Origin of the sequence: Streptomyces azureus, assembly GCF_001270025.1 — a bacterium.
Taxonomy (GTDB): Bacteria; Actinomycetota; Actinomycetes; order Streptomycetales; family Streptomycetaceae; genus Streptomyces; species Streptomyces azureus.
Map to the genome: position 1 here is coordinate 1 of NZ_DF968228.1, position 50,572 is coordinate 50,572.

Consider the following 50,572-nt stretch of genomic DNA (forward strand, 5'->3'; position numbering starts at 1 on the left):
GAAAAAAACCCGCCACTCGAGCGACGGACGCCCCGCCCCTCCCCGTAGAGCAGATGTCAGAGCTGCTCCATGGGCCGAAGGGTGGACCGGATGGGTGTCGAGATCTGTGTGGAAGGGCTGACCAAGTCCTTCGGTCACCAGGTCATCTGGCAGGACGTCTCGCTGACGCTGCCCGCCGGGGAGGTATCGGTCATGCTCGGGCCCTCCGGCACGGGCAAGTCGGTGTTCCTCAAGACGCTCGTCGGCCTGCTCAAGCCGGAGCGCGGCTCCATCACGATCCAGGGCCGTGACATCACCAAGCTCCGCGAGCACGACCTGTACGAGGTGCGCAAGCTGTTCGGCGTGCTGTTCCAGGACGGGGCGCTGTTCGGCTCGATGAACCTGTACGACAACATCGCCTTTCCGCTGCGCGAGCACACCCGTAAGTCCGAGAGCGACATCCGGCGCATCGTGCTGGAGAAGATGGACATGGTCGGGCTGATCGGCGCGGAGGGGAAGCTGCCCGGCGAGATCTCCGGCGGGATGCGCAAGCGCGCCGGGCTGGCCCGGGCCCTCGTCCTCGACCCGGAGATCATCCTCTTCGACGAACCCGACTCGGGCCTCGACCCGGTCCGTGTCGCCTACCTCAACCAGCTCATCGTCGACCTCAACGCCCAGATCAACGCGACCTTCCTGATCGTCACGCACGACATCGCCTCGGCCCGCCAGGTGCCCGACAACATCGGGCTGCTGTTCCGCCGCGAGCTGGTGATGTTCGGGCCGCGCGAAGAGCTGCTGGCCAGCGACGAGCCCGTCGTGCGGCAGTTCCTGAACGGCCGGATGCAGGGCCCGATCGGCATGGCGGAGGAGAAGGACGCGGCGCAGGTCGAGCAGGAGCTCGCGCAGATCGACGACAGCGCGGGCGTTCAGGCGCCGGCTCCCCGCCTGCTGCCGGGGCCGGGCATCTCCCGGCCACCCCGCTGGGAGGCCATCGCCCGGCGCGAGGCGGCGCTGCACCAGAAGGAGGTGGCCGGCGCGTGAGCCTGTCACCGGTGGGAGCGCTGCGGCACTCGGGCAGCCTCTTCGCGATGGCGCTGGACGTCGTCCGGACGATTCCCCGACGGCCCTTCCAGGCGCGGGAGTTCATCCAGCAGACGTGGTTCGTCGCGAGCGTCACCATCCTGCCGACGGCCCTGGTCTCCATCCCGTTCGGGGCGGTCATCGCGCTCCAGATCGGCAGCCTCACCCGGCAGCTGGGCGCCCAGTCCTTCTCCGGGGCCGCCTCTGTGCTCGCCGTGCTGCGCGAGGCCTCGCCGATCGTCACCGCGCTGCTGATCGCGGGCGCCGGCGGCACGGCGATCTGCGCCGACCTCGGGGCGCGGAAGATCCGCGACGAGATCGACGCGATGCAGGTGCTGGGCATCGACCCCATCCACCGGCTGGTCGTCCCCCGCGTGCTGGCGTCGATGCTGGTGGCGGTGCTGCTCAACGGCCTGGTGTCGGTGGTCGGCGTGGCGGGCGGCTACTTCTTCAACGTCGTTCTCCAGAACGGCACCCCGGGCGCCTACCTGGCCTCCTTCACCACGCTCGCCCAGCTCTCCGACCTGTGGGCGGCCGAGGTCAAGGCGCTGGTGTTCGGCGCGATCGCCGGGATCGTCGCCTCCTACAAGGGGCTGACCGCGAAGGGCGGACCCAAGGGTGTGGGCGACGCGGTGAACCAGTCGGTGGTGATCACCTTCATGTTGCTGTTCGTGACCAACTTCGTGATGACCGCGGTGTACTTCCAGGTCGTCCCCCAGAGGGGTTAGCCGATGAGACTCATCGACCGCCCACTGAAGTCCCTCGAGGCGCTGGGCACCCAACTTTCCTTCTACGGCCGCTCGCTGGCGTGGACGGGGCGCACCCTGCGCCGCTACAAGAAGGAGATCCTGCGGCTGCTCGCCGAGGTGAGCTTCGGCCGGGGCGCGCTCGCCGTCGTGGGCGGCACGGTCGGCGTGATCGCCTTCCTGTCGTTCTTCACCGGCACGGAAGTGGGGCTTCAGGGGTACGCCGCGCTCAACCAGCTCGGCACCTCCAACTTCGTGGCGTTCCTCTCGGCGTACTTCAACACCCGTGAGATCGCCCCGCTGGTCGCCGGGCTCGCGCTCTCCGCGACCGTCGGCGCCGGGTTCACCGCCCAGCTCGGCGCGATGCGGATCAGCGAGGAGACCGACGCGCTGGAGGTCATGGGCGTGCCCTCGCTGCCGTTCCTCGTGACGACGCGGATGATCGCCGGGTTCGTGGCCGTCATCCCGCTGTACGTGATCGGCCTGCTGTCCTCGTACCTGGCCGCCCGCACCATCACCACCGGCTACTACGGGCAGTCCACGGGCACGTACGACCACTACTTCCAGCAGTACCTCCCCCCGGTGGACGTGCTGTGGTCCTTCGGGAAGGTGCTGGTCTTCGCCGTCCTGATCATCCTGGTGCACTGCTTCTACGGCTACTACGCGAGCGGCGGTCCGGCGGGCGTCGGCGTCGCGGTGGGCCGCGCGGTGCGGACCTCGATCGTGGCGATCAACGTCCTGGACTTCTTCCTGTCGCTGGCGATCTGGGGCGCCAGCACGACCGTACGGATCGCGGGGTGAGCCGCCGTATGAGGGTGCTGAGACTGCGGTTGTACGGCGTCGTCTTCATCGCCGTGCTCGCGTTGCTGCTGTCCTTGTCCGTCGCCGTCTACCAGCAGGTGTTCACGCCGGTCGTGCGGATCACGCTGGAGGCCGACAGCCTCGGCAACCAGCTCGATCCACGGGCCGACGTCAAGCTGCGCGGGCTGCTGGTCGGCGAGGTGCGCGAAGTGCGGGCCGACGGGACGAAGGCGACGCTCGACATCGCGCTCAAGCCGGAGCACGTCGCCCACATCCCGTCCGACGTGCACGCGCGCCTGCTGCCCAAGACGCTGTTCGGCGAGAAGTACGTCGACCTGGTCGCACCGCGCGGCTCATCGGGCCGGCCCATTCGCGCCGGTGACGTCATCACCCAGGACCGCACCCGCGTCGGCATCGAGGTCCAGCAGCTGATGAACGACCTGCTGCCCCTGCTGCGGACGGTCCAGCCCGGCAAGCTCAACGCCACGCTCTCCGCGTTCGCCACCGCCCTGGAGGGACGCGGCGACCGGATCGGCGACAACCTCACGCGAGTGGAGGCCTACCTGCGCCGCCTCAATCCGCACCTGCCGTCCCTGAAAGAGGACATCGCACGCTTCGCCGACGTCGCCGAGGTCTACGGCGACGCGGCGCCCGACCTGATGGAGATCCTGCGCAACACCGTCACCACCAGCCGCACGATCGTCGAACAGAAGGACCGGCTGGCGGCGGCGCTGACGTCCACGGCGACCGTCGCGGGCACCGCGGAGGACTTCCTCGACGCCAATGGCGACCGGCTGATCACCCTCGGCCGGGTCTCCCGCCCCACGCTGGAGCTGTTCGCCCGCTACTCCCCCCAGTACCCCTGTCTGCTGGCCGGCCTGGTCCGGCAGGAGAAGGTGTCCGAGGAGGCGTTCCGGGGCGGCAAGATGCACATCACGCTGGAGGTCGTACGGCCGCAGGGAGCGTACGAACCGGGTGAGGAACCGCGCTACGGCGAGCGGTCCGGCCCCAACTGCCGCGATCTGCCGCATCCTCCGGTGCCGGCGCCCGGCACCCACCTCGACGACGGTTCCAAAAAGCCGGGTTCGACCTCGGGCGGTTCGCTCGGCGTCTCCGCCACCCGGGCCGAGCAGCGGGCCGTCGGCTCGCTGGTGGCGCCGGTGCTGGGGGTGCCCGCGGACGAGGTGCCGCCGGTCGCGACGCTGCTGTTCGGGCCGATGGCGCGCGGGACGGCGGTGAGTGTCGCATGAGCACCACAGGTGCCCGGCAGACAGCCGCTCCGCTGATCAAGTTCAGTCTCTTCGCGCTGGTGACGATGGTGGCGACGGCCCTGCTCGCCGCCACCATCGTGAACATCTCCTTCACCCCCGAGCACGAGTACCGCGCGGTCTTCAGTGATGTCACCGGCCTGGAGGAGGGCGACGACATCCGGGTGGCCGGAGTGCGGGTCGGCGAGGTCGAGGGCATCCGGATCAAGGACCGGACGCTGGCCGAGGTCACCTTCACGGTCAGCCGGGACCGGCCGCTGCTCACCAGCACGGGCGCCGTCATCCGCTACCGCAACCTGGTCGGGCAGCGGTACGTCGCGCTGACCGAGGGCGCCGGCGACGGCACCCGGCTGCGCCCCGGCGGCACGATCCCGCTCGCGCGCACCCAGCCCGCCCTCGACCTGAACGCGCTGCTGAACGGCTTCAAGCCGCTGTTCGCCGCGCTCAGCCCGAACGACGTCAACCAGCTCGCCACCGAGATCATCAAGACCCTCCAGGGCGAGGGCGGCACCGTCAACAGCCTGCTGACGCACACGGCGTCGCTCACCACGACGCTGGCCGGCCGCGACAAGCTGATCGGCTCGGTGATCGACAACCTCAACACCGTGCTGGAGACGCTCGACAAGCGCGGCGCCCGCTTCTCCGGACTGCTGAAGCAACTGCGCCGGGTCATCTCGGGCCTGTCCGCCGACCGCAAGCCCATCGGGGAGTCGCTGGTGAGCATCGGCGATCTGACGGAGGCCACCTCGGGCCTGCTGAAGGACGCGCGTCCGCCGCTGAAGGACGACATCGCGGAACTGACCGACCTCACCGGGACGCTGAACGACAACGAGAAGACCGTGGAGGGCGTGCTGAAGAGGCTGCCGAACAAGCTCAACGAGCTCACGGGGACGGCGTCCTACGGCTCGTGGTTCAACTTCTACCTGTGCGACTTCGACGGCCGGATCGTGCTGCCGAAGACGAAGCAGGTGCTCACGCCCGAGATGCACGTGGCGAGGGCGAGGTGCGGGGCATGAGCCGCAAGCACCGCCCGGAGCCGCTGGTCAAGGTGCGGGTGGAACCGCCGAAGCTGCCGAGAGTACGGCTGCCGAAGATAAGGCTCGTGCCGCGCCGCAAGCCGCGTCCGCAGCCGCTGATCAAGGTCCGTGTCGACCCGCCGAAGCTGCCGAGGATACGGCTCCGCCGTCCGCGTCTCGGTCCCTTCCGCGAGCGCAACCCCATCGTCATCGGCGCGATCGGACTCACCGTCCTCGCGCTGCTGACCGTGGCCGCGTTCAACGCCGACCGCCTGCCGGTGATCGGCGACGGCGAGACGTACAGCGCCGCCTTCGCCGAGGCGGGCGGTCTCAAGCCGGGCGACGAGGTGCGGATCGCCGGGGTCAAGGTCGGCAAGGTCGAGGAGGTCGACCTGGACGGCGACCACGTCAAGGTCACCTTCAAGATCAAGGACGAGCCGGCGTTCGGCACCGAGACCGGCGCGTCGATCCGGGTCAAGACGATCCTCGGCGCGAAGTACCTCGCCCTGCACCCCAAGGGGCGGGGCCGGTTGGAACCCGGCAGCGAGATCCCGCTGAAGCGGACCGTCCCCGCGTACGACGTCGTGCAGGCCTTCAGCGATCTCACCACCACGACGGAGAAGGTCGACACCGACCAGCTGGCCAAGGCCCTGGACACCATCTCCACCACCTTCGAGGACTCACCGGAAGAGGTACGGGCGTCCATCAAGGGCCTGTCGAAGATCTCCCGGACGGTGGCCTCGCGCGACAAGGCCCTCGGGGAGCTCCTCGACCATGCGAACGGCGTCACGGGCGTACTCGCCGACCGGTCGGGAGACTTCACCGCCCTGGTCAAGGACGGCGACAAGCTGTTCAAGGAGATCAGCAAGCGGCGTGCGGCGATCCACAAGCTGCTGAAGACCTCCGCCGCGCTCGGCATCCAGCTCTCCGGCCTGGTCCAGGACAACGACAAGGAGATCGGGCCCGCGCTCAAGGGCCTCAACACCGTGGTGAAGATGCTCGAACGGAACCAGTCCAGCCTGGACCGGAGCATCAAGCTCCTGGCCCCCTACGTGCGGGTCTTCACCAACACCCTCGGCAACGGCCGCTGGTTCGACTCCTACGTCCAGAACCTGGTCGCCGCCCCGGTGGTACCGCGAACGGGAGGCACGCAGTGAGCAATCGCTGGAAGAAGCGCGCGGCCCTGCTGACCGCCCTGGCCCTGGTAGCCGCGCTCACCTATGTCCTGTGGCCGCGGACCGAGCCGGCCCGCGTCACGGCGTACTTCCCGCGCACCGTCGGCATCTACCCGGGCTCGGACGTCCGGGTGCTGGGCGTGCGGATCGGCGAGGTCAGGAAGATCACGCCGGAGGGCGGCCGGGTGCGGGTGGAGCTGGAGTACGACGCGGACCGCAAGGTCCCGGCGGACGCGCAGGCCGCGATCATCAACTCCTCGGTGGTCAGCGACCGTTACGTGCAGCTGCTGCCGGTGTACCGGAGCGGTCCGGTGCTGCGGGACGGTGACGAGATCCCCGAGTCCCGTACGGCCGTGCCGGTCGAACTGGACCGCGTCTTCGACAGCCTGCACACCACGGCCGAGGCGCTCGGCCCCGAGGGGGCCAACAAGGACGGCGCCCTGTCACGGCTGCTCGGCGTCAGCGCCGACAACCTCGACGGCCAGGGGAAGAACCTCCACCGGATGGTCGGGGACCTCTCGGAGGCGGTCACGACTCTCTCCGACGGCCGCACGGACCTGTTCGGCACGGTCCGCAACCTCCAGGTGTTCACGGCGGCGCTGGCGGCCGACGACAAGAGCGTGCGGTCGTTCAACAGCAGCCTCGCCAAGGTCGCCGAGCAACTCGCGGGCGAGCGAGAAGAGCTGGCGGCGGCACTGAAGAACCTCGGCACGGCGCTCGGTGACGTGTCCGCCTTCGTGAAGAAGAACAAGAAGTCCCTGACCTCGAACGTGGAAGGCCTGAGCAAGGTGACCAAGGTGCTCGTCACCCAACGGGCGGCACTGGAGGAGTTGCTGGAGGTCGCGCCGACGGGCATGTCGAACCTGAACAACGCCTACAACCCCTCCGCCGGCACCCTCGACACCCGCAACAACCCCGACCATCCGCAGGATCCGGCCTCTCTGCTGTGCTCGATCCTGAAGACGACCGGGGAGAAGACCGACTGCGGCGACCTGAGGGACCTCTTCGACTCCCTGCCGAAGGTGCCACAGGGCCCGGCGGTCACCGGCACGGTCGACCGCACCCTCGGCGGAATCCTGGGGGCGCGCGCATGAGGCCACTGCGCAAGGGCGGGGCCGTCGCGTGGGCGGCCGTCGGGACGCTGCTCCTGTCCGGCTGCGAGTTCAACGGCTGGTACGACGTCCCGCTCCCCGGCGGAGCCGCAGCCGACGGCCACGCCTACCACGTCACCGTGGAGTTCCGCGACGTCCTCGACCTGGTCCCGCAGTCGGCGGTCAAGGTCAACAACGTCACGGTGGGCGCGGTGGAGAAGGTGGAGCTGGAGGGCTGGCACGCGAGGGTCCGCCTCCGGGTCGCCGACTCGGTGAAACTGCCCGCCAACGCCATCGCCGAGCTGCGGCAGACCAGCATGCTCGGCGAGAAGTACGTGGCGCTGTCCAGGCCGCTGGAAAACACGCCGGTCGGCCGGCTCAGCGACGGTGATGTGATCCCGCTGTCCCGCAGCGGCCGCAACCCGGAGGTCGAGGAGGTGCTGTCCGCGCTGTCCGCCCTCCTCAACGGCGGCGGCGTGGCCCAGCTCAAGACGATCACCACGGAGCTGAACAAGGCCCTGGAGGGCCGGGAGAACCGGGTCAAGTCCCTGCTCAAGGAGCTCGACACCTTCATCGGCGGCCTGGACGACCAGCGCCGGGACATCGTCCGCGCGCTGAAGGCCGTGGACCGGCTGGCCAAACGGCTGGGCAAGGAGAAGACGACGATCGCCGACGCCGTCGACGCGATGCCGCCCGCCCTGAAGGTCCTGGCCGACCAGCGCCGCGACCTGACGAGGATGCTCACCGCCCTGTCCAAGCTGGGCAGGACCGGCACCAAGGTGGTCAACGCCTCGCACGACGACACGGTCGCCAACCTCAAGCGGCTGCGGCCGATCCTGCAACAGCTCAACAAGGCGGGCAGCGACCTGCCCAACTCCCTGGAGCTGCTGACGACGTACCCGTTCCCGCGCAACGTGGTGGACGCCATCAAGGGTGACTACGTCAACCTGCACATAACGGCGGACCTCGATCTGGCCGGCATCTACGGCAACCTGACGGACGAACCGGGCGGCGGGAACGGCGGGGACACCCAGGTACCGGAGCTACCCGAGCCCCCGGACCTGCCGGACGTACCGGATCTCCCGGACGCACCGGATCTGCCGGACGTGCCGAAGCCCACCGCGCTGCCGAGCGGTCCGAGCGTGCCGTCGCCCCCGCCGGCCCCCTCGGGCGGTGGCGGCCCGCTGTGCCCGCCGGTGTGCACCGCCGGGTACGGCTCCAGCGGCCACCGCACCGGGGGCGACTGGCCCGCGGGGATCAACCTCGAACTCGCCGAGCTGATGCTGAAGGGGGTCCAGCCGTGATCACCCGTACGGTCAAGGCGCAACTGATCGCCTTCGCCGCCCTCACCGCCGTGGGGGTGTCGTACGTCGGCGCCGAGTACACGGGCCTGGTGGACGAGGTCCTGGACCGCGGCTACACCGTGCGGGCCGACTTCGCCGACTCCGGGGGTGTCTTCCCCGGCGCCGAGGTCACGTATCGCGGGGTGCCCGTGGGCAAGGTCGGCGCACTGCGCCTGACCGGCCCGGACGGGGTCTCGGTCGCGCTCGACATCGAGGACGGCGCGCCGCGCATCCCGGCGGACACGCTGGCAGTGGTGGCGAACCGTTCGGCGGTGGGAGAGCAGTACGTCGACCTTCAGCCCCGCAGCTCCCGCGGCCCGTACCTGCTGAACGGCAGCACGATCCCGCGCGAGAGCACGCGGGTGCCCCTGTCGACGACGGACATGGTCCTCAGCCTGGACCGCCTGGTGAACTCGGTCGGCAAGGACGACCTGCGGGTCACGGTCGACGAGTTGGGCAAGGCTTTCGCCGGCACCGGCCCGAACCTGAGCCGCCTGGTGGACTCGGGCAACACCCTGGTCGAGTCGGCGTCCGAGGCGCTGCCGGAGACGATCGCCCTGATCGAGGACTCACGGAAGGTCCTGAAGACGCAGGCCGACCAGGGCTCGTCGATCAAGTCGTTCGCGCGCGACCTGGCGGCGCTCTCGGCCCAGTTGAAGGCCAGCGACGGGGACCTGCGCAAGCTGATCGGCAACGCGCGGCCGGCGGCGCAGGAGCTGAACTCGCTGCTGAAGTCGACCGGGCCGCAGCTGTCGGTCCTGCTGGCCAACCTGATCAGCGGCGGCCAGGTCACACTGGCCCGCCTCCCCGGCGTGGAGCAGGCCCTGGTCACCTTCCCGCTGATGGTCGCGGGCAGCTACACGGTCGTCCCGGGCGACGGCACCACCCACTTCGGCCTGGTGCTGAACGCCGACGACCCGCCGGCCTGCACCCAGGGGTACGGCACGGCACGCCGCGACCCCGCGGACACCAGCACACGCGAGGCGAACACCCACGCCCGCTGCACGCTCCCGCGCGGCAGCGAGTCGTCGGTACGGGGCGCGCAGAACGCCCCGGGCGCGTCGACCGCCGGCGGCGGCGCGAACCAGGCGACGTACGTCACCCCGTACGACCCGGAGACCGGCACCACCACCGGCCCGGACGGAAGGAACGTCGAGATCGGCTCGACGGGCGGCCAGCAGGCCGTGTTCGGAAAGGAGTCGTGGCAATGGCTGCTCGTTGGCCCCGTGGCATGAGGCCGGTGCGACCCAGAGTGATGACAGCGGGACTCGTCGCGGCGACCGTCATCACCACAGCACTGACACTCTGGCTGACCTTCGGCCTCTACGAACAGCGCGAGGCGGACCAGCGACGCCAGGGCATCCTGGCCGCGGCCCGCCAGTCGGCGCTGAACTTCACCTCCCTCGACTACCGGCACTACGACCGCGACAGCGCGAACGTACTGGCGGGCGCGACCGGCGAGTTCAAGAAGCAGTTCACCGCGCAGACGGACCAGTTGACGAAGCTGGTGGCCCAGAACAAGTCCGTGTCGGAGGGCCAGGTCCTGGAGGCGGGCATCGTCCGCTCCGACGAGGACTCGGCCCGCGTACTGGTGGTCGCCGACAGCAAGGTGACCAACACCGCCGTGCCCGAGGGGGAAGCGCGCACGTACCGGCTCCAGCTCGACCTCGTACACAAGGACGGCCACTGGCTGACGTCCGACGTCGAGTTCGTCGGCTGACCCACGGGCCGATTCGCCGACCGACAAGCACCGACGAGGAGTACCACCATGCCGAAGACGACCACCGGCCGCGCCCCCGGTCCCGGCACCCGCCGCACCATGACGGCGGCCGCCCGCGCGGCGGCGAAGCGCGCGGAGCGCGGCCATCGCGAAGAGGGCGCGGCGACGGCCGGCGACGAGGAGTCCCCGCGCCGGGCCGAGCGGCCGCGCGCCGGACGCACGGTCCTCGTCGAGGCCCCGAAGGACGGCTGGGACGACCCGCCGGAGCCGTCGCCGGAGTCGTTCGAGGAGGACGGGCCCCAGGAGCGGAGCGAGCCCGGCCGCGGCGGCCGTCGGAGGCCGCTCACCTTGGTCCTGGCCGTCCTGCTCGTCGTCGGCCTGGTCGCGCTCGCCGCCCTGGGATGGCAGTACCGCGACGGCCGCCTGACGGAGACCGCCCGGACCGAGGCGCTCGCGGCCGCGAGAAAAGCGGCGCCGATCGTCCTGTCGTACGACTACCGCCGCCTGGACAAGGACTTCTCGACGGCCCGCGCCCACCTGACCGGCGACTTCCGCGACGAGTACGGCAAGACCACGAAGACCGTGGTCGCCCCGACGGCCAGGAAGTACCACGGCGTGGTGAAGGCAACGGTCGCCGCCCCCGGTTCCGGCGACGCCCCGGCCGCCTCCGTCGTCTCGGCCTCCCCCGACAAGGTCGTGGTCCTGCTCTTCGTCAACCAGGTCACCGAGAGCACCCAGGTCTCGGGGTCCCGCGTGGACCAGAACCGGGTGCGGATGACGATGGACCGCACGGGCGACGGGTGGAAGGTGAGCGCGGTGGACGCGCTGTGACGAGCGGTTTCCTTCAGCCGCCCGAGTCCACCGCGGACCTCGGCGCCTCGGTGAACGACCCGGCCCACGCCTCGACCGTCTCGTGGGTGAACAGGTCCGTCGAGTACTCGAACGTGACCGTGATCGAGTCGGCCTCGGGTGCGATCACGACGTAGAGCTCGTTGCGGGCCACGCCCTGGGCGGGAAGGGGGAGCGGCCGCGTTGGACGCGGTTGGCGCTGGAGGCCGCCAGGACGATGTCGTTCTCCTCGCCGCAGAGATCGCCCAGCCACGTGGCGAACGCGGCCGCGAGGACGGTGTAGGCCGTGACGCCCAGGCGGGTCGCCGTGCTGGTCAGGCGGGCGGGTGTGTCGTCGGCGATGGTCCAGGTGTGCAGGGCGCCCCGGCCGGAGAGCTTGCCCGGGTGCGGGTGGTCGTAGGGGAGGGGCGGGCGTAGCGGGATGGTGTCGAGTTCCGTGCGCCAGAAGCGTTCCAGGACTGTCCTGCGCTCGTCCGGCAGTGCGTGTTCCGATCGGGCGAAGTCCGTGAACTGGGCGACGGTGACCGGTAGTTGGGGGTCTGTTCCGGATCGTCGCGCGTTGTACAGCTCCCCTAGGTCGCGCCTGATGAGGCTCAGGGACCAGCCGTCACACACCGCGTGGTGGAAGACCGTCACCATGACCCAGTGGTCCTCGGCGAGACGGGCCAGGCGGAAGCGGAAGAGAGGGGCCTGGTCCAGCGTGAACGGGGTGGAGGCCTGCTCGCGGCACCAGTGGTCCACGCGTTCCGCCTCCCCGGCGTGGGCACGCAGGTCGGCGATCGGCAGCGTCACAGGGACTTCCGCCAGGATTTCGACCTCGTACCGTCCGTCCCCTCGGCGGACCGGCCTGCCGCGCAGCGCGTGGTGGCGTGCCACCAAGTCGATGAGTGCCTGGTGCAGGACCTCGGGGTCCAAGTCGCCTCGATGATCAGAGCGACGGACGCGGGACGTCCGCTGGTGCCGACCGTGCCGTGGACCGGCGTGTCACCCGCTCCAGATGCCGGGCGAAGACCTCCCGCGCCTCCGGCGTCAGGGTCCGCAGCGCCACCAGTGCCGTGATGACGACATCGCACAGTTCCGACTGCACGTCGTCCCAGGTGTGCGTCACGCCCTTGCGCGGGTTCTGGCCGGTCGCGCCGATCACCGCCTGGGCGACCTCCCCGACCTCCTCGGACAGCTTCAGGATGCGCAGCAGCGCGTCCTCGCGGCCCTCGACCGGGCGGTGGGAGTCGAGCCACTCCCACAGGGTGTCGATGGTGGCCCACAGGTCGGGCGAGGGCGGGGCCTGAGGTGTGTGATCGTTCATGGGGCGGCAGCCTGCCACGAGGGTCTGACAGCGAGGCGCCCCCGACGGCTACTCCATGAACTCCTCTTCGAACAGCGGGTCCTGCTCGCCCTCCTTCGCCTTCCGCAGCCGCCGGGCGCGCGCCCCCACGACCAGCGCCGTCCCCGCCGCCGTCGCCGCGAACGCCGCCGGAATCATCCAGCCCCGGTTCACCGCGTGCCCGAGCGCGTGGTCCAGGGAGAGCCTTCCCGGGCCGGTGACGGCCAGGCCGGCGGCCGTGAGACCCAGCGTCGCCGCGTACTCGTAGCCGCCGCCCTGGTTGAAGAAGCCGTTCGGCGTGTGCACCGCGGCCGCACCGGCCATCGCACCGGCCGCCGCGGCTCCGGCCGCCGGTGTGGCGAGGCCCAGGGCCAGCAGCGCGCCGCCGCCGGTCTCGGCGAGGCCCGCCGCAGTCGCGCTCGTCTTGCCGGGGACGTAGCCGACGGACTCCATGAACTGGCCGGTCCCCTCGATGCCGTGCCCGCCGAACCAGCCGAACAGCTTCTGCGTGCCGTGCGCGGCCAGCACACCGCCCGTCCCCAGCCGAAGCAGCAGCAGGCCCAGATCACCCCGGTCGTAACGCCTCACGTCGTCTCCTGGAGCAGACAGCAGGAACAGAACACTCCCCGTCGCCTTCCCACCGTCGCACCCCCGACGCCCTCCGGACCCGCCCGGGACGCCGTTCGGGTGGCACGGGTGGCGTGGCGGGGCGGCCGGTACGAGGCTGACTGGCATGACGATTCAGACCACGCGCCTCAGCGATCCGGCCGTCCGCGCCTTCGTGGCAGCCGTGAACAACCACGACCGTGAGGCCTTCATGGCGCTCCTCGCGCCGGGCGCGACCATGGCGGACGACGGCTCCGACCGCGACCTCGCCGACTGGGTCGACCGGGAGATCTTCTCCTCCCACGGCCACCTGGAGGTCGACAACGAGTCCAACGGCGGCCGCGCCCTCATCGCCCGCTACAGCAACGACACCTGGGGCGAGATGCGCACCCGGTGGAGCTTCACCGTGGACGACGACGGCCGGATCTCCCGCTTCGAGACCGGTCAGGCCTGACACCCAGCCCCCACCGGGCCTTGCCTTCGCGTGCGCTCCAACTCCTAGCATCCCCGGGTATGGAAACCACACGGACGCTGGGACGCAGCGGCATCGAGGTGAGCGCCCTCGGCTTCGGCTGCTGGGCCATCGGCGGCGAATGGCAGGGGGCCGACGGGCAGCCGCTCGGCTGGGGCAGAGTCGACGACGAGGAGTCGGTCCGGGCGGTGCGGCGCGCCCTCGACCTGGGCGTCACCTTCTTCGACACCGCCGACACCTACGGCGCCGGACACAGCGAACGCGTGCTGGGCCGGGCCCTCGGCAAGCGCAGGGCCGACGCCGTCGTCGCCACCAAGTGGGGCAACGTGTTCGACGAGGCCACCCGGACCCTCACCGGCAGCGACGCCTCGCCGGCCCACCTGCGCCGCGCCCTGACCGCGTCCCTGCGCCGCCTCGGCACCGACTACGTCGACCTCTACCAGTTCCATCTGTCCGACGCGGACACCGAGCAGGCCGCCCTGCTCCGGGACGCGTGCGAGGAACTGGTCCGCGAGGGCCTGATACGGGCCTACGCGTGGAGCACCGACGACCCGGCCCGAGCCGCCGTGTTCGCCGAGGGGCCGCACTGCGCCGCCGTCCAGCACGCCCTCAACGTTCTCCAGGACGCGCCCGCGATGATCCGGCTGTGTGAGGAGGCCGGACTCGCGAGCGTCAACCGCAGTCCGCTCGCGATGGGGCTGCTCACCGGGAAACGCCGGCACGGGCAGCCGTTGGAGGCCGGTGACATCCGCAGCAGGCCCCCGGCCTGGCTCCAGGGTTTCGGTGACGGATCCGGCGCCGACCCGGAGTGGCTCGCCCGCGTCGACGCCGTCAGGGACGTCCTCACCAGCGAGGGCCGCACGCTGGGCCAGGGCGCCCTGGCCTGGTTGTGGGCGCGCAGCCCGCGCACGATTCCCATCCCCGGCTTCCGATCGGTCGCCCAGGCGGAGGAGAACGCGGCGGCGCTGGAGAAGGGGGCACTGACCGGCGCGCAGCTGACCGAGGTCGACCGGCTGCTCGGGCGCTGATCCTTGCGGGACCTTGGGCCGGTCTTTGAACGTTCCGTGCACGCCGGCGCGGTTCCGCTTCGTCACGTCGCGGGATTACTTCCCGGCCGGGGGCGGGGAGGCGTTCCAGATCCAGAACACCGACCGGCTGCTGGGCGGGGCGTGGGGCCTGCGGGCGTATCCGGGGCTGATCGGTGTGAAGAACGGCTACACGACCGACGCCGGCAACACCTTCACCGGCGCCGCCACGCGAGCCGGGCGCACCCTGCTCGTCACCGTCATGCACCCCGGCAACAGCGCCGACGCCGTCTACGAGGAGGCCGCCGCCCTGCTCGACTGGGGTTTCGCGCCGGGTGCGTCGGCACGGGCGGTGGGCACGCTGGTCGAGCCCGTGAGCGAGGGGCGGGGAGCGGAGCCGTCACCCGCGCGCGGGTCCGCCGCCATCGGCAGGGCCGCGCGCGGGCCCTCGGCGGGGCGGCTGGTGGAAGGCGCCGGGACCTGGTCGCGCTCCTGGCGGGCGGGGGCTGGGCGTTGTGGCGGCGCGGGGCGTCCGGGCCCGCGAAGGGACAGCACCGCGAATGACGTCCACCGGCCGTACGGCACCCGGCCTAGATGTAAGCGGCAGTCGCTCCACACGCACCGGTGCGCACCCCGCGGTCCCACGCGGGGTCCACCCCCACCCGGTGCCGTGGAACGACTGCCGCCGCCCCCCTGGACATGGCCTACCGAAGCCCTCAGACGGAGGTTCTCTGCTCCAACTGTGAAGCTTTCGTGTAGGCAAGTTGAGCATAAGCGTCCGACCGGCCGCAATGGTGCGGACTTTCGAATTCCGTTTGTGCAGGTTGACGAGTTGACGAGTTTCCGCTCCCGGGCTCAGCCGCGCCCGACGTACGGCATCGCCGTGGCCAGTACGGTCGCGAACTGCACATTCGCCTCCAGCGGCAGCTCCGCCATGTGCCGCACCGTGCGGGCCACGTCGGCGACGTCCATCACCGGTTCCGGGGCGACCTCGCCGTTCGCCTGAAGCGCTCCCGTCTGCATACGGGCCGTCATGTCGGTCGCCGCGTTGCCGATGTCGATCTGCCCGACGGCGATGCCGTACGGCCGCCCGTCCAGCGACAGTGATTTGGTCAGGCCGGTCAGCGCGTGCTTGGTCGCTGTGTAGGCCACCGAGTGCGGACGCGGCGTGTGCGCGGAGATGGAGCCGTTGTTGATGATCCGCCCGCCCTGCGGCTCCTGCTCCTTCATCTGCCGGTACGCCGCCTGCGCGCACAGGAACGCCCCGTTGAGGTTGGTGTCCACCACGTGACGCCACGCCTCGTAGGGCAGCTCCTCGACCGGCACACCGCCGGGTCCGAACGTGCCCGCGTTGTTGAACAGCAGGTCGACCCGCCCGAAGCGCTCGACGGTGGCGGCGAACAGGGCGGTCACGTCCTCGGGCCGTGAGACGTCCGTCCGTACGGCGAGAGCCGCGCCCCCCGGCACCAGGGCCGCCGTCCCCTCCAGCGCCTCGGCGCGCCGCCCCGCCAGTGCCACCGACCAACCGCCGCGGAGCAGTTCCACGGCGACCGCCCGGCCGATGCCGGAGCCCGCCCCGGTCACCACCGCGATCGCATTTTCCTTGGCATTCATGGGCCCGCAGCGTACGGGAGGACCCGCCATGCGGAACTCACCCATCCGTCACGCGAGTGCTGTGTACGTGTCGACCAGGTGTCGTCCTCGGCCACTCCAATGCCCCCTGAGCCATTCGTCAGGGGAGGACCGGATGACACCCGCAGCACACCCGTCCCAGCACGCCCCCGAACTTCGCGCGGCCGCCCGGCACATCGGCCGCCGCCGCTTTTTCACCGCCACCGGCGCCGCCGCCGCGCTGGCCTTCGCGACCAACCTGCCGTCCCCGGGAGTCGCGGCCGCCGCCGAACTCGACGCCGCGCGGATCACCGAGAACCCGTTCACGCTGGGCGTCGCCTCCGGCGACCCGCTGCCCGGCTCCGTGATCCTGTGGACCCGCCTCGCGCCCGTCCCCTTCCAGGCCGACAGCGGACTGCCCGCCGAGCGCGTCACCGTCCACTGGGAGCTGGCCCACGACGAGCGGTTCCGCCGCGTCGCCCGGCGCGGCACCGCCACCGCGCACCCCGAGTTCCACCACACCGTCCACGTCGAGGTGAGCCACCTGGACGCCGGACGCGTCTACTACTACCGCTTCCGCGTGGGCCGTTGGGTCAGCCCGACCGGCCGCACCCGCACGGCCCCGGACCCCGGCAGCCGCGTCCCGGAACTCACCCTCGCCGCCGTCTCCTGCCAGGCCTACCACGACGGCTACTACACGCCGTACGCCCATCTCGCCGCCGACGACGTCGACCTCGTCCTCCACCTCGGCGACTACCTCTACGAGTACGCCGTCAACCCGGTCGGCGGCCAGCGCAACTACACCGACCGCACGCTGCCGGACCTCTTCAACCGCGAGACCCTGACCCTGGAGGACTACCGCCTGCGGTACGCCCTCTACAAGTCCGACCCCGACCTGAGCGCCGCGCACGCCGCGCACCCCTTCGTCGTCACCTGGGACGACCACGAGACCGAGAACAACTACGCCGACGACGTCCCCGAGAACAGCGTCCCGCCGGAGGAGTTCCTGCTGCGCCGCGCCTCCGCCTACCGCGCCTACTGGGAGAACCAGCCGCTGCGCCGGCCGCAGCGCCCCGCCGGACCCGACATGCGGCTCTACCGCCGCCTGCACTGGGGCCGGCTCGCCCAGTTCGACGTCCTCGACACCCGCCAGTACCGCTCCGACCAGGCCTACGGAGACAAGGCGCACGTCCCCGGGCCCGAGTCCGACGACCCGGCGCGCACCATGACCGGGGCGACGCAGGAACGGTGGCTGCTCGACGGCTGGCGCTCCTCGCGGGCGCTGTGGAACGTCGTACCGCAGCAGGTCCTGTTCGCCCGGCGGCACATGGACGCCACCACTCCGTCGCGGGTGTCGATGGACGCCTGGGACGGCTACAGCGCCTCACGTCGGCGCGTCCTCGACGGGGCGAAGGCCGCCGGCGTCGAGAACCTGATGGTGCTCAGCGGCGACGTGCACGCGGCGTACGCCTTCGACATCAAGGACGACTTCGACGACCAGAACTCCACGACGCTCGGCACCGAGATCGTGGCGACGTCGGTCTCCAGCGGCCGGGACGGTGCCGACAAGCCCGCCACCTGGGACACCTACATGTCCGCCAACCCGCACCTGAAGTTCTTCAACGGGCGGCGCGGCTACGTCACGGTCGCCCTGGGGCAGGAGTCGGCACGGGCCGACTTCAAGACCGTGCCGTACGTGACCAGGCAGGAGGCGCCGGTCACGACGGCCGCGTCCTTCGTGACCCAGGTGGGGGAGCAGGGGCTCAAGCCGGCGTGAGCTCGGCCGCGAGGTCCTCGTCCGGGGTCTCGCCCGGGTAGCGGACGCCGACGCGGTCCCGGATCGCGTCGAGCGTCCGCATCACGGCGAGCGTGCCGTCGAGCGGGACGAGCGGGGACTCGGTCTCACCGGCGCTCAGCGCGCGCATCACCTCCGCCGCCTCGTGACGGAGGCTGTTGCGGGGCCCGTCCGCCGGGTCGGCCGTGAACTCCTCGGGGTCACGGCCGTCACGGTGCAGCACGAAGCGGTCCGGGAAGAAGAAGCCGTGCGGGATGTCGATACGGCCCTGCGAGCCGGTGACCGAGGCGGAGGTCGCCGTACCGCCGACGATGGAGCAGTGCACCGAGGCGAGAGCGCCGCTCTCCCAAGAGAGCAGTGCTCCCGTCTGGAGATCGACGCCCTCCTCGGAGAGCACCGCTCTCGCCGCGACGTCCGACGGCTCCCCGAGCAGCAGCTGCGCGAACGACACCGGATACACACCGAGATCGAGCAGCGCGCCCCCGCCCAGCTCCGGGTTCCGCAGCCGGTGGGAGGGCGGGAACGGCCCGGCCAGCCCGAAGTCGGCCTGGACCGTGCGCACTTCGCCGATCGCGCCGTCGTCGACCAGTGACTTCAGCCGCCGCACCAGCGGATTGCAGTACATCCACATCGCCTCCATCAGGAAGCGCCCGTGCTCCCGCGCCAGCGCGACGAGTTCCGCCGCCTCGCGCACGTTCAGCGTGAACGGCTTCTCGCACAGCACGTGCCGCCCGGCCGCCAGACACAGACCGGCGGCGGTCCGGTGGGCCGTGTGCGGCGTGGCGACGTAGACGACATCGATGTCCTCGTCCTGGGCGAGCGCGCTCCAGTCGCCGTAGGCCCGGGGGATCCCGAACCGCTCCGCGAACGTCTTCGCCGACGCCTCGGACCGGGACGCCACCGCCACGACCTCCGCGTCCGGCAGGTCGATCAGGTCCGCGGTGAACGCCGCCGCGATGCCTCCGGTCGCCAGGATCCCCCACCGCACCGTGTCCGCCGTCATTCCCGTCCCGCCTTCACCTCGTAACCCGAGCAGTCCGTACGAGCTGAGAGCATAGGTGGCGATCGACTCGAAAAGGGAGGGACTCATGCCCGAGGGTGGGGCGTCCATATCGAACACCGAGCAGGGGGCCGCAGCCGGGACGGAGCGGCCCAGCCTCACACCGCACCGCCGCACCGGGCTCCTGGTCACCTTCCTCCTCGGAAGCCTGACCGCCGTCCCTCCGCTCGCGATGGACATGTACCTCCCGGCCCTGCCGGAGGTCACCCGCGCCCTGCACGCCCCCGCCGCGACCGTCCAGCTCACCCTCACCACCTGCCTGGCCGGCATGGCGCTCGGCCAGCTCGTGGTCGGGCCGATGAGCGACCGGTGGGGCCGCCGCCGCCCGCTGCTCGCCGGACTCGGCGTCTTCGTCGTCGCCACCGTCCTGTGCGCGCTCGCGCCCACCGTCGAACTCCTCGTCGCCTTCCGGCTGGCCCAGGGCCTCGCGGGCGCGGCCGCGATCGTCATCGCCCGAGCCGTCGTCCGCGACCTGTACGACGGCATGGCCATGGCCCGGTTCTTCTCCACCCTCATGCTGATCTCCGGGGTCGCCCCGATCGTGGCGCCGCTCATCGGCGGGCAGGTCCTGCGCGTGACGGACTGGCGGGGCGTGTTCGTCGTCCTCACGGTCATCGGCATCCTGATCGGGGCCCTGGTCTGGACGAGGCTGCCCGAGACCCTGCCGCCCGCGCAGCGCCACAGCGGTGGCGTCGGCGAGGCCCTGCGCGCGATGCGCGGCCTGCTCGCCGACCGCTCCTTCGCCGGCTACACCCTCACCGGCGGCTTCGCCTTCGCCGCCCTGTTCGCCTACATCTCGGCGTCCCCGTTCGTCATCCAGGAGATCTACGGCGCCTCCCCGCAGACGTTCAGCCTGCTGTTCGGCGTCAACTCGGTCGGGCTGGTCGTCGTCGGCCAGATCAACGGCAAGGTCCTCGTCGGCCGGGTCAGCCTGGACCGCGTCCTCGGGATCGGCCTGTCGATCGTCATCACCGCCGCGACCGCGCTGCTGCTGATGTCCCTCGGCGTGTTCGGCGAGGTCCCTCTCGCGCCCGTCGCCGTCGCGCTGTTCGTGCTGATGTCCGCGATGGGCATCACCCTGCCCAACACCCAGGCACTCGCCCTGATGCGCACCAAGCACGCCGCCGGCTCGGCGTCCGCCCTGCTCGGCACGTCGTCGTTCCTCATCGGCGCGATCGCCTCCCCGCTGGTCGGCGTCGCCGGGGAGGACACGGCCGTCCCGATGGCCGTCGTCCAACTGGCCGCCGCCCTGGTGGCACTGGCCTGCTTCGTGGGAATGTGCCGACCCTGGAAGACGGACGGGAAGACGGACGGAAGCACGGCCGGGAAGACGGACGGAAAGACGGACAGCAGGCGCGTGAACACGGAGGGAGCAGACAGCTGAGCGCACCAAGACTGCGCGACGGCACACCGGAACGGGCCGGACTCGACCCCGGGGAACTGCGTCACCTGGTCCGGGAGGTCCACGTCCTCACAACCGGGCAGCGCCCCTGGGCGCCGGGCGCGGTCGTGGTCGTCGGACGCGGCCCGGTGATCGCGGTGGAGGAGGCGGCGGGCTGGGCCGTGCGGTACTCGGCCTACGACGAGGACACCGACGCCGGCGTTGAACTGCCCGCCGAGGACCGGGTCCCGATGACCGTCGGCACACCCTTCGATTTGGCGTCCCTGACCAAACTGTTCACAGCCGTGGCCACCGTGCAGCAGATCGAGCGCGGCACCCTGGGCATCGACGCGAAGGTGGGCGCGTACCTGCCCGACTTCACGGCGGCCGCCCGCCACGGCATCACCGTACGGCAGCTGCTCACCCACACCTCCGGGCTGCGGCCCGAACTCCCGCTGTACGACTGCGCCGACGACGCCCAGCGGCTGGCGGCGCTGCGCACGGAGGCGCCGGTCGCGGCACCGGGCACGTACCGCTACTCCGACCTGAACATGCTGCTCCTCCAGCACGTCCTGGAACGCATCACCGGCCGCGCGCTCGAGGCCCTCTTCCGCGACGGCATCACCCGGCCGCTGGGCATGACGGCCACGGAGTTCGGGCCGTGCCCCGGGGCGGCGGCGACGGAGGACCAGCGGCGGCCGTGGGCCAAGGCGGACCGGGGGATGCTGCGGGGCGAGGTGCACGACGAGAACGCCTGGGCGCTGGGCGGCGTGGCGGGCCACGCGGGCCTGTTCTCCACCGGCCGGGACCTCGCGGTGTTCTGCCGCACCCTCCTCGCCGGCGGCTCCTACGGCCCCGCCCGCATCCTCGGCCCCGACTTCGTCGACCTCCTCTTCACCCCACCCGGCCTGGGCTTCTCCCTCGACCAGCCGTGGTTCATGGGCGACCTGGCGGGGCGCGGCGCGGCGGGCCACACGGGCTTCACGGGCACGTCCCTCGTCCTCGACCCGGCGACGGACACGTTCCTGATCCTCCTCACCAACGCGGTCCACCCGCGCCGCCGCCGCCCGGACAGCGCGCCGAGGGCGGCGGCGGGGTCGCGGGTGGCGCGGGCGGTGCGGGGGATGTGAGAGGGGGAGCGATGATGTGCGGGGCGGTGATGAGGGGCCGGGCGCGAGCACCGCTCTCCTGAAGCGGGGGTCGTAGATCATGCGCGAGGCCCCTGATGAGCTCAGGTCGCTCGGCGGACAATGGCGGCATGACGTTGACGATTTGGGTCGATGACTGGCAGATCCAGTGCTGCGGACAGAGCTTCGCGCCAGGGGATGTCGTCTCCTGGACGCTGCTTGAGGTCGATCCGGAGGATTACGCCGACGTCGTTGGCAGCGAACGTGCGGATGAGATCGACTTCCGCGAGGAGCATCACGGCCAGGGGGAGGGGCACGCACCCACCTCGCTGGAGGTGGTGTCGATCGCCGAGGTGCACTGCCGTTTCGGGGTACCCCCGGGCGCTACGGACAAGGTGAACCGCCCCGTTCCGGGCACGACCGTGCTGGTTCCGGTCAAGGAGGCGGACGGGTGGGCGAAGGCCAGGCCGGACGTTAGCTTCGCGGGCTATCTGGTGACAGCCCGGCGTGCCACAGGTGGGCCGGAAGGTGCGGCTGCTCGCAGTCAATGAAGGAGTCGGCGGGACAGGCTTCCTGCCCGGTCGCTGTACAGCAGTTCCGTACCGCGACCCCAGCAACCGACCCCGTCCGGTGGCGTCCCTCCGGGGCATCGGGGCGGCCGGTATGACCGTCACTGACCGATCCGGCCATAGCTACGAATCGGGTGATGCCCACGAGAGGGGATGGTGCGCGGTCGGCTCTGGCAGGTCATCTGCTGGCCATCGACGAAGCCCGACCGTCGGTCAGGTCCCGGACGATTCTCCGGTCCGCCCCCAGGCAGGCCGGGGATGCAACCATTCCCTTCAGAGCTGGAGCCCCCGGAAGCCGACCGCACGCTTGGGGACCCTAAGACGTCGTTTCATTTGGTGAGTCGGCGGTAGCTGATGAGGGCTGCGGCTATGCCGACGAAGGCCAGGAAGTGTTCGGCCTTTCGCTCGTAACGTCGGTGCAGCCTTCGGCATCCGGCCAGCCAGGACACGGTCCTTTCGACGGCCCAGCGGTGTCGGCCGAGCCGCGTGGACGACTCGATGCCCTTGCGAGCGATGCGGTGGCGGATGCGGCGCTCGCGGAGCCATTTCCGCAGGTGGTCGTAGTCGTAACCCTTGTCGGCGTGTAGCTTGGCCGGACGCCGGCGGCGGGGTCCGCGGCGGGAGCGGATGGGCGGGATCCCACGCACGAGCGGCTTCAGGCCGAGGCTGTCGTGCGTGTTGGCGCCGGAGATGCCCAGCGACAGCGGCAGGCCGTTTCGGTCGGTGATGAGGTGGATTTTCGATCCCGGCTTGCCGCGGTCGGTCGGATTCGGTCCGGTCAGTGGCCCCCTTTTGCCGCCCGGACGCGACGGAGTCGATCGCGCACCGCGACCAGTCCAGCTCACCCCGAGCGCCGAGTTCGTCGAGGATGACGCGGTGGATCCGGGTCCAGACCCGGTCCCGGCTCCACTGGGCGAAGCGCCGGTAGACCGTGGGCCAGGCCGGCCCGAACACCGGCGGCAGCTGCCGCCAGGTGCAGCCCGAGGTGGCCACGAAGATGATTGCCGCCAGGCATTCGCGGTCCCCGGCCCGTCGGCGGCCGCCGCCTTGGGGGCGCATGCCCTCCGTCGGCGGGACCACCCGCCGGAACAGCGTCCACAACTCGTCCGGCACCAACCGCTCGACCAGATCCGTCATGCACGGCTCAACGAGCGATCACGCCATCAGGAACGGTGTCTAAAGAGGTGATTCAGCGGCGCTCGACCACGCCCGTTGGAACTCGTCGGCCGGATGGGCCACCGGCGGATCCGCTTCAGGAACGATCGCTTGGTCTGTCAGATCTGCCGTGCTCATGCTCCAAGTGCTCCCGAGCTGTACCGGTGGAGCTGGCCGGCCGAGGCCAGCTCGGCCTGCTTGTCGACGATCAACTCGCTGCCGTCGGGTATGCCTCAATGCGACCAGTTCCTGCCCGGTGCGCTAGCTCAAGCAATAGGCACCCCCTACTGGTTCGGGGGGCCTGCGGCGCTCCGTGGCCAGTACCCGCCGGTGACTGGGTGGGGTGCCGGTCGTCCTTGAAGTCGAACAGCGCGATGAGGGTGATGCCGAGCGCCATCAGGACTGCCCAAGCACTGCCGCCAGCCAGGACGCTTTGAAGCACGCCGCTACCAAGCCAACGGATCACGTGGCCGCAGACAACGGCGACAAGGTCCACGACCACAAAGAGTACGAAGACGGCGAGGGCCTTCTTCCGGTTGGGGCTCACCCCGGTAGCATGACCGTACGGCGAGTAATGGGCATCGAGACGGAGTACGGAATCTCCGTCCCCGGCCACCCCAACGCCAATCCCATGCTCACCTCGTCCCAGATCGTGAACGCCTACGCGGCGGCGATACACCGGGCCCGCAGGGACTTCGAGGAGGAGAACCCGCTGCGGGACGCCCGAGGCTTCGACATCGCCCGCGAGGCCGCCAGCCAGTTCACCGACGAGGCATGACGGAGGCCGCGGAACGGGCCGCCCAGCTGCCCGGTGCCCAGCCGATCCACCTGTACAAGAACAGCACCGACAACAAGGGCGCGTCCTACGCCACGCACGAGAACTACCTGATGAAGAGGGAGACCCCCTTCTCGGACAGCGTGCGCCACCTGACGCCGTTCTTCGTCTCCCGCCAGGTCTTCACCGGCGCGGGCCGCGTCGGCATCGGCCAGGACGGGCACGGCTTCCGGCTCAGCCAGATCGGTCCGGGGGAATGCGGCGGGACCGGATGCGATGGAGTTCGTGCCTCCGTACGAACTGCTGCGTCATGGTGGCCTGCCTGAACCACTTGTAGGAGAGCATCGACAACTCCGTCGACGAAGCCTTCGTGACTACTCAATCGAGTGGGTGTCACCCGGCACCGAGGCCCGGCCCGTCCCCCGCCCCGCGCCGACGCCTCTGCTGCGGGCCGCGGCCTTCGGCGGCGCGCTGCTGCCGGTGGCACTGCTCAACGCTCCGGTCGGCACGGACCGGCCTTCGCTCGCCCTGGCCTGCCTTCCCTGCTGGCCGCGCTACTGGGTCTGTGCGCCCGTTTCACCGCGGCCCCCGGCACGGCCGTACCGTGCTGGCTGTTCCTCAACGGCTTCGCCGTCCCGCCCGCCGGCATCCTCACCTGGGCCGGGCACCGCGGCAAGTCGAGGTATATGGCGACCTGGCTGTTCTCGATGCGCCCGGCGGTGCCGGTGTACTGGCGCTGGACCCCGACCGTGGCGAGGTCTGAGGGGGAGCCGGAGCAGCACTGAGCCAAGAGGGGCCGGGCCGGCGTTTCGACCACAGCCGGCTACCGATGGAGCACCGGAGACGAACCATGGCCACTGCACACTCTCCCCAGCGGACCACACTCACCGACACGGCGAGGGACATGGCGACGCCGCCGTACCGCACCGGGCACGGAATCCGACAGGCTCAGCTCCAGCTCTGGTAGGTCCTGGGCCACTGACCGTACGGCACCGGTCGGCCCGTGGACGCGTCCAGGAGAATACGGTCGCCGACCGGCCGGTCCAGCTTCACCGTCACTGTGCGTCCACGCATCTCGCTGGCGCAGTCACCGTCGCTCGCCCCGGCAACAGATGCGGACAGCACCACGCTGCCGTCCGTCTCCAGCGCATTCACGGCGGGACCCTCGTCGCACGATCCATGGGTGGCCACGACGGTGACGGACCGGCCGTCCGCGGCCACCTCGACCAACCCGCCGAGCGGCGCCAGCACATCGGTGGGGATGTCCCGAGCCGGCTTGATCGGCGGCTCGGGGAGCTTCGAGGGGGTGACGGCGGCCCGCTTGAGCGGGGTGTCGTAGCCGTCCAGGGTGAACAGCCAGGCCGGGACCGTGGCAGGGCCGCGGCTGGTGACCAGGGTCATTTCACCCAGTTCGGCTCCGGTAACCGTCAGGCGCGGTCCGGGGCTGCTGTCGCGATCCAGTGCCTTGTACGCCTGCTGGGCCTCCATGATCTGCATGGTCAGCGAGCCGCCGGTCTCCCACTTCGCCTGCCCGTCCTTGGGCGGGGCGGCCGAGAGGTCCGCACGCAACTCGAAATTCCCCGTCTCGTAAGCACGCTCGTCGGCTTCGTTGCGCAGGCCGTTCTCGGGCAACTGGACTACCTCGCTCATCGGGTAGTAGCCCCTATGCCACTGCTCGGCTGCCTCGGAGCCGTCCCAAGCGTCGGCGACCTGACGGGCGCGGGCCTCCAACCGCGCCGACTCGGTGGGACGGGCCTCCGCGCCGGTACCGTCGGCCTTCTCACTGCCGCACCCCGCGACGGCCCCGGCCCCCACGGCGAGTGCCGCGAGCAGACGGACGGTGCGCGAGGTGTTCGTAGGCATGTGTCCCCCAGGGAATGACGGTGACGAGTGGAGTTGCGCGGCGGAGGTGTGGGGCCCTTACCGCCCTGTGACGTGCGGACCCCGGGCCAGGTTCGGTCCGTTCCCTCGCTAGGCCGCCTCCGTTATCGCATCGTGACGATGCTCTTCATCGCGGGCCGTGTGGTGCGGGCCTGTACCGTGCGTGCAGCGTCGGGAGGTACAGGCCCGTTTCAGCAGCCGTACGATCCGGCAGGCGTCCTCACCACTCCGCTGGATGCGGGTCAGAAGACCTTGAGGTCCTTCTTGAGGAGCACGTCCTGGACCGGGTGATAATAGGAAACGCGATCGGCTTGCGCATCCGTGTTGCCACAGGCGTAGTCGAGGTAGTTGCCACCGGAATTGATGCCCAAGGCGGTCGTCCCCGTGAACAGCGCCCCTCCGCTGTCGCCGTCCTTGCTGCAGAGGCTGGTCTCGACCATGTTGTAGAGCGTGACCCCTTCGTCAGGGTAGTTCACGGTGGTGCTCGGTTGGAGCACTATGCCGTCCAAGTCCTGGCTTGTGGTGCCCACGCGCTTCACCTTCTCGCCGTCCGAGACCCAGCGCGAGGCCGTGATCTGCGACGAGGTGCCGTCCCTGTACTGGACCATCCCGAGCGGGGAGACGTCAGCATTCGTGTAGTCGACCACGGCCCAGTCCCCGGGCTCGTACGACCAGGCCGTCACCGTTCCCAACTTGACGTTGCCGCTGTACCGGTACCAAGTGAAGTTCTGACCGATAGTGCAGTGTCCGGCGGTGAGCATGAACTTCTCACCTGAGTCGTTCTGGACGTTGAACGCTGAGCTGCAAAGCCAGTCGTCGGAAAAGATGCCGACGCCACCTCGCATGTCATAGGCGGCCGGCTCCAGCTTGCCCGAGCGTCTCTCGACGCGTACCGCGTCTCCGTGCACCGTGGCAACTCGTTCAAGCCGGGCTCGATCAGCGGTGGAAACGCCATCGTAGATCTTGACGGACACCTGGTTACTGCTCGGGTCAACGCCCCAGGACGTGTTAGGGATACCAGCCAGTCGATCCAGCTCCGCGTGGATGGCGTCGAGTTCGTTCGCACTATGGGTGACGACCTCCGCCGTGCCGCCTGCGCTCCGAACCGATCTCGCGGCGGCCTCGTCGGTGACCCCGACAACGAGCCGCCCGTCCTTGTAGTACACGCCGGCGCTGCGATCGTCTCCGAGCTCGGAGGCCACCGCTGCGGCCTTCGCCGGATCTGTGAGCGCCGTCGGGGCCGCATGGGCACCGGGCGAGACGAGCACGGTGAGCAGGCCACCGACCGCCGCTGCAATTCCCACGCCGCGTATGCCAGGTCTTCGCATCTGTCCCCCCAGTAGACGAAAAAGGGCACGTTGTGCTGATCAACGTGCCCGGAGAAGGGTCTCCCCACGTGGTTGCCGACGAGTAAACGAGAGCTGACAACTCCCCGACAACGACGCACAGTTGACCTGCCGGCCCAGCCTTGGGGCATGCAGGCCAGGGCTGCCCTGCGCACTCAGGCCGCCTCAATGACGCCGCCGCGATCCGCCGGACGGTCGAGGCGACCGAGGGGGCGGAGGAGCGGCCCAGGGTGTGCCGGCCGGCTCAGGGCTGTCCCGTAAATGATCTTCGGCAGGCTGGGGTGGCCTGCTGGTTTCTGCGTCACCCGGCAAGGACGAGGTTGTGCAGGCGGGCGATGCCGAGCATGGCGTGGTGAACGCCGTCGCCTTTCAGCCGGCAGTCGCGAAGGATCTTCCAGTCCTTCATCCGGGCGAAGACGTGCTCCACGCGGGCGCGGACTTTGTGGACGGGCGGGGGGCTCAGCAGGTCGACGGCGACGGTCTTGTGGACACGGTTGGCATTGATGCCGGACGTGCCAGATCCGTGCCAGGTCGTACGGGGAATGCGGGGAATTCCGGGGGCTGAGGTAGTCGCTAGCCCTGCGCTGTCATCGCTCCGCCGCAGGTCGGCCCGTTAATCACTCCTAAGGGACCCAAGCTTCCCAAGCTGAGGATTCGGCCGCACAGCGCCTGAGTCCATAGAGTCACCCCGGAGGAGGGCGAGATGTCGTCTCTAGCGATCACATGGACATTGGGCAGTCAAGGCTGGGCCGTCGTCAAGGTGGCTGATGATCACGGCGAGGCGGAGGCCATCGCTTCTTACATTGCTGACGGACCCGAGCAGTTCCTCTACGCCGTTGCCCGGCTTGTCCTCGGTGACGAGGAAACACGCGCCGAGTTGGAGGGAGAGCCACAGGTGTACCGGTGGTTCTTCCACAGAGACGGATCTGTGGTCGACGTCCGCCTGGTCTTGGCTGACGACGCCCAAGCTCAGGACAGATCAGGGGCAGTTCTCTGGGCAGGCCGCCACACAATCAAGGCACTCGCACGGTCCGCCGTCCGAGCCTTCGACCGAGTCGATCATGAGCAGGGCGAAGAAGCCTATGAGGCTCAATGGGGCCGGCCGTTTCCACGAACCGAACTCGAAGCTCTGCGAACCGCAATGCGGTCGCACCAGAGAGCCACACCAGCCAACTGAACCGCCTCCGAGGCGGGCCGGTGATCGGAAGTCTGGGCCGTCCCTGGGCCGTCCGAGGCCGCTCAACAGTGGCCAATGACGACCAACGACGACCACCAGGCGCGTGAGCCCACCGCCCCTGACCAGCAAAACCCAGCTCACCAAGATCCCCGACAACACCCAGGGGAAGAAGACATGGTGGCTCTCCAACTGGTACTGCGCCAACCACGCGAAAATCGAACGTAGTTGGAGCGGCAGCTAGCAGACGCAGAGCATGATGGGGCCAACCGAATGAGGTCACAGCCAAGAGGGGGGAACTGTGTATCTCTGCCCGCATTGCACTCAGCCCATCGAGCCAACAGAGCATGGACTCGTGGCTCCTCACCTCCTTACTGAGTTCAGCGAGCTTCGCTGCAAGGGAGAAGGCCAGCAACCTGTGTGGGACGAGGAGGGGGCGAGGCATGGGCGAGTTGCTGTAGAGGTCGAAATCCGGGTCAGAACGGGACAAGCCGATCCCATGGCAGTGACCCGCCAGCTCCTTCGTCGAGTTACGGGACAACCCTGAGCTAAGAGATCGTCTCAACTGGCTTGATCACTAGGCTGGCGGATGTGATGGCAATGGTGGGGCGTCTGGTGCCGGATGGGTTGTGGGAGTTGTTCCAGCGGGTGGTCCCGGCTGCGCCGGTGCGTCCGCAGGGTGGCGGCCGACGCCGCTACGGTGATCGCGAAGTGCTGGCGGCGATCCTGTTTGTGGCCACGACGGGGTGTACCTGGCGGCAACTGCCGCCGGTCTTCGGCCCGTCCGGGCCGACCGCGCACCGGCGGTTTACCGAGTGGAGCCGGGCCCGAGTATGGGGCAAGCTCCACCGCCTGGTCCTGGACGAACTCGGCGTGCGTGGCGAGTTGGACTGGTCCCGGTGTGCCATCGACTCAGTGAACATGCGCGCGACGAAAGGGGGGATCTGACGGGTCCGAATCCCGTAGATCGCGGCAAGAAGGGATCAAAGATCCACTTGATCACCGAGCGGACCGGTCTGCCCCTCTCCATCGGGATCTCCGCCGCGAACACCCACGACAGCCAGGGGTTCGAACCCCTGGTGCGCGGCATCCCGCCCATCCGCTCCCGCCGCGGGCCGCGCCGACGACGACCCGCCAAGCTCCATGGCGACAAGGGGTACGACTACGACCACCTGCGCTGTTGGCTACGCTCCCGGAACATCACCCCGCGCATCGCCCGCAAGGGCATCGAGTCCTCCCAGCGCCTGGGCCGTCACCGATGGACCGTGGAACGCACAGTGGCCTGGCTTGCCGGATGCCGCCGTCTGCACCGCCGCTACGAGCGCAAGGCCGAACACTTCCTCGCCTTCGCCGGCATCGCCGCTGCGCTCATCTGCTACCGGCGTCTAGCTGCGTGAGCCGGTTCATGCGACTCCGAGGAACCCCGGATCGGCGCCGTCGAACTGCAGGCACGAGTCGCGGCTCAGCCCCAGGAGTTCCGCCATGGGCACCGCTCGGCGACGGGTCGCCAGCAGATCCTGGCGGGCCTCAGCCGACCACAACGCCGGGAAGAACGACAATCCCTGCCGGCCGTTCAGCACGGACACCTCGCTGCGCCAGCCGTCCCACCGCAGGCCCCCATAGAACTCCTGGAGCCCTCCAGAGAGAATCCAGGACAGCCAGGCCGAGTGCCCGGCGCCCAGCGCCTCCCAGCCAAGGGAATCGGGGGCGAAGTACAGGATCTCGCCCGGCTCGCCGGGCCGACCGGCCTCACGGGGGTTTCCTCCGTTGAGGGCGAACACCCCGCCCAACACATCGTGCGCAACCACGAGTCCCGCCCCTGGCCGCCAGGCCGGATCGAACGTCGAGGGCATCGCGTTGATCTCCGCCAGGCCCGGCAGTCTCTCGGCGTGGGCGGCACCCGGGCTTCCGAAGATCCGCAACCAGCCGCTGTCGACCAGCAGACCGCCGCTATTCAAGACGATCCCGCCCAGATTCGACCGGGCCGAGACCTGGAGCTGCAACAGCGAGGCACGGCCTGTCTCGGCATCTCCGGGCAGCACCTCAACTGGTACGTCAGTGCCGGACAGCTCCTGGAGAAGGAGCGGCCAGGCTGGATCATCGACGTTGAGCAGCTCATCGACCTCGCGCATCCCCGCATCGTCGCACCAGCACTGAAGACGCAGTCCGCCGGGGCACCTTCACTTCGATCCACCAAACGAGATGATCTCTAGGGACTGCTGCACGGATAAGTGACACCTGACCTGGCTTGCTGAGAGGCGGCCTGGAAGGACGTTGCAGTGCCCAAGCCGTATCCGAAGGAGTTCCGCGAGGACGTCGTGCGGGTCGCGCGCAACCGTGAGCCCGGCGTCACGCTGGAACAGATCGCCGCCGACTTCGGGGTCCACCCGATCACGCTGTCGAAGTGGCTGCGCCGCGCCGAGACCGATGAGGGCGCCAGGCCCGTGACGGCGTCGGGTGAGTTGGCCGAGCTGCGCGAGGCCCGCAAGCGCATCCGGCTGCTGGAGCAGGAGAACGAGGTCCTGCGGAGGGCCGCGGCGTATCTGTCGCAGGCGAACCTGCCGTCAAGATGATGTACCCGCTCGTCCGCGAGCTGGCCGCCGCCGATGCCCCTCACCGGGTGCCGGTGGCGGTGACGTGCCGGGTGCTCGGGCTGGCCCGCCAGCCCTACTACCGGTGGCTGGCCTCACCGGTCACCGATTCCGAACTCGCCGAGGCTCACCGGGCCAACGCGCTGTTCGACGCGCATCGCGACGATCCCGAGTTCGGTCACCGCTTCCTTCTCGACGAGGCCCGGGCCGCCGGTGAGTCGATGGCTGAGTGAACCGCCTGGCGGATCTGCAGGGACAACGGCTGGTGGAGCGTGTTCGGCAAGCGCAGAGGCCGTGGGAAGAACGCCAAGGCCGGGCCGCCTGTCCATGATGATCTGGTGCGGCGGGACTTCACCTCAGCCGGGCCGAACCGGTTGTGGCTGACGGACATCACCGAGCACGCAACCGGCGAGGGCAAGCTGTATCTGTGTGCCGTCAAGGACGTGTACTCAGGCCGCATCGTGGGCTATTCCATTGACGCCCGGATGAAGTCCAGTCTGGCGGTGAGAGCCCTTGAATCCGCGGTGGCCCGCCGCGGTCGGGTCGCCGGATGCATGGTTCATTCCGATCGCGGGTCGCAGTTCCGCTCACGGAAGTTCGTGTCCGTTCTCGCACGTCACGACCTGGTCGGCTCCATGGGCCGGGTCGGTGCGGCCGGCGACAACGCGGCTATGGAGAGCTTCTTCGCGCTGCTGCAGAAAAGCGTCCTCGACCGCCGTGCCTGGGCCACCCGCCAGGAGCTGCGGATCGCGATCGTCACCTGGATCGAGCGGACCTACCACCGACGCCGGCGGCAGAGACGCCTGGCCCGATTGACCCCCGTCGAGTACGAGACCATCATGACCCCACCCGCAGCCCTGGCTGCATAAACCCCCACTGTCACCCGATCATGCAGCAGTCCCCTAAGTATCACGGGCGGGGGCGCTGGATGAAAGGCTTCACTCCAGTCGATGAGTTCAGCACCAGGTACCGTGGCGAGTCCTGGCACTGGATGGTTGTTACGCACGCTGCCAACTACTTGTGACGCTGACAGCGGCCCGTCAGTGGAGCACGGCTCGCCCAAGGCCGACCGGATTGGTTCGCAGTTTCAATCCTGCCTCAAATCCAGCACGATATTGCACACGCGGCCTCAGCGGCTGTTCCTTGGCCCGATCCAATTAAGGGCGTTAGCTACAGCCAGTGCGATGGCAAAAGCGCCGGCAAAAGTGACAGCGCCATACCGCACACATTCCCATGGATTACAATGCGCCGCTTGGGCCAGCACGACAGAGGTCAATGCCGCCACGAGAGAAACCAAGAGCACAATAGAAACATTGTGCCCCTTGCAGTTATGCCCAGCCACTTCAGTGACCCCTTCTTTCTTATGGGGCCATCTTCGTGTGCGCAGGTGCACCAGAAGACGGCCTCACTTCGGCCATTAACTGATGTCCTGCGCAGTTCGCTCGTACTACGCTCTCCCTGTTGTTGACATAACGGAGCCACTGGGCTGCCGGTGCCCCGGGAGACTCGGGCGGGCACGCCCCAGAAGATAGCCGCCCCTTCACACGCCAGCAAGTCCGCTGGCTGCAGGCTTTACTCCCCTGAACCCGCAGCTGGGAAAGGTCCCACAGTGGAGGCGACACACGCGGAGATGTCCGTTTCCACGCCCGCCGCCAAGCCCTCCTCGCAGAGACGGCCTCCCTTCTCGCGCAGGTCCAGGTAGAAGCGCGTGAACTTGCCGTCCTGCCTGAGACCGTGGATGCGTTCGTCGATGTAACCAAGGTCGTTCAGAACCTTCCTGACCTTGGCAGGGGTGGGCTCCGAAACCGCCTGCAGCGCCTGGACAATGCGCTGTTCGTGCTGGACGCTCATGCACCAGTCTCGGTCGTTCAGCTCCGCCCCGGGACCCGTGGGGGCGCCAGGCTCGATCGGGACAGCCGGAGGGGTCTCGCCGGGGGCGAGGCTCTCCTTCTCCTCCTTCGCCGAGCCGGCTGGCCTCTTGTCAGACGGGCCTGGCCCAGTCGCGGTCTCGGTCTCGGTCTCAAGACATGGCTGCGCAACCTTGTCGAGCATCGCCATGAACCCCGCCTGCTCGGGCCCCGAGGATGTGGCACTCTCCTCGGCGCTGACGCTGCGACCCGGCTTGCTCTCAGACCCACCGTCACTCGGGCTCTCGCTCCCGCAGCCGGCAAGCGCCAAGGTAGCGAGTGCGGTTACCGTCAGGGCACGCCGGGGGCGGACAAGCGGGCTGATGGAAGCGAAGATCGGTGTCATGGACACAGTCTCCGGTCGACGTCGCGCGCCCCACATGGGTATGCGTACTCATACACACAAACACTCACGGAACGTGGCTGTGAAATTTTCCTACGTCTCATCCGCCTCACCACGTAGGACACGGTCTTAGTTACTGGTCTTGATGCCGGGTCATGCTTCCCGATCGGCAACATCCGACACAGGCAAGCCGAGGGCAATCGTCACGCTGTGAGCTTGGACGGACCGCGCTACCCTTTGGCTCGGCCAGACGCAAGATGAGTACGGCAACTTCGTATGGGCCGGCCCGCTTGCCTCGTACCAGTCCGCACCCTTGGGCGAGCCGCGAAGCACACAGTTGCCCCCAGCCACCGGGCCACAGCCGCCCCAACCATCGGCCAGAGCAGCATTGGTGCGTGTCTAACTGCGTGACAACGTCGACGAACGACGGCGGACGAACACAAACGTCTGCGGACCATTCAGCGCAGGTGGTAGCCACACCGGCCTAAGAAGCTGTTGTCTTTTCGATCTTGAGCGGTGGTGGTCGAACGCGGATTCCCGGTGGGTGATCTCGCGGTGGGGAGGGCGTGAAGGTAGGACCTCCTGATGTTGCTCGGTGATTCGACACCAACGAGCTGTTCAGGAGGCCCTACCGGTATGCACCAAGAGCCCTACAACACCGAACCGGGACTCCCCTTCGACGCGCATCTCTCAAGATCGGAAGGACAAGCTGCTTAGCGTTGTTAGTCCAGGATGGACTCGTCGAAAACGGTCTCCGACCACTCCAACGTGTTAAGGTCCTGCTGCCAGGCACGGCGCTCAAGTCCGATGGTCGCGATGGTGTGAAAGTTCTTCCCGTCGATCCGGAAATCCGTCGTTTTCACCTCACCGTCCTTAGACCAGACAATCTCAGGGATCCACACGCAGTCGCAGGTACGGGTCTCCACCGTGAGGTCGATATTTAGTGTTCTCCCACCTATGAGCTCTTGAGGCAATGCTTCCTCGCCTTCAAAACTCACGGTCGCGAAGTCGGCGCCGCCATCAAGGTCGGCATAGGCTCTTAGCTCTACGGGGCCTCCTCCGCACTGGCCGTTCTGCAATCCGACCAATGTCGCTTCGTCAGCAGTCGGAGCCGGTTTTCGTTCGAGGATCTTGATCCGCAGCTCCTTGACCTGCAGCGGCCTGTTATCGACAGGCTGGACATCAATACTGAGATGTGTGCTGGCGGGGTCTCCCGCTGTGTCATCGTTGATGAGCTCTGGATCCGGGCTACCGTCTTCTAACACGGGTATGTTGCTGAAGTCGTTGGGGGGCTTGTTCACTACCCATGCCTCCCACGGGCACAGATAGCCGTTACGTAAATACTGAATGCCCTGTGCCTCTGCCTCAGACTGGTCTGCTCGTCTGCCTGTCGCCGATGAGGACGGAGCACCAGGTACAGGGGAAGGGGACACAGGCGCCGACGACGATACGGAGCCGGATGGCTGCACGCCCGGCTTGGTAGAGACCGCAACCCTCGGCGAGCGAGAACCGGACACATACAGGGGTGGCTTGTCTTCTTTGAACTGATCACTAATCCATGAGAAACCGCCAGCAATCCCAAGCCCGGTGACCGATACGACAACCGGCGCGATGATCGCCGTGGCGGTAAAGTTCCCGTCCCTCAAAGGCAGATACCGCCGCCAGCCGCCCCCGGTACTCGCGTTGGGCTCTGTCTGCCCGTCGGGCGCAGGCTGCACAGGTGCAGGCGCCGGGGGTGGGGACGCGTGCGGCTGGCACGACGGTTCCGGCGCTGCTCCACCATGTGGTAGCTCTGGTGAGTCAGGTGATAGCGAGGTGTTGTCTGACATGAGGGCCTCCTGTAACAGGTGGAGTCGTCGTCTCAGAAGACGTCCCATCGAATGCTGCGTTAGAAACTCGTATCTTTTCGATCTCGAGCGGTGGTGGTCGAACGCGGATTCCCGGTGGGTGATCTCGCCGTGGGGAGGGAATGAAGGCAGGGCCTCCTGAACAGCTCGTGGGTGTCGGATCCATAGTGCGTCAGGAGGCCCCGGTGCCGCAGTCTTCCGGGCCAGTGCTGTTGGAGTCCAACTCGGCTGCTCTGTCGTGTGATTGCCTCGCGCATGTGTACGGCAACGCGGCCGACCGGCCCGAGCGGCAACGTCGATACCCGACGGACATGACGGACGCGGAGTGGGCAGCGATCCGGCCGCTGCTGCCGGTGCCGGGCTGGATGAGCGGCCGGGGCGGCCGACCGGAAGGGTATTGCCACCGGGCGATGCTGGATGCGATCCGCTACCTGGTAGACAACGGGATCAAATGGCGTGCCATGCCGGTCGACTTCCCACCGTGGGACCGGGTATACGCCTTCTTCCGCCGCTGGCGCGACCATGCTCTGGTCAATGAGTTCCATGACCGGCTACGCGCGCAGGTCCGCGAAGGGCTGGGTCGGGACGTGGAGCCGACGGCCGGCGTGATCGACTCGCAGTCAGTCAAAGCGGACGCGGTCGTCGGGTCGGACAGCCGCGGTTTCGACGGCGGCAAGCTGATCAACGGGCGCAAGCGGCACGTCGTCGTCGATACCCTCGGCCTGCTGCTGGGGATGATGGTCACGAGCGCGGATGTCGGCGACCGCACAGCCGGCCAGGTCCTGCTCACGCAGGTGGCCGACGCCCACCACCGCCTCGCCCTCATCTGGGCTGACGGCGGCTACACCGGCAGCCTCGCCGAATACTGCCTGGCCACGCTCGCCCTGGTCCTGGCAATCGTCAAACGCAGCGACGATCAGCGGGGCTTCGTGGTCCTGCCCAAGCGGTGGATCGTCGAGCGCCTCTTCGCCCACCTGATGCGAACCCGCCGCCTGGTCCGCGACTTCGAGCGGCGCACCACCAGCGCCGAGGCGATGATCTACTGGTCGATGACCCTGCTCATGACCCGCCGCCTGGCCCGGTCACACCGGCAGCGAGGGTGAACCGGCCCGGCTGCTGCTCGGCCAGCCAGCCGCGGGCGACCAGTCGTTTCGCCTTCGACCGGAGTGCCTCCACCCGCGCCGGCACCACGTCCATACCGAACGCGGCGGCCATCTCCTGGCAGGTCAACGGGTCTTGGCCAAGCCGGGCCCGCTCCGCGAGCGCCTTGAGGATGCGCTGGTAGTCGACCGACAGCACCGACCAGGCCAGCCCCTGGCGCCACATGGGCACCTGCGACTTCGCCTTCGCCGCATCCCGGGGCGCCGACTGCGCGTCCGCATCCCGCGAATCGTCGGTGATCTCTGCGTCGGCGGTGGTGCCGACGTCCGGAGCCAGCACCGTATCGACCCGCCTGCGGGCGATCGCCCACTCCTGCCATTCCTGCTCGGCCTCGGCCAGTTCGGCCTGGATACGGTCCGCCTCCTCCCGCAGCCCGTCGACCCGACGGCGAGCGGCGAGCTCCTGCTGTTCCAGTAGTCCAACGACCGACGGCATCCGCGACCTCCCGGGGAACGACGACCCGACAGGCCACCACTCCCACCGAATCACCCACCCCATGCCCGACCAACGGAACCGCGGCGATCACGTTCGGAAAGACAACAGCTTCTAAGGCAGCGCCCCCACCCAAGTTGCTTCGGGGCGAAGAGGTCGCGGGTTCAACCCCAGGCAGCAACAGCACCTTCGGTCACCTGAGACCGTTGCTGCTTCCACGGGCCCTTTCCGTTCCCGGCCGCCTTTGCTCGGCGCCGCTGGTGTAATCCCACTATGGACGCAACCGTCGCAACTCTGATCGGTACCACTATCGGTACGGTCGGCGGGCTGGCCGGTGGGCTCTTCACCGCCTTCCTCCAGAACCGACAGGCACGAGTCCAACTTGAGGTCGAGGAACGGCGCCGCAGAGACGACCTACGGCGCGAAGCATGCAACGCCTTCGCCAACGCGGCTCACCAGTACCGGATGCACTGGTGGCACCTCAACTCCAAGTTGGGCAAGGGAGACGCCGATCGGGAACTGTTCGACGGGAGCGCCGCCCTGTGGACTGAGGTGACGGCTGCACACAGCCGGGCAGCGATTGCCGGGCCGACGAAGGTCGCGGAGGCTGCCGACCAGTTGTTGGCGCAGCTGCACGCGATGGACAGCGCCGGCACGGAGTGGTTCTCTAGCGTTGAGTCCGGATTTCAACATAGTGTGGACGTGCTCCGGGATGAGCTCCTGGCCGCGAGGCGTGCCGTCCGGGTCGGAGCATTCGCGTCCGTCGTTCGGCGGGAACTCGGCAACGACGGATCGTAGTTCACAAGCCCTCTTGCACAATCCCAAGGGATCCGCGGCACCCACTCGCCCGAGAAGGCGGTCACAAGGCAGCGCCGCCGACCGCAACGACGGCAGCGGCGCCCGGTGACCCGGCGCGGGGCTGGCGTTAGACGATCGGACCGGCACACCAGGGCCTGCCCGCATCTTCTTAAAGCGGGTGTCGCATGTTCGAATCCTGCCGGGGGCACCCTGCATGAGATGCCCAGAGACCCCGTCACCAGCGGAAACGCTGAGGTCGGGGTCTTCAAGCGGCGCTCAAGTAGGTGAGTCCGGATTTCCTCACCGGGTTGCTCTCAGTTCGTTTCGTCTTGCTGCTGCCAGACACGAGGCCAGTTGCCGGACGGTGGAGGGGGCCCCAAGATGCCCAGGTCACGCCGTGCGAGAGCATAGAAGTCATCACGCGCTCGGCTCATCTGCCCGACTGCTCTCTCCCAGCCGGCAGGGTCGTCCTTCAGGCCGCGAGCATAAAGTTCGACGTTCCACACAGCTTCATGCCACTTACGAGCCGCCCCTATGGTCTCAGCATCCCCAACGAGCAGCACCGTTTCCCACTCGGCTGCACGCCGCGCCTCGGCCTCGGCGAGCTGTGCTAGGCCCTGCTCCGGATCCAGCGGGTCCACAGCGTGCTGGAACCCCCTTGCGGCCCCTATGCGCTGGGCGATGTTGATCTGATGCTTCAAGCTGTTCGCGTAGGACGCGTAGGTGTCCAGTCTCTTCTGATCCCAGCGTTCGGCTCTTGCCCGTCGCCACCGGCTCCGTTCCGTAAGGCTGGTTGCCACGTAGGAGCCGATGGCTCCCACGACAACGCCGGCCAAAGCAGGCAACTGCTCCCACAACGTTGATCCCCCATGACTAAGACACCGACGACGTCTAAGGCAGACAGTCGGAGACACAGTGCCGTACTCAGTGGCTTCGGGGTAGGTGGTATGCCCGCGATCTCATGCCGTGCAGCGCGCGCTTCGTGCACAGTCCGACCGGTCCGGACGGGTGAGTCTCCGGGCTCGGGGCCTCGTAGAATCGCCGGGTGAACGCCCCCGCACCCCCGGCCGAAACCCTCCGCGCCGCCCTCGCCGGTCTGCTCGACGGGCTGCCGCCCCGGCAGGCCGCGCAGGCGGTCGAGCGGCTGATCGCCAGCTACCGCGGGGCCACCCCGACCGACGCTCCCATCCTCCGCGACCGGGCCGATGTCGCCGCCTATGCCGCTTACCGCATGCCCGCGACCTTCGAGGCGGTTCGCTCCGCGCTGGAGGCGTTCGCCGAGGCCGCGCCCGCGTGGGTGCCCGGATCGCACACCGACGTCGGCGGTGGTACGGGCGCGGCCGCCTGGGCCGTGAGCGCGACCTGGGGCGGAAAGCGACCCGTCACCGTGCTCGACTGGGCCGAGCCCGCGCTCGCCCTCGGCCGGGAGATCGCCGCGGCCGATCCGGCCCTGCGGGACGTACGGTGGCAGCGCTCTCGGATCGGAGCGGCGCTCACCCTGGAGAGCACTGATCTCGTCACCGTCTCCTACGTCCTGAACGAGCTGACCGCCCCCGACCGCACCGCCCTCGTCGACGCCGCCGCGGCCGCGGCCCGGGCCGTGGTGATCGTCGAGCCCGGCACCCCCGACGGCTACGCCCGGGTCATCGAGGCCCGCGACCGGCTTGTCGACGCCGGCTTCCACGTCGCCGCGCCCTGCCCGCACAGCGACGCCTGCCCCATCGCCCCGGGCACGGACTGGTGCCACTTCTCCGCCCGGGTCAGCCGTTCCTCCCTGCACCGCCAGGTCAAGGGCGGCTCCCTCCCCTACGAGGACGAGAAGTTCAGCTACGTCGCCGCCGCCCGCTTCCCCGTCACCCCGGCACCCTCCCGTGTCGTGCGGCGCCCGCAGATCCGCAAGGGCCAGGTCCTCCTCGACCTGTGCGAGACCGAACCGTCCCTGAGCCGCACCACCGTCACCAAGCGCCACGGCGATCTTTACAAGGCGGCCCGGGACGCGGACTGGGGCGACGCCTGGCCGCCCGAGTCCTGATCAGCGGGTGCGCACGAGATCAACTCGTGCCCTCGCCGGCCCAGCGGTTCAGCATGTCCTGCGCCGACGCCCGGTCGGCGGGGGACAGGTTCGCGATCTCGATGTTGTGGTTGCCTCCCGGGACCCAGAGGACCCGGGAGTCGCGGCCGCCGGGGTCGAAGTACTCGGCCACGGAAGGATCCTGGGTGCCGTTGACGAACAGCAGCCGGCTGCCGCGCCGGCGGACCCAGCGGTCGATGTCCGGCATGGCTGCCGTGTCGAAGGTCATGGGGATGTCCCGGGGGACGAAGTTGCGCGCCTCGATGCCGCCGGAGTGGCGTATCAGGTCCGCCAGATGGTCGGTGGGGACGTCGCCGTACCCCAGCTGCGTGCCGATCTGGTACCAGTACGGGACGTACCGCCGCGCCGCCGTGTCGGCGTAGAAGGGCAGCCCCGCCGTGTCGTCGAGCCAGGTGTACAGCTCGTCGGCCGTCGCCTCCGGGCCGGGGATCGTGGCGACGTCGGCAGCGCTGCCCCGCTGCCAGAACATGAACAGCACGCGCAGCACGGCGATCTCGAAGGCCTGGTCGGCGCTGCCGATGATGCGGAAGGTGTCGTTGCGGGCGGTCGCCCAGGCCTTGTAACGGGCCACCATCCCGGCCCGTTTGAGCAGCAGCCGCCGCTGTGCGGACTTGACGGCCTCGCGGCCCGTGGGGGTGCCGACCGTCTCCAGGAAGCGCAGGTAGGCGGAGTCGTCGCGGTCGTCGACGTTGTTCGGAGCCGAGTAGACCACCGTGCCGTCCATGTCCTGGGGGTGGAAGCGGCGGTGGTAGACCGTCGCTGTGCCGCCCTTGCTGCTGCCGGTGGAGATCCACGCGCCGGGGTAGAGCCGGCGGAAGAGGCGGACGACGCGGTGGTGGTCGTCGGCGGCCTGGCGGATCGTGAGGTGGGCGTAGTCGGTCCCCGCCGGGCGTGACGTGCCGAAGTAGCGGTGTTCCACCTGGAGTTGGTTGGCACCGAGCAAGGTCGTCGGTTCGCTCCGCCAGGGCGAGAGGACCGCGTGGTAGCCCGTGGTGGTGAGGACCATGGGACGGTCGGCGGCGGTGTGCAGCAGGGTGAGGCGCTGCTCGAAGGTGCCGGCCGCGGGGTTCCTGTGGTCGACCGGCTGGCGCAGGCCCAGGACGAAGTGCCGGTAGCCCGGTTCGGCGTCCTGCCGCTCCTCGATCAGCCGCAGTCCGGGCAGTGCCCGCAGCGCGTCCGCGATGTCGCCGGTGCCGGGACGGGCCGCTCCGGCCGTCGCACGGGCGGGCAGGGACGTCGTCGCGGCGAGACCCGCCGCCGAGACGGCCGTCGCCGCCGAGGTGAGCAGTCGTCGTCTCGTCCACACGCGCATCGTGAGTCCTCCCGGGTGTCCGTCGGTCGCGGTTTCTCGGCCGCTTCAGTACATCCGCCGGACGTCCCGGGAGGATCCCGCACGCGAGGGGACCGCCTCCCCCGGGCGGGGGAGGCTCACGACGACCGGTCGGCCGTACCGCCCTCCTGCTGTTGCTGCCGCTTCTCCTGGAGCTTGCGCAGCAACTCCCGTTTCTGGGCCTGCGGATCGAGGCCGCCGCCGATCCTGCCGCCCCGGCCGCCGCCGCGCAGCGCCTTGCGGCCGAGCTTCTGGCGCGATCCGCCGACACCCAGCAGGTTTCCGGCTCCGCCTCGGGTCATGACGGACTCCTTCCCTGGTTCTCCTCCGCGACGAGACGGTTCGTCTCGTTCATGTTGCTCCACTGTCCGCGAGACGCTCCGTCTTGTCAACCTGTTAAATTCGACCCATGCCCGTACAGAGGTCCGCACCGCCCGCCCCCTCCAAGCCCGCCCCCGACTCCACCCGGCGCAGCGAGAAGTCCCGCCGTGCCATCTATGACGCCGCCCTCTCGCTCGTCGTGGAGGTCGGCTATCCGAAGACCACCATCGAGGGCATCGCCGCCCGCGCAGGTGTCGGCAAGCAGACGATCTACCGCTGGTGGTCGTCGAAGGCGGACGTGCTCATGGAGGCGTTCCTCGACCTGGGCGAGCAGTCCCTGCGGGAAGCGGGTCCGGTGCCGTACACCTTCCCCGACACCGGCGACCTCGCCGCCGACGTCAAGGGCGTCCTGCGCGCCACCGTGGACCAGTTGCGCGACCCGAGGTTCGAGGCGCCGTCCCGCGCGCTGGCCGCCGAGGGCGTCGTCAACGAGCAGCTCGGGCGCGAGCTGGTCGCCAAGCTGATGCAGCCCTCACTCGACCTGTACATGGAACGGCTGCGTGCCGCACAGGACGCCGGGCAGGTGCGGCCCGACGTCGACCCGCGCATCGCCCTGGAGTTCTTCATCTCCCCGCTCGCCCAGCGCTGGCTCCAGCACACGGGCCCGATCTCCTACGAGTACACCGACACCCTCGTGGACTACGCCCTTCACGGCCTCGCGCCCCGCTGAGCGGCCCGCGCGAGGCGCCCCGGCGTGTCCGTGATCACCCCGTCGCAGCCCAGCGCCAGCACCCGGTCCCGCTGCGCGTCCGTCACCACGGTGTGCGCCCACACCCGCCGGATCCCCGAGCGCACCGCCCGCACCAGGTCCGCGTCCCGCGCCCGGTGGTCCACGTCCAGCAGGTCCACGTACGACCGCCAGCGCTCCGGGCGGTCGGTGCGCAGTTGCCGCGCCGAGCGCCACAACTGGGCGAGCAGGCCCAGGCGATGGGCGCGCCGGGCGACCTCCGGGTCGTTGGAGTTCACGAACACCGAGCGGGTCAGGCCGCGGGCCCGGATCAGCCCGGCCAGCCGGTCGAGGCTGCGCGGGTCCTTCGCCTCCAGCATCAGCACGATCCGCCCGCCGAAACGATCCAGCACCTCCGCGACCGTCGGCGGCCGTTCCGACCGCCAGCTGCCCGGCAGGGCGTCCTTCGGGCGCAGCCGGACGCCCTGCCACTCCCGGGCGTCGAGGCCGCGCACCTCGCCGCCCAGGTACGTGGTGCGGTTCAGGGTCTCGTCGTGGAACACCACGGGCGTCCCGTCGCGCAGCAGCCGCGTGTCGAAGTCCAGCACCTGCGCCGTACCGCGCTCGTAGGCGGCCATCAGCCCCGTCATGCTGTTCTCGGGGACCTCGCGGGCGCCGCCGCGGTGGGCGACGTACGTGATCCGGGGGAGCGCCGCCACGGTCAGGGGGCCGGTGCCCCACTCCAGCGGGCGGGTGTGTCCGGCCGGTGGACGGATGCCCGCCGGCAGCGCCGGGGCGGCGCCGGCCGCCGGTCCCGTGAGGGGCGCCGGTCCCGTGAGGGTCAGCGAGACCACCGAAACCGCGGAGGCGAGACCCGTCAGCGCGATCCTTGTGACCATGGCGACCACGGTAGGGCGCCATGTCACGGCAAAGCGGGCAATGACACCCGATCACGGTGCGGAGTACGCCTCGCCCCACGGGCATATGCCTCGCCCCACCGGTACATGTCTCGGCCCTCCTGCCCCGGATGTGGGCACTGGCCCCCCGGCGCGCGGGAAGATGGGACCATGAGGCATGCTGTTCCGCACGACAGCGAGGCGAGGGGATAGATGAGCGCGGAGTACGGCGGCAGGACCGGCCTACAGGGCAAACTCACCCAGTGGCTGCGCGCCGGGCGCCGGCCGAAGGAGACCGCCGGTGACGGCGGCCGTGAGGACCTGCTGCTCGCCGCCGCCGGCGCTGGACTGCCGCTCGCGCCCGCCGCCCACCCGGCCGGCTACCGCTGCTCCTGCGACCGCGTCGGCTGTCCCACCCCGGCCCGGCATCCGGTGTCCTTCGCCTGGCAGACGCAGTCGACCACCGACCGCGCCCAGATCGAACGCTGGGCCCGCCATCAGCCGCAGGCCAACTTCATCACCGCGACCGGCATGGTGCACGACGTCCTGGACGTGCCCCTGGATGCCGGTCGCAGTGCGTTGGAGCGGCTGCTCGCCGACGGCGTCGAGGTCGGGCCCGTCGCCGAGAGCGACGACGGCCGCATGCTGTTCTTCACCCTCACCCGCGGGACGCCCGAGGACGAGGACGAGTGGTGGCCGTGCGAACTGGACTGCCACCCCGAGACGATGGACGAGCATCCCGGGCTGCGGTGGCACTGCCGCGGCTCCTACGTCCTCGTACCGCCGGCACGGCTGCCCGGTGAGGACCAGACCGTGCACTGGGTGCGCGGGCCCGAGCACCCGCTGCCGGATCCGCTGACCCTGCTGGAATCCCTGACGGAGGCCTGCGCCCGGTACGTCGGTGAGGACGCCGGCCAGGCCGGGGCGGCCTGGCCGGTGCGGCGGCACTGAGCCGGTCCCGCTCCGCCCTTACGAGCCTTCCGCCGACGTCATTCCCTGGATCCGGCCGAGGATCGTCACCTTCTGCTTGCCGCTGCCCTTCGGCGGGTCCAGCGCCACCTCGTTGGAGACGAACTCCATCATGAGGGACTGCTTGATCTCACCGGTCGTCAGCGCGAGAACGTCCTTGTTCGGAACGGGGAACGACGTGCCCGCGTAGGCCGTCTGCTTCTCGTAGTGCCGGGTGGTGAAGAACACCAGCGCGCCGCCGTCCGCCGTGCGCAGGGCGAGGGGCTGGTAGTCGCCGTTCGTCAGCGGTTCGTCGATGTACTGGGTGACCAGGCCCGGCTTCTTGGAGTTCTTCTCGCGCAGGGCGCGCCACTGGCTGGTGTGGGAGCCGTCCGCGAAGGTGTCTCCGCCGTTCTTGAGGTAGGCCGTGTAGTCCCGGCTCAGGTCGCCGGGATCGGCGGCCAGGCCGGTCGAGTTCACCGGGACGGACTCGGCCCAGCCGTCCGCGTCCTTCTTGAACTCGGGGACCTTGCCCGGTGCGACGAGGGTGAGGTACGCGACCTGGAAGGGGTCGTCCAGGCTGCTGCGGGTGAACACGAGCAGCCAGCGGGCGGTGCCGCCCTTGTTACCGGCCGCGTCGACGAGGAACCAGCGGGGCCAGCCGGCCTTCTTGGGGATCGTGTACTTCGCGTCCGTCAGCTTCAGGGGCGCGTGGTTGGGGTTGCCGTCCGGGTTGTTCGCCTTCCCGGCCTTCAGGCGTGCCGAGTCGATGTCGGCCAGGGCCCCGGTGGTGTGGTCGGCGTCCAGGGAGGCGTCGTAGGCCTTGTCGGCCTCGTTGTACGCGGTCGTGAACTCCTGGAGTGCCTTGGCGGCTTCGGCGCGGGTGGTGGACGGGAGGATCTCCCGTTCGCCGTGCACCACGACGCATCCGCTCGCCGTCAACGACAAAGCGGTCACCGAGGCTGCTATGAGGGCGCTCCGGGCGGACCTGCGGAGCGTTCGAGGGTCGCGATCCCTGCTCATCGGGTTCCTTCACCTTCCCCTTTCCGGAGGCGAACCCTACCGGGTGCCTCCGGCGGTCGGGCCGGGGGTGTGCCTGCGGGAGGCTGGGCCGTGGCACCTGCTCGCGGTGGCGGGTCGGGGCCTCGCCGGCGTGTCCGTACACCCCCGACACGTCCTCCCTCTCGTCGTGTGCCAACTCGACCCGGCCGGCCTGTCGGTGGCCTGACGGGCGACGCCCAACTGCCGCGTGGGCGGGCGGAACGAAGGCCTCTTCCCGCATCGCCTCCCCGGCTACCGCTCACCGCTGGCACCCGTTCGTGCCGACCTGTTCCGATCGAGCGTGAACATGCCGCACCAGTACGCACGATGGCCGAAAGCGACCCTTATCGCCGCCCGTCCCCTTCCCGGCGGTCCGGCGGCCTGGGACAACCCGGCCGCCCGGGCGATGTTTGAATGCCCCCGTGACTGACTACGACGTGCTCCGCGTCTTCTGCGGGCCGAACGGTGGATACGGCAACGAACTCGGTGTCGTGCGCGAGGGTTCGGTACTGCCCGAGCGGAGCGACCGGCAGGAGTTCGCCGCGAAACTCGGGTTCAGCGAGACCGTGTTCGTCGACGACCCCGAGCGCGGTGTGATCGACATCTACACGCCCACCCTGCGCCTGCCCTTCGCCGGGCACCCGTGTGTCGGGACGGCCTGGCTGCTCGACGTGCCCGAGCTGGTCACGCCCGCCGGGGTGGTCGGTGCCCGGCAGGACGGGGAGTTCTGCTGGATCGAGGCACGGGCGGAGTGGGTGCCGCAGCGCACCCTGCGGCAGTACGGCAGCGCCGCCGAGGTCGACGACCTGGCCGTGCCGCCGCCGGGGGAGTGGGTGTACGCCTGGGCGTGGGAGGACGAGCCCGCCGGACGGGTACGGGCCCGGGCCTTCCCCGGACGCGGCGACGGGATCGACGAGGACGAGGCGACCGGGGCGGCGGCCCTGCTGCTCACCGACCGGCTCGGCCGCGCCCTCAACATCACCCAAGGCGCGGGCTCCCAGATCCTGACCGCGCCCCAGCCGGGCGGATGGACCGAGGTCGGCGGCCGGGTCCGTCTCGAACGCTGACCCGGCGGTGCGCGTTCGTACGGGTGGAACAGCGTGTGTGGGCGGTACCGAACGGGGACCTCTGGGCGTGACCACTCACCCTCCGCGAGAGGAGCCCCAGCGCGCATCCGATCCGCTCCGGTCGCCCTGACCGCCGCCGGTGGCGACGGCCCACGCCGGCGACGACGACCCCGGACACCGCAACGACAAGGACCACATCCCGTGCAGCCGGTACTTGGGTGAGATCGGCACCGACACCGCCGATCTCGAGTGGGGCGGCGCCGTCTGTCACAAGGGCGTCTTCGACATCTGAGCCGGCGGCTGACTGACGGCAGCAGCGGGCCCCCCTCGCCCCGTGCCAGGGGGACCCGCCGCGTGTTTTCCGGGTCCGCTCACGCCGACAGCGGGAACTCCTCGCCCAGCGCCTGGAACACCGCGTTGTTCATCGCGTACGCCCGCTTGCACTCGGACACGATCCGCTGCCGTTCCAGCTCGTCGCCGGGCACCGCGTCCAGCAGCTCCCAGTAACCCCGCTTGAAGGCGGCCGGGTTGGGGATCTGCTCGAACACGTAGAAGCGGACCCCGGCGCCCTTCTTCGGGAAACCCCACGTCCTCTCGGCCGTGTCGCGGATGATCTGCCCGCCGGAGAGGTCGCCGAGGTAGCGCGTGTAGTGGTGGGCGACGTAGCCGGCCGGCCAGGTCCGGGCGCAGTCGGAGATCCGCCGCGCGTACTCCAGGGTGGCGGGCAGCGCGCTGACGCCCGATCGCCAGCCGGGGCCGCGCAGGTACTCCAGGTCCTGCTCCAGCGAGGCCATCCGGAACAGCTCCGGGCGGACGAAGGGGCCGGCCACCGGGTCCCCGGCCTGACGTTCGGCACCGGACTCCAAAGCTCCGTACACGAACCACAGCTGCTCCGTGTAGCGGGCGAACGCGTCGACCCCCAGTTTGTGCCCCAGCAGGTCGCTCATGAACGTCGAGCCCCTGACCTCCTCGTGCTGCTCGCGGGAAGCGGTGCGAATGAGGGTCGAGAAGGATTCCATGGGCACATCCTCTTTGGTGGCTTACCTAAGTCAAGAGATTTGCCGACGCCCTGTCGGTAAAAGCGTACAAGAAAAAGCCCGCCCTGGCAGGGCGGGCTCGGTGCTCGATCATCAGGGCAGCGTCAGGATCTCCGCGCCCGTCTCCGTCACCACCAGCGTGTGCTCGAACTGGGCCGTCCGCTTCCGGTCCTTCGTCACGACCGTCCAGCCGTCGTCCCACATGTCGTACTCGTGCGTCCCGAGCGTCAGCATCGGCTCGATCGTGAACGTCATCCCCGGCTGGATGACCGTCGTCGCGTGCGGGCTGTCGTAGTGCGGGATGATCAGGCCCGAGTGGAACGAGCTGTTGATGCCGTGGCCGGTGAAGTCCCGGACCACCCCGTAGCCGAAGCGCTTGGCGTACGACTCGATGACCCGGCCGATGATGTTGATCTGCCGGCCCGGCTTGACCGCCTTGATCGCCCGGTCGAGGGACTCCCGGGTCCGCTCCACCAGCAGCCGCGACTCCTCGTCGACGTCGCCGACCAGGTAGGTCGCGTTGTTGTCGCCGTGCACACCGCCGATGTACGCCGTCACGTCGAGGTTGACGATGTCGCCGTCGCGCAGGACCGTCGAGTCCGGGATGCCGTGGCAGATGACCTCGTTGACCGAGGTGCACAGCGACTTCGGGAAGCCCCGGTAACCGAGCGTCGAGGGATAGGCGCCGTGGTCGCACATGTACTCGTGCGCCACCCTGTCCAACTCGTCCGTGGTCACCCCGGGGGCGATCAGCTTCGCGGCCTCCGCCATCGCCCGGGCGGCGATCCGGCCGGCGGCCCGCATCGCCTCGATCGTCTCGGGCGTCTGCACCTCCGGTCCGGTGTACGGCGTCGGCGCGGGCTTGCCGACGTACTCGGGGCGACGGATGTTTCCGGGCACGGGACGGGTGGGGGACAGCTCCCCCGGTACGAGCAGCGACTGGCCAGACATGCCAGCGAGTCTAACCAGCGGCCATGGGGGAACATGACGGTGGCGAGAGGAGCTGGTCATGGCCCTGTTCAAGAAGCGGACGGTCGGCAAGCCGGGCGAGTGGTACTACTGCCTGGAACACAAGAAGGTCGAGGAGGGGCCGGAGTGCCCCAACAAGGACCGGTTCGGACCGTACGCCTCCCGCACGGAAGCCGAACACGCGATGGAGACAGCCCGCGCACGCAACGTCCAGTGGGAGAACGATCCCAAGTGGCACGACGCCCCGGCGGGCGGGCGGAACGACGAGTAGGCGCACCCCGGCGGCTGCGCGCCGGCCGCGCAGCCGCACCACCGGCACAGCCGGTCCAGGGGGTGTCCCTACCAGCGTGCCGGCGGAGGGGCCGTCAGGTGTTCCGCCAGTCTCGCCACCCTGTCCCGGAAGCGGCGGCGGCCGCGTGGCGTCGGTAGGGCGTTCTCCCCGGCCGCCGCGCTGACCAGGTGCTGGACCGTGTCCAGGTCCAGCTCCGAGCCGTCGGGAACGGCCAGGGACTCGTGGGCCATCGCCGGCAGCTCGCCCTCACCGGGGCCGAGGGACAGCACCGTCGCCCCGGCGCGGCGGGCGTCGGACACCCGTTCAAGGAGGGGCGCGGCAGGCCTCTCGGGGGACACCACCAGCAGCGTCTCGCCCCGCCTGGCCGCCTCCAGCCGGCCGAGGCCGACCGCCAGGTGCGCGGGATCCGAGGGGCGCGCGTCGTGCCGTACCAGCGTCGGGGCCAGCTCCGGCGTGCCCGACCACGCCGCCTCGTCCACCAGGTGCGCCGCCAGGTGCCACGGCTCGTACTCCGGCGTGCCGACGAGCAGCATCCCGCCGCCGTGCGACACCACCGACCCCCGCAGCGCACCGGCGAACCGCCGCGTGGCGCCCAGCCACTCCGTCCCGGCGAGCACTTCCCGCAGCAGCGCGACCCGTACGGCATCCATACGACCGCATCCTGCCCCGACCGGTCACTCGTGATGCGGAATTCACCACGAATTCGCCCGGCTTGGGCAGGGGGACCGGTCATCCGTACCGTCGTCGAACGCCCGGAGGAACCCGCCGATGACCGAGACCAGCGTCCCCTTCCGCGCCGGCCGGGAGGGGTACGCCAGCTTCCGCATCCCCGCCGTCGTCGCCACCGTCCCCCACTCTCGGCTCCGCTCGAGCGGGGGCACCCCCATCGGCACGCTGCTCGCCTTCTGCGAGGGCCGTGTCGGCTCCCGGGACGACTTCGGGAACATCGACGTCGTACTCAAACGCTCCACGGACGGCGGCCGCACCTGGAGCCCGCTCCTGGTCGCCGCGAGGAACGGCGACGCCCTCGCCGGCAACCCGGCCCCCGTCGTCCTCGACACCGGCCGCGTGCTCCTGGTGCACGTGCGCAACGCCGCCCTCGCCACCGAGGACGCCATCCGGCGCGGCAAGGTCAGCGCGGCCGACGGGCGCCGGGTCTGGGTGCAGCACAGCGACGACGACGGCCTCACCTGGTCCGCGCCGAGGGAGATCACCCAGCAGACCAAGAAGCCGCACTGGCGCTGGTACGCCACCACCCCCGGCCACGCCGTCCAGCTGAGCACCGGCCGGATCGTCGTCCCCGCCAACCACTCCCTGCCGCCCACCGGCACGGACAACGGCACGGAGGGCAGGTACAACGGCGGCCACTGCCTGCTCAGCGACGACCGGGGCGCCACCTGGCGGATCGGCTACGTCGACGACAACACCGACGGCTACATCAACGCCAACGAGACCACCGCCGCCGAACTCCCCGACGGCCGCGTGTACTTCAACACCCGCAACGACTCCCCGTCGCCCGGCACCCGCGCCGACGCCCACTCCACCGACGGCGGGCAGACCCTGGTGAAACCCTTCCGTCCGCAGGCGGGCCTGTCCGCTCCCGTGTGCCAGGCGAGCGTCCTCCAGCTCCGCGACCCCGACGTGCTGCTGTACTCCGGCCCGGCCGACCCGGGCTTCCGCGCCCTGATGACGATCCGCGCCTCCGCCGACGGCGGCACCACCTGGCGCCCGGCCCACACCGTGGACGGCCTGCCCGCCGCGTACTCCGACCTCGTGCGCGTCGACGCCGACACCGTGGGCCTGCTGTACGAGACCGGCGACTTCAGCGCCTACGAGACCATCACCTTCCGCCGGGTGCCCGTGACGGAGCTGACCTGAGCCGATGACCGCGGCGGACGTAGAGTCTGGGCCATGACCTCTACCGACAGTGCTGCCACCGACAACGCCCAGAAGGCCCCGGCCAAGGACCCCTGGGACCTGCCCGACGTCTCCGGACTCGTCGTCGGGGTGCTCGGCGGGACCGGGCCGCAGGGCAAGGGCCTCGCCTACCGGCTCGCCAAGGCCGGCCAGAAGGTGATCATCGGCTCGCGCGCGGCCGACCGTGCCCAGGCCGCCGCGGAGGAACTCGGACACGGCGTCGAGGGCGCCGACAACGCCGAGACCGCGCGCCGCAGCGACATCGTGATCGTCGCCGTGCCGTGGGACGGCCACGGCAAGACCCTCGAATCCCTGCGCGAGGAGTTGGCCGGCAAGCTCGTCGTCGACTGCGTCAACCCGCTCGGCTTCGACAAGAAGGGCGCCTACGCGCTCAAGCCCGAGGAGGGCAGCGCCGCCGAGCAGGCCGCCGCCCTGCTGCCGGACTCCCGGGTCACGGCCGCCTTCCACCACCTGTCGGCCGTACTGC

51 protein-coding genes and 5 pseudogenes are annotated in these 50,572 nt (G+C 69.7%); 34 read left to right on the forward strand and 22 right to left on the reverse strand.

What is annotated here, in order from left to right; genetic code table 11:
- Window positions 1–90: 90 nt before the first annotated feature.
- From AOQ53_RS08810 to AOQ53_RS08860, 11 genes are read left to right on the forward strand one after another with little or no spacing between them, the layout of a single operon-like run.
- Entirely contained in the window at window positions 91–1,020 is a 930-nt protein-coding gene (locus tag AOQ53_RS08810; RefSeq protein WP_059416426.1) for an ABC transporter ATP-binding protein, read from the forward strand.
- Window positions 1,017–1,787, forward strand: a complete 771-nt coding sequence (locus AOQ53_RS08815) for an MlaE family ABC transporter permease (RefSeq protein WP_010036858.1) — start codon at window positions 1,017–1,019, stop codon at window positions 1,785–1,787. Before AOQ53_RS08810 ends, AOQ53_RS08815 begins: the two co-directional genes overlap by 4 nt.
- A 3-nt stretch (window positions 1,788–1,790) precedes the next feature.
- Entirely contained in the window at window positions 1,791–2,606 is an 816-nt protein-coding gene (locus tag AOQ53_RS08820; RefSeq protein WP_020270085.1) for an MlaE family ABC transporter permease, read from the forward strand.
- A gap of 8 nt (window positions 2,607–2,614) precedes the next feature.
- On the forward strand, window positions 2,615–3,856 hold the full coding sequence (locus tag AOQ53_RS08825) for an MCE family protein (RefSeq protein ID WP_059416427.1): 1,242 nt from the start codon (window positions 2,615–2,617) through the stop codon (window positions 3,854–3,856).
- The gene (locus AOQ53_RS08830; RefSeq protein ID WP_059416428.1) at window positions 3,853–4,890 is read left to right on the forward strand and encodes an MCE family protein; all 1,038 of its coding nucleotides are present in this window, start codon (window positions 3,853–3,855) and stop codon (window positions 4,888–4,890) included. Before AOQ53_RS08825 ends, AOQ53_RS08830 begins: the two co-directional genes overlap by 4 nt.
- A complete protein-coding gene (locus tag AOQ53_RS08835; protein ID WP_236711633.1) occupies window positions 4,887–6,047 on the forward strand; it encodes an MCE family protein in 1,161 nt (386 codons plus the stop codon). Before AOQ53_RS08830 ends, AOQ53_RS08835 begins: the two co-directional genes overlap by 4 nt.
- Entirely contained in the window at window positions 6,044–7,159 is a 1,116-nt protein-coding gene (locus tag AOQ53_RS08840) for an MCE family protein (RefSeq protein ID WP_059416429.1), read from the forward strand. The genes AOQ53_RS08835 and AOQ53_RS08840 overlap by 4 nt, the downstream gene beginning before the upstream one ends.
- Complete coding sequence (locus AOQ53_RS08845) at window positions 7,156–8,460, forward strand: MCE family protein (RefSeq protein WP_059416430.1); 1,305 nt, start codon at window positions 7,156–7,158, stop codon at window positions 8,458–8,460. The genes AOQ53_RS08840 and AOQ53_RS08845 overlap by 4 nt, the downstream gene beginning before the upstream one ends.
- On the forward strand, window positions 8,457–9,734 hold the full coding sequence (locus tag AOQ53_RS08850; protein WP_059416431.1) for an MCE family protein: 1,278 nt from the start codon (window positions 8,457–8,459) through the stop codon (window positions 9,732–9,734). Before AOQ53_RS08845 ends, AOQ53_RS08850 begins: the two co-directional genes overlap by 4 nt.
- Entirely contained in the window at window positions 9,731–10,219 is a 489-nt protein-coding gene (locus AOQ53_RS08855) for a hypothetical protein (protein ID WP_236711634.1), read from the forward strand. Before AOQ53_RS08850 ends, AOQ53_RS08855 begins: the two co-directional genes overlap by 4 nt.
- Before the next feature lie 48 nt (window positions 10,220–10,267).
- The gene (locus AOQ53_RS08860; RefSeq protein WP_059416433.1) at window positions 10,268–11,050 is read left to right on the forward strand and encodes a hypothetical protein; all 783 of its coding nucleotides are present in this window, start codon (window positions 10,268–10,270) and stop codon (window positions 11,048–11,050) included.
- Between the two features lie 13 nt (window positions 11,051–11,063).
- Here AOQ53_RS08860 and AOQ53_RS47300 read toward each other — a convergent pair whose 3' ends face one another.
- Genes AOQ53_RS47300 through AOQ53_RS08875 form a run of 4 tightly spaced genes read right to left on the reverse strand, consistent with a single transcriptional unit; the run spans window position 11,064 to window position 12,980 of the window.
- Window positions 11,064–11,198 carry a hypothetical protein gene (locus AOQ53_RS47300; RefSeq protein ID WP_269085441.1) on the reverse strand — a complete coding sequence of 45 codons (135 nt, stop codon included), beginning with the start codon at window positions 11,196–11,198 and terminating at the stop codon, window positions 11,064–11,066.
- Window positions 11,195–11,983 carry a condensation domain-containing protein gene (locus AOQ53_RS08865; RefSeq protein ID WP_059416434.1) on the reverse strand — a complete coding sequence of 263 codons (789 nt, stop codon included), beginning with the start codon at window positions 11,981–11,983 and terminating at the stop codon, window positions 11,195–11,197. The genes AOQ53_RS47300 and AOQ53_RS08865 overlap by 4 nt, the downstream gene beginning before the upstream one ends.
- Window positions 11,984–11,996: 13 nt before the next feature.
- Window positions 11,997–12,374, reverse strand: coding sequence for a MazG-like family protein (locus AOQ53_RS08870; protein ID WP_059416468.1), 378 nt, complete (start codon window positions 12,372–12,374; stop codon window positions 11,997–11,999).
- A gap of 48 nt (window positions 12,375–12,422) precedes the next feature.
- Entirely contained in the window at window positions 12,423–12,980 is a 558-nt protein-coding gene (locus AOQ53_RS08875) for a DoxX family protein (protein ID WP_059416435.1), read from the reverse strand.
- A gap of 145 nt (window positions 12,981–13,125) precedes the next feature.
- Between AOQ53_RS08875 and AOQ53_RS08880 the strand changes: the two genes are divergently transcribed.
- The 3 genes and pseudogenes from AOQ53_RS08880 to AOQ53_RS45905 form a co-directional block, all read left to right on the forward strand.
- Window positions 13,126–13,452, forward strand: coding sequence for a hypothetical protein (locus AOQ53_RS08880; protein WP_059416436.1), 327 nt, complete (start codon window positions 13,126–13,128; stop codon window positions 13,450–13,452).
- A 59-nt stretch (window positions 13,453–13,511) separates the two neighbouring features.
- The gene (locus AOQ53_RS08885) at window positions 13,512–14,498 is read left to right on the forward strand and encodes an aldo/keto reductase (protein ID WP_078945214.1); all 987 of its coding nucleotides are present in this window, start codon (window positions 13,512–13,514) and stop codon (window positions 14,496–14,498) included.
- Window positions 14,499–14,577: 79 nt separating this feature from the next.
- A pseudogene (locus tag AOQ53_RS45905) lies at window positions 14,578–15,059 on the forward strand (D-alanyl-D-alanine carboxypeptidase family protein); the annotation flags it as partial.
- A 291-nt stretch (window positions 15,060–15,350) separates the two neighbouring features.
- Here AOQ53_RS45905 and AOQ53_RS08890 read toward each other — a convergent pair.
- Window positions 15,351–16,109 carry an SDR family oxidoreductase gene (locus AOQ53_RS08890; RefSeq protein ID WP_059416438.1) on the reverse strand — a complete coding sequence of 253 codons (759 nt, stop codon included), beginning with the start codon at window positions 16,107–16,109 and terminating at the stop codon, window positions 15,351–15,353.
- A gap of 133 nt (window positions 16,110–16,242) precedes the next feature.
- Here AOQ53_RS08890 and AOQ53_RS08895 point away from each other — a divergent pair, with 133 nt between their 5' ends.
- The gene (locus tag AOQ53_RS08895; RefSeq protein ID WP_059416439.1) at window positions 16,243–17,883 is read left to right on the forward strand and encodes an alkaline phosphatase D family protein; all 1,641 of its coding nucleotides are present in this window, start codon (window positions 16,243–16,245) and stop codon (window positions 17,881–17,883) included.
- Here AOQ53_RS08895 and AOQ53_RS08900 read toward each other — a convergent pair.
- The gene (locus AOQ53_RS08900; RefSeq protein WP_059416440.1) at window positions 17,870–18,904 is read right to left on the reverse strand and encodes a Gfo/Idh/MocA family protein; all 1,035 of its coding nucleotides are present in this window, start codon (window positions 18,902–18,904) and stop codon (window positions 17,870–17,872) included. The two genes, AOQ53_RS08895 and AOQ53_RS08900, sit on opposite strands and share 14 nt — an antisense overlap.
- Window positions 18,905–18,989: 85 nt before the next feature.
- Between AOQ53_RS08900 and AOQ53_RS08905 the strand changes: the two genes are divergently transcribed.
- The 3 genes from AOQ53_RS08905 (at window position 18,990) to AOQ53_RS08915 (ending at window position 22,020) form a co-directional block, all read left to right on the forward strand.
- Window positions 18,990–20,345: a multidrug effflux MFS transporter gene (locus tag AOQ53_RS08905; RefSeq protein WP_059416441.1), complete on the forward strand. Its 1,356-nt coding sequence runs from the start codon at window positions 18,990–18,992 to the stop codon at window positions 20,343–20,345.
- A complete protein-coding gene (locus AOQ53_RS08910; RefSeq protein WP_078945219.1) occupies window positions 20,342–21,472 on the forward strand; it encodes a serine hydrolase domain-containing protein in 1,131 nt (376 codons plus the stop codon). Before AOQ53_RS08905 ends, AOQ53_RS08910 begins: the two co-directional genes overlap by 4 nt.
- A gap of 128 nt (window positions 21,473–21,600) precedes the next feature.
- Window positions 21,601–22,020, forward strand: coding sequence for a DUF6578 domain-containing protein (locus AOQ53_RS08915; RefSeq protein WP_059416442.1), 420 nt, complete (start codon window positions 21,601–21,603; stop codon window positions 22,018–22,020).
- A gap of 347 nt (window positions 22,021–22,367) precedes the next feature.
- Here AOQ53_RS08915 and AOQ53_RS40540 read toward each other — a convergent pair.
- Window positions 22,368–23,175, reverse strand: a protein-coding gene (locus AOQ53_RS40540; protein WP_167745695.1) for an IS5 family transposase whose coding sequence is annotated in 2 segments (ribosomal slippage) — window positions 22,368–22,848 and window positions 22,847–23,175 — 810 coding nt in all. Because the reading frame shifts where the segments join, the coding sequence is not laid out codon by codon here.
- A gap of 574 nt (window positions 23,176–23,749) precedes the next feature.
- Here AOQ53_RS40540 and AOQ53_RS40545 point away from each other — a divergent pair.
- Window positions 23,750–24,210, forward strand: a pseudogene (locus AOQ53_RS40545) (proteasome accessory factor PafA2 family protein); the annotation flags it as partial.
- A 139-nt stretch (window positions 24,211–24,349) separates the two neighbouring features.
- A pseudogene (locus AOQ53_RS45910) lies at window positions 24,350–24,639 on the forward strand (hypothetical protein); the annotation flags it as partial.
- Between the two features lie 277 nt (window positions 24,640–24,916).
- Here the strand turns inward: AOQ53_RS45910 and AOQ53_RS08935 are convergent.
- The 3 genes and pseudogenes from AOQ53_RS08935 to AOQ53_RS40555 form a co-directional block, all read right to left on the reverse strand.
- Window positions 24,917–25,831, reverse strand: coding sequence for a hypothetical protein (locus AOQ53_RS08935; protein WP_059416445.1), 915 nt, complete (start codon window positions 25,829–25,831; stop codon window positions 24,917–24,919).
- 260 nt (window positions 25,832–26,091) lie between these two features.
- The gene (locus tag AOQ53_RS08940; RefSeq protein WP_167745696.1) at window positions 26,092–27,153 is read right to left on the reverse strand and encodes a S1 family peptidase; all 1,062 of its coding nucleotides are present in this window, start codon (window positions 27,151–27,153) and stop codon (window positions 26,092–26,094) included.
- A 343-nt stretch (window positions 27,154–27,496) separates the two neighbouring features.
- Window positions 27,497–27,637, reverse strand: a pseudogene (locus AOQ53_RS40555) (transposase); the annotation flags it as partial.
- Between the two features lie 261 nt (window positions 27,638–27,898).
- Between AOQ53_RS40555 and AOQ53_RS40560 the strand changes: the two are divergent.
- From AOQ53_RS40560 to AOQ53_RS42685, 3 genes are all read left to right on the forward strand, one after another.
- Complete coding sequence (locus tag AOQ53_RS40560; RefSeq protein ID WP_078945216.1) at window positions 27,899–28,372, forward strand: hypothetical protein; 474 nt, start codon at window positions 27,899–27,901, stop codon at window positions 28,370–28,372.
- 103 nt (window positions 28,373–28,475) lie between these two features.
- Window positions 28,476–28,613: a hypothetical protein gene (locus AOQ53_RS44520; RefSeq protein WP_167745697.1), complete on the forward strand. Its 138-nt coding sequence runs from the start codon at window positions 28,476–28,478 to the stop codon at window positions 28,611–28,613.
- 356 nt (window positions 28,614–28,969) lie between these two features.
- Window positions 28,970–29,766 (forward strand): IS5 family transposase gene (locus AOQ53_RS42685; protein WP_167745700.1). Its coding sequence is split into 2 segments (ribosomal slippage): window positions 28,970–29,300 and window positions 29,300–29,766, totalling 798 coding nucleotides; the frame shifts between segments, so codons are not numbered across the junction.
- Between the two features lie 6 nt (window positions 29,767–29,772).
- On the opposite strand, the gene AOQ53_RS08955 is transcribed toward AOQ53_RS42685, so the two are convergent.
- Complete coding sequence (locus AOQ53_RS08955; protein ID WP_059416447.1) at window positions 29,773–30,501, reverse strand: DUF2625 family protein; 729 nt, start codon at window positions 30,499–30,501, stop codon at window positions 29,773–29,775.
- 147 nt (window positions 30,502–30,648) lie between these two features.
- Here AOQ53_RS08955 and AOQ53_RS08965 point away from each other — a divergent pair.
- Window positions 30,649–31,829: pseudogene (locus AOQ53_RS08965) on the forward strand (IS3 family transposase).
- Between the two features lie 703 nt (window positions 31,830–32,532).
- Here AOQ53_RS08965 and AOQ53_RS45915 read toward each other — a convergent pair.
- Both AOQ53_RS45915 and AOQ53_RS44105 read right to left on the reverse strand, forming a co-directional pair.
- Window positions 32,533–33,213 carry a hypothetical protein gene (locus AOQ53_RS45915; RefSeq protein WP_059416449.1) on the reverse strand — a complete coding sequence of 227 codons (681 nt, stop codon included), beginning with the start codon at window positions 33,211–33,213 and terminating at the stop codon, window positions 32,533–32,535.
- Window positions 33,214–33,932: 719 nt separating this feature from the next.
- Window positions 33,933–34,511: a hypothetical protein gene (locus tag AOQ53_RS44105; RefSeq protein WP_148640306.1), complete on the reverse strand. Its 579-nt coding sequence runs from the start codon at window positions 34,509–34,511 to the stop codon at window positions 33,933–33,935.
- 857 nt (window positions 34,512–35,368) lie between these two features.
- On the opposite strand from AOQ53_RS44105, the gene AOQ53_RS08980 reads away from it, so the two are divergent.
- Window positions 35,369–36,160: an IS5 family transposase gene (locus AOQ53_RS08980; protein WP_059416451.1), complete on the forward strand. Its 792-nt coding sequence runs from the start codon at window positions 35,369–35,371 to the stop codon at window positions 36,158–36,160.
- Here the strand turns inward: AOQ53_RS08980 and AOQ53_RS08985 are convergent.
- Entirely contained in the window at window positions 36,117–36,653 is a 537-nt protein-coding gene (locus AOQ53_RS08985; protein ID WP_059416452.1) for a hypothetical protein, read from the reverse strand. The genes AOQ53_RS08980 and AOQ53_RS08985 overlap by 44 nt on opposite strands.
- A gap of 270 nt (window positions 36,654–36,923) precedes the next feature.
- Between AOQ53_RS08985 and AOQ53_RS08990 the strand changes: the two genes are divergently transcribed.
- On the forward strand, window positions 36,924–37,448 hold the full coding sequence (locus AOQ53_RS08990; protein WP_059416453.1) for a hypothetical protein: 525 nt from the start codon (window positions 36,924–36,926) through the stop codon (window positions 37,446–37,448).
- A 314-nt stretch (window positions 37,449–37,762) separates the two neighbouring features.
- On the opposite strand, the gene AOQ53_RS40565 is transcribed toward AOQ53_RS08990, so the two are convergent.
- Window positions 37,763–38,149, reverse strand: a complete 387-nt coding sequence (locus tag AOQ53_RS40565; RefSeq protein ID WP_236711635.1) for a hypothetical protein — start codon at window positions 38,147–38,149, stop codon at window positions 37,763–37,765.
- 344 nt (window positions 38,150–38,493) lie between these two features.
- On the opposite strand from AOQ53_RS40565, the gene AOQ53_RS08995 reads away from it, so the two are divergent.
- Complete coding sequence (locus AOQ53_RS08995) at window positions 38,494–39,480, forward strand: small ribosomal subunit Rsm22 family protein (RefSeq protein WP_059416454.1); 987 nt, start codon at window positions 38,494–38,496, stop codon at window positions 39,478–39,480.
- A 19-nt stretch (window positions 39,481–39,499) separates the two neighbouring features.
- Here AOQ53_RS08995 and AOQ53_RS09000 read toward each other — a convergent pair whose 3' ends face one another.
- Both AOQ53_RS09000 and AOQ53_RS09005 read right to left on the reverse strand, forming a co-directional pair.
- Window positions 39,500–40,852 (reverse strand): S28 family serine protease, encoded by a 1,353-nt coding sequence (locus AOQ53_RS09000; RefSeq protein WP_059416455.1) that lies wholly within the window; start codon window positions 40,850–40,852, stop codon window positions 39,500–39,502.
- A 116-nt stretch (window positions 40,853–40,968) separates the two neighbouring features.
- On the reverse strand, window positions 40,969–41,172 hold the full coding sequence (locus AOQ53_RS09005; RefSeq protein ID WP_174523245.1) for a DUF6243 family protein: 204 nt from the start codon (window positions 41,170–41,172) through the stop codon (window positions 40,969–40,971).
- Between the two features lie 107 nt (window positions 41,173–41,279).
- On the opposite strand from AOQ53_RS09005, the gene AOQ53_RS09010 reads away from it, so the two are divergent.
- Window positions 41,280–41,921 (forward strand): TetR/AcrR family transcriptional regulator, encoded by a 642-nt coding sequence (locus AOQ53_RS09010; RefSeq protein WP_059416456.1) that lies wholly within the window; start codon window positions 41,280–41,282, stop codon window positions 41,919–41,921.
- Here the strand turns inward: AOQ53_RS09010 and AOQ53_RS09015 are convergent.
- Entirely contained in the window at window positions 41,900–42,817 is a 918-nt protein-coding gene (locus AOQ53_RS09015) for a glycerophosphodiester phosphodiesterase (protein WP_167745698.1), read from the reverse strand. The genes AOQ53_RS09010 and AOQ53_RS09015 overlap by 22 nt on opposite strands.
- A gap of 210 nt (window positions 42,818–43,027) precedes the next feature.
- Here AOQ53_RS09015 and AOQ53_RS09020 point away from each other — a divergent pair, with 210 nt between their 5' ends.
- Entirely contained in the window at window positions 43,028–43,765 is a 738-nt protein-coding gene (locus AOQ53_RS09020) for a bifunctional DNA primase/polymerase (protein WP_059416457.1), read from the forward strand.
- Window positions 43,766–43,783: 18 nt separating this feature from the next.
- On the opposite strand, the gene AOQ53_RS09025 is transcribed toward AOQ53_RS09020, so the two are convergent.
- Window positions 43,784–44,785 (reverse strand): hypothetical protein, encoded by a 1,002-nt coding sequence (locus AOQ53_RS09025; RefSeq protein ID WP_078945218.1) that lies wholly within the window; start codon window positions 44,783–44,785, stop codon window positions 43,784–43,786.
- 440 nt (window positions 44,786–45,225) lie between these two features.
- On the opposite strand from AOQ53_RS09025, the gene AOQ53_RS09035 reads away from it, so the two are divergent.
- Window positions 45,226–45,870 (forward strand): PhzF family phenazine biosynthesis protein, encoded by a 645-nt coding sequence (locus AOQ53_RS09035; RefSeq protein WP_059416460.1) that lies wholly within the window; start codon window positions 45,226–45,228, stop codon window positions 45,868–45,870.
- Between the two features lie 139 nt (window positions 45,871–46,009).
- Window positions 46,010–46,162 carry a hypothetical protein gene (locus tag AOQ53_RS44525; protein ID WP_167745699.1) on the forward strand — a complete coding sequence of 51 codons (153 nt, stop codon included), beginning with the start codon at window positions 46,010–46,012 and terminating at the stop codon, window positions 46,160–46,162.
- 79 nt (window positions 46,163–46,241) lie between these two features.
- Here AOQ53_RS44525 and AOQ53_RS09040 read toward each other — a convergent pair whose 3' ends face one another.
- Window positions 46,242–46,889, reverse strand: coding sequence for a biliverdin-producing heme oxygenase (locus tag AOQ53_RS09040; RefSeq protein WP_059416461.1), 648 nt, complete (start codon window positions 46,887–46,889; stop codon window positions 46,242–46,244).
- A gap of 111 nt (window positions 46,890–47,000) precedes the next feature.
- On the reverse strand, window positions 47,001–47,858 hold the full coding sequence (gene map, locus AOQ53_RS09045) for a type I methionyl aminopeptidase (protein ID WP_059416462.1): 858 nt from the start codon (window positions 47,856–47,858) through the stop codon (window positions 47,001–47,003).
- 58 nt (window positions 47,859–47,916) lie between these two features.
- On the opposite strand from map, the gene AOQ53_RS09050 reads away from it, so the two are divergent.
- The gene (locus tag AOQ53_RS09050; protein ID WP_059416463.1) at window positions 47,917–48,147 is read left to right on the forward strand and encodes a hypothetical protein; all 231 of its coding nucleotides are present in this window, start codon (window positions 47,917–47,919) and stop codon (window positions 48,145–48,147) included.
- Between the two features lie 68 nt (window positions 48,148–48,215).
- On the opposite strand, the gene AOQ53_RS09055 is transcribed toward AOQ53_RS09050, so the two are convergent.
- On the reverse strand, window positions 48,216–48,818 hold the full coding sequence (locus AOQ53_RS09055) for a hypothetical protein (RefSeq protein WP_059416464.1): 603 nt from the start codon (window positions 48,816–48,818) through the stop codon (window positions 48,216–48,218).
- Window positions 48,819–48,936: 118 nt separating this feature from the next.
- On the opposite strand from AOQ53_RS09055, the gene AOQ53_RS09060 reads away from it, so the two are divergent.
- Together AOQ53_RS09060 and npdG are read left to right on the forward strand one after the other, a co-directional pair.
- Window positions 48,937–50,046, forward strand: a complete 1,110-nt coding sequence (locus tag AOQ53_RS09060; RefSeq protein WP_059416465.1) for a sialidase family protein — start codon at window positions 48,937–48,939, stop codon at window positions 50,044–50,046.
- A gap of 33 nt (window positions 50,047–50,079) precedes the next feature.
- Window positions 50,080–50,572, forward strand: a 493-nt coding sequence (gene npdG / locus AOQ53_RS09065) for an NADPH-dependent F420 reductase (RefSeq protein WP_059416466.1), incomplete at its 3' end; no start/stop codon positions are given.

What these genes read in the sequence shown, in the direction of transcription:
- AOQ53_RS08870 (WP_059416468.1), bottom strand. Translation starts at nt 12,374, where the DNA reads ATGAACGATCACACACCTCAGGCCCCGCCCTCGCCCGACCTGTGGGCC.
- AOQ53_RS08845 (WP_059416430.1), top strand. Translation starts at nt 7,156, where the DNA reads ATGAGGCCACTGCGCAAGGGCGGGGCCGTCGCGTGGGCGGCCGTCGGG.
- AOQ53_RS09050 (WP_059416463.1), top strand. Translation starts at nt 47,917, where the DNA reads ATGGCCCTGTTCAAGAAGCGGACGGTCGGCAAGCCGGGCGAGTGGTAC.
- AOQ53_RS08820 (WP_020270085.1), top strand. Translation starts at nt 1,791, where the DNA reads ATGAGACTCATCGACCGCCCACTGAAGTCCCTCGAGGCGCTGGGCACC.
- AOQ53_RS09015 (WP_167745698.1), bottom strand. Translation starts at nt 42,817, where the DNA reads ATGGTCACAAGGATCGCGCTGACGGGTCTCGCCTCCGCGGTTTCGGTG.
- AOQ53_RS08885 (WP_078945214.1), top strand. Translation starts at nt 13,512, where the DNA reads ATGGAAACCACACGGACGCTGGGACGCAGCGGCATCGAGGTGAGCGCC.
- AOQ53_RS09025 (WP_078945218.1), bottom strand. Translation starts at nt 44,785, where the DNA reads ATGAGCAGGGATCGCGACCCTCGAACGCTCCGCAGGTCCGCCCGGAGC.
- AOQ53_RS40560 (WP_078945216.1), top strand. Translation starts at nt 27,899, where the DNA reads ATGTCGTCTCTAGCGATCACATGGACATTGGGCAGTCAAGGCTGGGCC.
- AOQ53_RS09040 (WP_059416461.1), bottom strand. Translation starts at nt 46,889, where the DNA reads ATGGAATCCTTCTCGACCCTCATTCGCACCGCTTCCCGCGAGCAGCAC.
- AOQ53_RS08825 (WP_059416427.1), top strand. Translation starts at nt 2,615, where the DNA reads ATGAGGGTGCTGAGACTGCGGTTGTACGGCGTCGTCTTCATCGCCGTG.
- AOQ53_RS08860 (WP_059416433.1), top strand. Translation starts at nt 10,268, where the DNA reads ATGCCGAAGACGACCACCGGCCGCGCCCCCGGTCCCGGCACCCGCCGC.
- AOQ53_RS08990 (WP_059416453.1), top strand. Translation starts at nt 36,924, where the DNA reads ATGGACGCAACCGTCGCAACTCTGATCGGTACCACTATCGGTACGGTC.
- AOQ53_RS08955 (WP_059416447.1), bottom strand. Translation starts at nt 30,501, where the DNA reads ATGCGCGAGGTCGATGAGCTGCTCAACGTCGATGATCCAGCCTGGCCG.
- AOQ53_RS09020 (WP_059416457.1), top strand. Translation starts at nt 43,028, where the DNA reads ATGAGCGCGGAGTACGGCGGCAGGACCGGCCTACAGGGCAAACTCACC.
- AOQ53_RS08835 (WP_236711633.1), top strand. Translation starts at nt 4,887, where the DNA reads ATGAGCCGCAAGCACCGCCCGGAGCCGCTGGTCAAGGTGCGGGTGGAA.
- AOQ53_RS08915 (WP_059416442.1), top strand. Translation starts at nt 21,601, where the DNA reads ATGACGTTGACGATTTGGGTCGATGACTGGCAGATCCAGTGCTGCGGA.
- AOQ53_RS08810 (WP_059416426.1), top strand. Translation starts at nt 91, where the DNA reads ATGGGTGTCGAGATCTGTGTGGAAGGGCTGACCAAGTCCTTCGGTCAC.
- AOQ53_RS08880 (WP_059416436.1), top strand. Translation starts at nt 13,126, where the DNA reads ATGACGATTCAGACCACGCGCCTCAGCGATCCGGCCGTCCGCGCCTTC.
- AOQ53_RS08890 (WP_059416438.1), bottom strand. Translation starts at nt 16,109, where the DNA reads ATGAATGCCAAGGAAAATGCGATCGCGGTGGTGACCGGGGCGGGCTCC.
- AOQ53_RS08985 (WP_059416452.1), bottom strand. Translation starts at nt 36,653, where the DNA reads ATGCCGTCGGTCGTTGGACTACTGGAACAGCAGGAGCTCGCCGCTCGC.
- map (WP_059416462.1), bottom strand. Translation starts at nt 47,858, where the DNA reads ATGTCTGGCCAGTCGCTGCTCGTACCGGGGGAGCTGTCCCCCACCCGT.
- AOQ53_RS08935 (WP_059416445.1), bottom strand. Translation starts at nt 25,831, where the DNA reads ATGCCTACGAACACCTCGCGCACCGTCCGTCTGCTCGCGGCACTCGCC.
- AOQ53_RS09055 (WP_059416464.1), bottom strand. Translation starts at nt 48,818, where the DNA reads ATGGATGCCGTACGGGTCGCGCTGCTGCGGGAAGTGCTCGCCGGGACG.
- AOQ53_RS09000 (WP_059416455.1), bottom strand. Translation starts at nt 40,852, where the DNA reads ATGCGCGTGTGGACGAGACGACGACTGCTCACCTCGGCGGCGACGGCC.
- AOQ53_RS09010 (WP_059416456.1), top strand. Translation starts at nt 41,280, where the DNA reads ATGCCCGTACAGAGGTCCGCACCGCCCGCCCCCTCCAAGCCCGCCCCC.
- AOQ53_RS08830 (WP_059416428.1), top strand. Translation starts at nt 3,853, where the DNA reads ATGAGCACCACAGGTGCCCGGCAGACAGCCGCTCCGCTGATCAAGTTC.
- AOQ53_RS09005 (WP_174523245.1), bottom strand. Translation starts at nt 41,172, where the DNA reads ATGACCCGAGGCGGAGCCGGAAACCTGCTGGGTGTCGGCGGATCGCGC.
- AOQ53_RS08895 (WP_059416439.1), top strand. Translation starts at nt 16,243, where the DNA reads ATGACACCCGCAGCACACCCGTCCCAGCACGCCCCCGAACTTCGCGCG.
- AOQ53_RS09060 (WP_059416465.1), top strand. Translation starts at nt 48,937, where the DNA reads ATGACCGAGACCAGCGTCCCCTTCCGCGCCGGCCGGGAGGGGTACGCC.
- AOQ53_RS08905 (WP_059416441.1), top strand. Translation starts at nt 18,990, where the DNA reads ATGCCCGAGGGTGGGGCGTCCATATCGAACACCGAGCAGGGGGCCGCA.
- AOQ53_RS08980 (WP_059416451.1), top strand. Translation starts at nt 35,369, where the DNA reads ATGACGGACGCGGAGTGGGCAGCGATCCGGCCGCTGCTGCCGGTGCCG.
- AOQ53_RS45915 (WP_059416449.1), bottom strand. Translation starts at nt 33,213, where the DNA reads ATGACACCGATCTTCGCTTCCATCAGCCCGCTTGTCCGCCCCCGGCGT.
- AOQ53_RS08900 (WP_059416440.1), bottom strand. Translation starts at nt 18,904, where the DNA reads ATGACGGCGGACACGGTGCGGTGGGGGATCCTGGCGACCGGAGGCATC.
- AOQ53_RS08855 (WP_236711634.1), top strand. Translation starts at nt 9,731, where the DNA reads ATGAGGCCGGTGCGACCCAGAGTGATGACAGCGGGACTCGTCGCGGCG.